The organism is Micromonospora sp. NPDC050187, from assembly GCF_044459745.1.
Classification (GTDB): domain Bacteria; phylum Actinomycetota; class Actinomycetes; order Mycobacteriales; family Micromonosporaceae; genus Micromonospora.
Map to the genome: position 1 here is coordinate 1 of NZ_JBITJH010000035.1, position 49,004 is coordinate 49,004.

The 49,004-nt window shown below is 74.0% G+C and carries 47 protein-coding genes; 7 read left to right on the forward strand and 40 right to left on the reverse strand.

Annotated elements, in window-relative coordinates:
- Window positions 1-472 precede the first annotated feature (472 nt).
- Complete coding sequence (gene tyrS, locus ACIBJE_RS29905; protein ID WP_396753664.1) at window positions 473-1,759, reverse strand: tyrosine--tRNA ligase; 1,287 nt, start codon at window positions 1,757-1,759, stop codon at window positions 473-475.
- A 117-nt stretch (window positions 1,760-1,876) separates the two neighbouring features.
- On the opposite strand from tyrS, the gene ACIBJE_RS29910 reads away from it, so the two are divergent.
- Complete coding sequence (locus ACIBJE_RS29910; RefSeq protein ID WP_396753665.1) at window positions 1,877-2,251, forward strand: PaaI family thioesterase; 375 nt, start codon at window positions 1,877-1,879, stop codon at window positions 2,249-2,251.
- Window positions 2,252-2,275: 24 nt separating this feature from the next.
- On the opposite strand, the gene ACIBJE_RS29915 is transcribed toward ACIBJE_RS29910, so the two are convergent.
- On the reverse strand, window positions 2,276-2,911 hold the full coding sequence (locus tag ACIBJE_RS29915) for a TetR/AcrR family transcriptional regulator (protein WP_396753624.1): 636 nt from the start codon (window positions 2,909-2,911) through the stop codon (window positions 2,276-2,278).
- Window positions 2,912-2,996: 85 nt separating this feature from the next.
- On the opposite strand from ACIBJE_RS29915, the gene ACIBJE_RS29920 reads away from it, so the two are divergent.
- A complete protein-coding gene (locus ACIBJE_RS29920; protein WP_396753625.1) occupies window positions 2,997-5,156 on the forward strand; it encodes a HelD family protein in 2,160 nt (719 codons plus the stop codon).
- A gap of 10 nt (window positions 5,157-5,166) precedes the next feature.
- Here ACIBJE_RS29920 and ACIBJE_RS29925 read toward each other — a convergent pair whose 3' ends face one another.
- Together ACIBJE_RS29925 and ACIBJE_RS29930 are read right to left on the reverse strand one after the other, a co-directional pair.
- Window positions 5,167-6,489, reverse strand: a complete 1,323-nt coding sequence (locus tag ACIBJE_RS29925; protein ID WP_396753626.1) for a hemolysin family protein — start codon at window positions 6,487-6,489, stop codon at window positions 5,167-5,169.
- 102 nt (window positions 6,490-6,591) lie between these two features.
- Window positions 6,592-7,230 (reverse strand): hypothetical protein, encoded by a 639-nt coding sequence (locus tag ACIBJE_RS29930; RefSeq protein WP_396753627.1) that lies wholly within the window; start codon window positions 7,228-7,230, stop codon window positions 6,592-6,594.
- A gap of 298 nt (window positions 7,231-7,528) precedes the next feature.
- Between ACIBJE_RS29930 and ACIBJE_RS29935 the strand changes: the two genes are divergently transcribed.
- On the forward strand, window positions 7,529-8,395 hold the full coding sequence (locus ACIBJE_RS29935; RefSeq protein ID WP_396753628.1) for a universal stress protein: 867 nt from the start codon (window positions 7,529-7,531) through the stop codon (window positions 8,393-8,395).
- Window positions 8,396-8,408: 13 nt separating this feature from the next.
- On the opposite strand, the gene ACIBJE_RS29940 is transcribed toward ACIBJE_RS29935, so the two are convergent.
- Both ACIBJE_RS29940 and ACIBJE_RS29945 read right to left on the reverse strand, forming a co-directional pair.
- Window positions 8,409-9,014: a DNA-3-methyladenine glycosylase gene (locus tag ACIBJE_RS29940; RefSeq protein ID WP_396753629.1), complete on the reverse strand. Its 606-nt coding sequence runs from the start codon at window positions 9,012-9,014 to the stop codon at window positions 8,409-8,411.
- A gap of 65 nt (window positions 9,015-9,079) precedes the next feature.
- Complete coding sequence (locus ACIBJE_RS29945) at window positions 9,080-9,466, reverse strand: ArsR/SmtB family transcription factor (protein ID WP_396753630.1); 387 nt, start codon at window positions 9,464-9,466, stop codon at window positions 9,080-9,082.
- 162 nt (window positions 9,467-9,628) lie between these two features.
- On the opposite strand from ACIBJE_RS29945, the gene ACIBJE_RS29950 reads away from it, so the two are divergent.
- Window positions 9,629-10,057: a DNA-binding protein gene (locus tag ACIBJE_RS29950; RefSeq protein ID WP_396753631.1), complete on the forward strand. Its 429-nt coding sequence runs from the start codon at window positions 9,629-9,631 to the stop codon at window positions 10,055-10,057.
- 108 nt (window positions 10,058-10,165) lie between these two features.
- Window positions 10,166-10,519 (forward strand): MmcQ/YjbR family DNA-binding protein, encoded by a 354-nt coding sequence (locus ACIBJE_RS29955; RefSeq protein WP_396753632.1) that lies wholly within the window; start codon window positions 10,166-10,168, stop codon window positions 10,517-10,519.
- Window positions 10,520-10,577: 58 nt separating this feature from the next.
- Here the strand turns inward: ACIBJE_RS29955 and argH are convergent, their stop codons facing one another.
- The 11 genes from argH to ACIBJE_RS30010 form a co-directional block, all read right to left on the reverse strand.
- The gene (gene argH / locus ACIBJE_RS29960) at window positions 10,578-12,041 is read right to left on the reverse strand and encodes an argininosuccinate lyase (RefSeq protein ID WP_396753666.1); all 1,464 of its coding nucleotides are present in this window, start codon (window positions 12,039-12,041) and stop codon (window positions 10,578-10,580) included.
- 17 nt (window positions 12,042-12,058) lie between these two features.
- Window positions 12,059-13,261 carry an argininosuccinate synthase gene (locus ACIBJE_RS29965; protein ID WP_396753633.1) on the reverse strand — a complete coding sequence of 401 codons (1,203 nt, stop codon included), beginning with the start codon at window positions 13,259-13,261 and terminating at the stop codon, window positions 12,059-12,061.
- The gene (locus tag ACIBJE_RS29970) at window positions 13,258-13,773 is read right to left on the reverse strand and encodes an arginine repressor (protein ID WP_396753634.1); all 516 of its coding nucleotides are present in this window, start codon (window positions 13,771-13,773) and stop codon (window positions 13,258-13,260) included. The genes ACIBJE_RS29965 and ACIBJE_RS29970 overlap by 4 nt, the downstream gene beginning before the upstream one ends.
- On the reverse strand, window positions 13,770-14,699 hold the full coding sequence (argF, locus tag ACIBJE_RS29975; protein ID WP_396753635.1) for an ornithine carbamoyltransferase: 930 nt from the start codon (window positions 14,697-14,699) through the stop codon (window positions 13,770-13,772). The genes ACIBJE_RS29970 and argF overlap by 4 nt, the downstream gene beginning before the upstream one ends.
- Entirely contained in the window at window positions 14,696-15,922 is a 1,227-nt protein-coding gene (locus ACIBJE_RS29980; RefSeq protein ID WP_396753636.1) for an acetylornithine transaminase, read from the reverse strand. Before ACIBJE_RS29980 ends, argF begins: the two co-directional genes overlap by 4 nt.
- The gene (gene argB, locus ACIBJE_RS29985; protein ID WP_396753637.1) at window positions 15,919-16,860 is read right to left on the reverse strand and encodes an acetylglutamate kinase; all 942 of its coding nucleotides are present in this window, start codon (window positions 16,858-16,860) and stop codon (window positions 15,919-15,921) included. Before argB ends, ACIBJE_RS29980 begins: the two co-directional genes overlap by 4 nt.
- Window positions 16,857-18,029 carry a bifunctional glutamate N-acetyltransferase/amino-acid acetyltransferase ArgJ gene (gene argJ, locus ACIBJE_RS29990; protein ID WP_396753638.1) on the reverse strand — a complete coding sequence of 391 codons (1,173 nt, stop codon included), beginning with the start codon at window positions 18,027-18,029 and terminating at the stop codon, window positions 16,857-16,859. Before argJ ends, argB begins: the two co-directional genes overlap by 4 nt.
- A complete protein-coding gene (gene argC / locus ACIBJE_RS29995) occupies window positions 18,026-19,030 on the reverse strand; it encodes an N-acetyl-gamma-glutamyl-phosphate reductase (protein WP_396753639.1) in 1,005 nt (334 codons plus the stop codon). Before argC ends, argJ begins: the two co-directional genes overlap by 4 nt.
- A gap of 180 nt (window positions 19,031-19,210) precedes the next feature.
- Complete coding sequence (locus ACIBJE_RS30000) at window positions 19,211-20,035, reverse strand: hypothetical protein (protein WP_396753640.1); 825 nt, start codon at window positions 20,033-20,035, stop codon at window positions 19,211-19,213.
- A 1-nt stretch (window position 20,036) separates the two neighbouring features.
- Window positions 20,037-22,262, reverse strand: a complete 2,226-nt coding sequence (locus tag ACIBJE_RS30005) for a hypothetical protein (RefSeq protein ID WP_396753641.1) — start codon at window positions 22,260-22,262, stop codon at window positions 20,037-20,039.
- On the reverse strand, window positions 22,259-23,110 hold the full coding sequence (locus ACIBJE_RS30010; protein ID WP_396753642.1) for a hypothetical protein: 852 nt from the start codon (window positions 23,108-23,110) through the stop codon (window positions 22,259-22,261). Before ACIBJE_RS30010 ends, ACIBJE_RS30005 begins: the two co-directional genes overlap by 4 nt.
- 331 nt (window positions 23,111-23,441) lie before the next feature.
- Here ACIBJE_RS30010 and ACIBJE_RS30015 point away from each other — a divergent pair, with 331 nt between their 5' ends.
- Complete coding sequence (locus ACIBJE_RS30015; RefSeq protein WP_396753643.1) at window positions 23,442-24,155, forward strand: Crp/Fnr family transcriptional regulator; 714 nt, start codon at window positions 23,442-23,444, stop codon at window positions 24,153-24,155.
- An 83-nt stretch (window positions 24,156-24,238) separates the two neighbouring features.
- On the opposite strand, the gene pheT is transcribed toward ACIBJE_RS30015, so the two are convergent.
- From pheT to rpe, 17 genes are all read right to left on the reverse strand, one after another.
- Entirely contained in the window at window positions 24,239-26,785 is a 2,547-nt protein-coding gene (pheT, locus tag ACIBJE_RS30020; RefSeq protein ID WP_396753644.1) for a phenylalanine--tRNA ligase subunit beta, read from the reverse strand.
- Window positions 26,786-26,827: 42 nt separating this feature from the next.
- Entirely contained in the window at window positions 26,828-27,916 is a 1,089-nt protein-coding gene (gene pheS / locus ACIBJE_RS30025) for a phenylalanine--tRNA ligase subunit alpha (RefSeq protein ID WP_396753645.1), read from the reverse strand.
- Window positions 27,917-28,081: 165 nt separating this feature from the next.
- The gene (locus tag ACIBJE_RS30030; RefSeq protein ID WP_396753647.1) at window positions 28,082-28,963 is read right to left on the reverse strand and encodes a TrmH family RNA methyltransferase; all 882 of its coding nucleotides are present in this window, start codon (window positions 28,961-28,963) and stop codon (window positions 28,082-28,084) included.
- 31 nt (window positions 28,964-28,994) lie between these two features.
- The gene (gene rplT / locus ACIBJE_RS30035; protein ID WP_275028591.1) at window positions 28,995-29,387 is read right to left on the reverse strand and encodes a 50S ribosomal protein L20; all 393 of its coding nucleotides are present in this window, start codon (window positions 29,385-29,387) and stop codon (window positions 28,995-28,997) included.
- A gap of 35 nt (window positions 29,388-29,422) precedes the next feature.
- A complete protein-coding gene (gene rpmI, locus ACIBJE_RS30040) occupies window positions 29,423-29,617 on the reverse strand; it encodes a 50S ribosomal protein L35 (protein WP_026267805.1) in 195 nt (64 codons plus the stop codon).
- Window positions 29,618-29,636: 19 nt separating this feature from the next.
- Window positions 29,637-30,242 (reverse strand): translation initiation factor IF-3, encoded by a 606-nt coding sequence (gene infC / locus ACIBJE_RS30045; protein WP_091462720.1) that lies wholly within the window; start codon window positions 30,240-30,242, stop codon window positions 29,637-29,639.
- 328 nt (window positions 30,243-30,570) lie between these two features.
- A complete protein-coding gene (locus tag ACIBJE_RS30050) occupies window positions 30,571-31,032 on the reverse strand; it encodes a PH domain-containing protein (RefSeq protein WP_396753648.1) in 462 nt (153 codons plus the stop codon).
- Between the two features lie 59 nt (window positions 31,033-31,091).
- The gene (locus ACIBJE_RS30055; protein WP_396753649.1) at window positions 31,092-32,087 is read right to left on the reverse strand and encodes a DMT family transporter; all 996 of its coding nucleotides are present in this window, start codon (window positions 32,085-32,087) and stop codon (window positions 31,092-31,094) included.
- Window positions 32,084-32,929: an ATP phosphoribosyltransferase gene (hisG, locus tag ACIBJE_RS30060; RefSeq protein ID WP_396753650.1), complete on the reverse strand. Its 846-nt coding sequence runs from the start codon at window positions 32,927-32,929 to the stop codon at window positions 32,084-32,086. Before hisG ends, ACIBJE_RS30055 begins: the two co-directional genes overlap by 4 nt.
- Before the next feature lie 49 nt (window positions 32,930-32,978).
- Window positions 32,979-33,260, reverse strand: coding sequence for a phosphoribosyl-ATP diphosphatase (locus ACIBJE_RS30065; protein WP_396753667.1), 282 nt, complete (start codon window positions 33,258-33,260; stop codon window positions 32,979-32,981).
- Between the two features lie 91 nt (window positions 33,261-33,351).
- Window positions 33,352-33,852: a 6,7-dimethyl-8-ribityllumazine synthase gene (gene ribH, locus ACIBJE_RS30070; protein WP_396753651.1), complete on the reverse strand. Its 501-nt coding sequence runs from the start codon at window positions 33,850-33,852 to the stop codon at window positions 33,352-33,354.
- 1 nt (window position 33,853) lies between these two features.
- On the reverse strand, window positions 33,854-35,119 hold the full coding sequence (locus tag ACIBJE_RS30075; RefSeq protein WP_396753652.1) for a bifunctional 3,4-dihydroxy-2-butanone-4-phosphate synthase/GTP cyclohydrolase II: 1,266 nt from the start codon (window positions 35,117-35,119) through the stop codon (window positions 33,854-33,856).
- Entirely contained in the window at window positions 35,116-35,817 is a 702-nt protein-coding gene (pnuC, locus tag ACIBJE_RS30080) for a nicotinamide riboside transporter PnuC (protein ID WP_396753653.1), read from the reverse strand. Before pnuC ends, ACIBJE_RS30075 begins: the two co-directional genes overlap by 4 nt.
- Window positions 35,817-36,428 carry a riboflavin synthase gene (locus ACIBJE_RS30085; RefSeq protein WP_396753654.1) on the reverse strand — a complete coding sequence of 204 codons (612 nt, stop codon included), beginning with the start codon at window positions 36,426-36,428 and terminating at the stop codon, window positions 35,817-35,819. Before ACIBJE_RS30085 ends, pnuC begins: the two co-directional genes overlap by 1 nt.
- 1 nt (window position 36,429) lies before the next feature.
- Window positions 36,430-37,491, reverse strand: a complete 1,062-nt coding sequence (gene ribD / locus ACIBJE_RS30090) for a bifunctional diaminohydroxyphosphoribosylaminopyrimidine deaminase/5-amino-6-(5-phosphoribosylamino)uracil reductase RibD (protein WP_396753655.1) — start codon at window positions 37,489-37,491, stop codon at window positions 36,430-36,432.
- A gap of 412 nt (window positions 37,492-37,903) precedes the next feature.
- Window positions 37,904-38,860 carry a response regulator gene (locus ACIBJE_RS30095; protein WP_396753656.1) on the reverse strand — a complete coding sequence of 319 codons (957 nt, stop codon included), beginning with the start codon at window positions 38,858-38,860 and terminating at the stop codon, window positions 37,904-37,906.
- 3 nt (window positions 38,861-38,863) lie between these two features.
- The gene (gene rpe / locus ACIBJE_RS30100) at window positions 38,864-39,544 is read right to left on the reverse strand and encodes a ribulose-phosphate 3-epimerase (RefSeq protein ID WP_396753657.1); all 681 of its coding nucleotides are present in this window, start codon (window positions 39,542-39,544) and stop codon (window positions 38,864-38,866) included.
- Between the two features lie 606 nt (window positions 39,545-40,150).
- Between rpe and ACIBJE_RS30105 the strand changes: the two genes are divergently transcribed.
- Window positions 40,151-41,047 (forward strand): septum formation family protein, encoded by an 897-nt coding sequence (locus ACIBJE_RS30105; RefSeq protein WP_396753658.1) that lies wholly within the window; start codon window positions 40,151-40,153, stop codon window positions 41,045-41,047.
- Between the two features lie 168 nt (window positions 41,048-41,215).
- Here the strand turns inward: ACIBJE_RS30105 and ACIBJE_RS30110 are convergent, their stop codons facing one another.
- The 6 genes from ACIBJE_RS30110 to ACIBJE_RS30135 form a co-directional block, all read right to left on the reverse strand.
- A complete protein-coding gene (locus ACIBJE_RS30110) occupies window positions 41,216-42,733 on the reverse strand; it encodes an RsmB/NOP family class I SAM-dependent RNA methyltransferase (protein WP_396753659.1) in 1,518 nt (505 codons plus the stop codon).
- Complete coding sequence (gene fmt, locus ACIBJE_RS30115; protein WP_396753668.1) at window positions 42,730-43,656, reverse strand: methionyl-tRNA formyltransferase; 927 nt, start codon at window positions 43,654-43,656, stop codon at window positions 42,730-42,732. The genes ACIBJE_RS30110 and fmt overlap by 4 nt, the downstream gene beginning before the upstream one ends.
- A gap of 2 nt (window positions 43,657-43,658) precedes the next feature.
- Window positions 43,659-44,219: a peptide deformylase gene (def, locus tag ACIBJE_RS30120; RefSeq protein ID WP_396753660.1), complete on the reverse strand. Its 561-nt coding sequence runs from the start codon at window positions 44,217-44,219 to the stop codon at window positions 43,659-43,661.
- A 47-nt stretch (window positions 44,220-44,266) separates the two neighbouring features.
- The gene (locus tag ACIBJE_RS30125; RefSeq protein WP_396753661.1) at window positions 44,267-45,604 is read right to left on the reverse strand and encodes a cytochrome P450; all 1,338 of its coding nucleotides are present in this window, start codon (window positions 45,602-45,604) and stop codon (window positions 44,267-44,269) included.
- Between the two features lie 100 nt (window positions 45,605-45,704).
- Window positions 45,705-46,688, reverse strand: a complete 984-nt coding sequence (locus tag ACIBJE_RS30130) for an AAA family ATPase (protein WP_396753662.1) — start codon at window positions 46,686-46,688, stop codon at window positions 45,705-45,707.
- 160 nt (window positions 46,689-46,848) lie between these two features.
- Window positions 46,849-48,852 carry a primosomal protein N' gene (locus tag ACIBJE_RS30135; RefSeq protein WP_396753663.1) on the reverse strand — a complete coding sequence of 668 codons (2,004 nt, stop codon included), beginning with the start codon at window positions 48,850-48,852 and terminating at the stop codon, window positions 46,849-46,851.
- Between the last annotated feature and the right edge of the window lie 152 nt (window positions 48,853-49,004).

A 49,004-nucleotide genomic window follows, 5' to 3' on the forward strand; every position in this document is an offset into this window, starting at 1 on the left:
CCGGGAACCATCCGGGGCATCTCATCCTCGCACCCGCCGCTTCCGCGTCGAGCACTTCTACTACGTTACCTCACCGTTTCCGCCGTGTCAAACCGCTCTGTGGCGCTTTGTCGTGCTTCTATCCGGTTTGAGGCACCACAGATCCATTCGACGTCTCCGCCGTCCGAAACCGTGGCTTGTGACAGGCCGGCCGCTGCGGTCTCCCGCTCGCTCGCCCGGTTCCCTGCCGGTCGTAAACCTTACCCGGCCGGTTCCGCCCCGCCAAATCGACCCCTCGGTCGACCGGTGGAGCACCACCCGGATCGGATCCCAGGGGAGTCAACCCCTCCGGACCCGGTGCCGTTCCCGATCCGGACTCTCAGGTGTTTTGCCTGTTTCGTCCGTTCCGCGCTGGCAGAGAGAAAGTTACGCGTCCAGCGGTTTGATCGTCAAATCCGCTGGACGCGTCCCACGTCACATCATCGCCGTACAGCTATTTACGCAGCTCAACCCCGGCGAAGGACCGCTTGCCCCGGCGCAGGACCAGGAACCGACCGTGCAACAGCGCTTCCGGGCCGACGACCGCGTCGGTCTCGGTGACCCGGTCGTTGTTGACGTACGCGCCGCCCTCGGCGATGACCCTCCGGGCCTCCTTCATGCTCGTGACCAGCCCGGACTCACGGAGCAGGCCGGCGACGTCCGGCAGCTCGGTGAGCTGGACCAGTCCGGCCTCGGCGAGGGCCGCGCTCAGGGTGCCCTCGGCCAACTCCCCCAGGGAGCCGCGGCCGAAGAGCGCGCGACTCGCGGCGACCGCCTGGGCGGTCTCGTTCTCTCCGTGCACCAACGTGGTCAGTTCCTCGGCCAGCGCCCGCTGGGCCTCCCGGGCCGCCGGGCGCTCGGCCGTCGCCCGCTCCAGCTCCTCGATCTCCTCGCGGGAGCGGAAGCTGAAGTAGCGCAGGTAACGGTCGACGTCCTTGTCGTCGACGTTGACCCAGAACTGGTAGAAGGCGTACGGGCTGGTCATAGCGGGGTCGAGCCAGACCGCGCCGCCCTCGGTCTTGCCGAACTTGGTCCCGTCGGACTTGGTCACCAGCGGGGTGGTGAAGGCCTGCACCGGCCCGGCGCCCCGGCGTCGGACGTAGTCCACGCCGGCGGCGATGTTGCCCCACTGGTCGGAGCCGCCGAACTGCAACTGGCAGCCGTGCCGGCGGTGCAGCTCGAAGAAGTCGTTGGCCTGGAGGAGCTGGTAGCTGAACTCGGTGAAGCTGATCCCGGTCTCCAGGCGGGCCTTCACCACCTCCCGGGCGAGCATCCGGTTGACCGGGAAGTGCTTGCCCACGTCCCGGAGGAACTCGACCACCGACATCTCGCCGGTCCAGTCCAGGTTGTTGACCAGGCGGGCCGCGTTCTCCCCGGTGTACGAGACGAACGGCGCGAGTTGGTCGTGGATGCGGCGCACCCAGCCGGACACCACCTCGGGTGGGTTGAGCGTCCGCTCGGCGCTCTCCTTCGGGTCACCGATCTGCCCGGTCGCGCCGCCGACCAGCAGCAGCGGCCGGTGCCCGGCGAGTTGCAGCCGGCGTGCGGTGACCACCTGCATCAGGTGGCCGACGTGCAGGCTCGGCGCGGTCGGATCGAAACCGACATAGTAGGTGGCGGCCTCGCCGTCGAGCAGAGCGCGCAGCTCGTCGGGGTCGGTGGAGTCCTGGATGATGCCCCGCCACCGCAGGTCGTCGGTCAGGGATTCCCGGCTGGGCGACGGGGGGCTGCTATCGGTCACGGTCACCGATTGTCCCCCATCGCCGGGGCCGGGACGTAGCGGGTTTCCCCAGGGACCGGCCCGGCTAGGCTGGCCGTCGCGTCGATCGAGGAGGAGTCAGGCGTGGAGCAGCTGGACATGAACGGTGGGCTCGTCGGCCTGCTCGGGCTGGAGTTCGACGAGATGGGCGGTGACCGGGTGGTGATCCGCTGGCGGGTCCGGCCGGAGCTGCACCAGCCGTACGGCATCCAGCACGGCGGGGTGTACTGCGCGGTGGTGGAGACGGCCGCGAGCGTCGGCGGTTCGCTGTGGTGGGGTGACCGGGGTCGGGTGGTCGGGGTGTCCAACCAGACGGATTTCCTGCGCGCGGTGCGCGAGGGCGAGTTGACCGCGGTGGGCACGCCGGTGCACCGGGGACGCAGCCAGCAGCTCTGGCAGGTGGAGGTCACCGACGACGCCGGGCGCCTGGTGGCCCGGGGGCAGGTCCGGTTGCAGAACCTCACCGCCGCCTGAGGTCGCACCGACGCCGACGGCCGGTCAGGACGCGGCCGGTGGGTCGATGTCGAAGGCGGCGCGGAGCAGGCGGAACGCCCGGTCGGCCTCGGCCAGGGCGCCCGGGTACACCTGGTCGGCCGGCACTCCGTCGACCAGGCGTCGCCAGTTGTGACGGGCCAGCACGCGGTGGGTCGCGACGACCTGGGCCGCCGCCAGGCGGGCGGTGAACGGATCGGGCCCGCCCCAGGCCACCGTGAGTGCCTCCTCGTCCCGTTCGGCGTGCTGAGCCAGCCGGGCGAGCAGGGCCGGGGTGGTGAAGACCATCTCGTGGTACGCCAGCACCTCCGGATGGTCGTTGAGGCCGGTCACCGGGTCACGGCGGGCCAACCCGTCGCGGAAGTGCCGGTGCAGCGCGTCCAGCGGGCTCTCCCCGTCGGCCCGGTTCCGCAGCACCCTCGCACCCTCCCCCACGTGGTCCGCGATGCGATGCAGGACCAGGTCTTCCTTGCTGCCGAAGTACTTGAACAGGGTGGGTTTGGAGACCTCGGCCGCCGCCGCCACCTCGGCCACGGAGACCGCGTCGAAGCCCCGGGCGAGGAAGAGCGTGACGGCCGCCGTCGAGATCGCCTGGCGGGTTCGTTCGCGTTTGCGTTCACGCAGCCCGGTGGGAGCGGTCATCAGATCACGCTAACAGCTCCAGCTGAACTTGACCGAGGAAGTAAATTAACCGGGTAAAGGTTTAGTGAACCCGGAAGGTGCCGTCATGACGCTCCCGTCCGCCCCGGTGACCGGGGCCGATCCGACACGCGGCCTGGCGCGGGAGGCGGTGTACCTGGCCCGGGTGCACGCGGCCCGGAACCGGGCGCTGACCACCGCGCGGCTGCGGGTCGACACCGGGGCGGCGGTCGCCGGGGACGGGTACACCGCCGAGACGCTGGGCCGGATGCTGCGCGGCCACGCCCGGGACCTCGCCCACCAGCCGCACGTGCCGCCGTACTTCGGTCGGCTCGACTTCCTCCACGAGGACGACGAGCACCCCGGGGCGCGGTACTACGTGGGCCGGCGGCACGTGGCGGACGCCGACGGTTCGCCGCTGGTGCTGGACTGGCGGGCCCCGGTTTCCCGGCGCTTCTACCAGGCCAGCGTGGACCGCCCGGAGGGCGTGCGACGTCGACGGCGCTTCGGTTGGGCCGTCCGTCCCGGCCGACCCGCCGAGCTGACCGGCTTCGAGGACGAGGACCTGCTCGCCGGCGCGACCGGCGCCGGACCGAGCCGGTTGGTCGCCGAGGAGATCGAACGTCCCCGGGTAGGGCCGATGCGGGACATCGTGGCGACCATCCAGCCGGACCAGGACCGGCTGGTTCGGGCCGACCTGGCCCAGTCGATCTGCGTCCAGGGCGCGCCGGGTACCGGCAAGACGGCGGTCGGGCTGCACCGGGCCGCGTACCTGCTCTACACGCACGCGACGCGGTTGCGCCGGAGCGGGGTCCTGGTGCTCGGCCCGAACCCGGCGTTCCTGCGGCACGTCCGTGAGGTGCTGCCGGCGCTCGGGGAGGTCGACGTGACCCAGGCGACCCTGGCGGATCTGCTGGCCCGGGTGCCGGTACGGGGCCACGACACACCGGACGCGGCGGTGGTCAAGCACGACGTGCGGATGGCCGAGGCGCTACGCCGAGCCCTGACCGGGCGGATCCGGCTCCCGGAGGAGCCGCTGGTGGTGCCGGACGGCAGCTACCGGTGGCGGGTCTCCGTCGACACGCTGCGTCGGCTGGTCGCCGAGGTACGCGCCGAGCAGCCGCCGTACGCGACCGGGCGGGAGCGGTTGCGGGCCCGGGTGGTGCAGCGGGTGCAGCGGCACGCCGAGACGCGGGAGTCGCCCGGCCCGGCGTGGGTGCGCCGGATCAGTCGTAGCCGCCCGGTGACCGCCCTGCTCGACCGGGTCTGGCCGGCGGTCCGCCCGGAGGAACTGGTCGCGGCGATGCTCGGGGATTCGGCGCTGCTGGACCGGGTGGCGGGGGACCTGCTCACCCCCGCCGAGCGGGCGGCGATCCGCTGGCCCCGGCCGCGTACTTCCCGGGCGGCACGCTGGACCGAGGCGGACCTGGTGCTGATCGACGAGGCCGCCGGCCTGCTCGACCGGCCGGCCGGCTACGGACACGTGGTGGTCGACGAGGCGCAGGACCTCTCCCCCATGCAGTGCCGAGCGGTGGCCCGGCGGACCACGCACGGCTCGCTGACGGTCCTCGGCGACCTGGCCCAGGGCACCACCCCGTGGGCGGCGTCCAGCTGGCGGGAACAGGTGGCCCACCTGGGCAAGCCCGACGCGACGGTGCTGCCGCTGACCGCCGGGTTCCGGGTGCCCGCTCCGGTGGTGGCGCTGACCAACCGGCTGCTGGCCACGCTCGGGGTGGACGTCCCGCCCACGGTGCCGGTGCGCGGATCCGGCGAGCTGCGGATCCATCCGGTCACCGACCCGGTCGTCGAGCTTCCCGCGCTGGTGCGCCGAGCGCTGGACCGGCCCGGTTCGGTGGCGGTGATCGCGGCCGAGACGGCGGTGCCCGACCTGGCTGCGGCCCTACGGGCGGCGGGCCTCCACCCCGCCGGCCCGGACCCGACTGACGGCGACCAGGGCGGCGGCTCACCCACCGAGCCAGCGGACGCACCGGAACCGGACGGCCGCGGACCGGACGGGCCGTCCGGCACCGCGTCGGTCGAGCCGGAGCCGGCCGACGGACGTCTGATGCTGCTCGCCGCCGGGCAGGTGAAGGGACTGGAGTACGACCACGTGATCGTGGTCGAGCCGGCGGCGATCGTGGCCGCCGAGCCGAGGGGCACCCGCCGTCTCTACGTGGTGCTCACCCGGGCGGTCTCCCGGCTGGACGTGCTGCACGCCGCGCCGCTGCCCCCGGCGGTGGCCGGCTGAGGGACGCGGTTCAGCGCTCGACGGGGTCCAGGGCCTGTTCGGCGTCGGCGGGCCGGACCGGCCGCTCGCCGGGGCGTACCCGCACCCGGGAGATGGCGTGGTGGTCGACGTCGGCGACCTCCAGCCGCCAGCCGTCGATGGTGACGTGTTCCCCGGCCTCGGTGGGGATGTGCCCGAGGCAGGCCAGCACCAGCCCGGCGACCGTGGTGTAGTCCCCGTCGGGTCGGCCGGGCAGCTCGATCCCCACGTCCGTCAGGTCGTGCACCGGGAAGGTGCCGGGGAGCACGAGACTGCCGTCCGGTTCGGGACGCACGGCGCGCACGTCCCGGTCGGTCTCGTCGTAGATCTCGCCGACGATCTCCTCCAGGATGTCCTCCAGGGTGACGATCCCGTCGACCGCGCCCCGCTCGTCCACGACCAGCGCGATGTGCTGGCGTTCCGCCTTGAACTGCCGCAGCGCGTCGACCACCGGCAGCGAGTCCGGCAGCAGCATCGGGGGGCGGACGCACTCGTCGACCGGCCGGTCGTCCGGTACGCCCACCAGGTCACGCAGGTGGATCACGCCGACCGCGTCGTCCAGACCGCCGTGCCGGACCACCGGCGCCCGGGAGTGCCCGGAGGCCGACAACACCAGTCGGGCGGCCTCCGCGGTGGTGCCGCTGTCCAGGCAGAAGACCTGCAACCGGGGGACGAGCACCGCGCGCAACCGCCGGTCGGCGATCTCCACCGCGCCGGCGATGATGGTCTGCTGCTCCTTGGTGAAACCGTGGTTGCCGGCGACGATGTCGCGCAGCTCGTCCGGGCCGATCTCCTCGCGCTGCGGTTTCGGGTCGACGCCGAACAGGCGGACGACCAGGTCGCTGGTCGCGCCGAGCGCCCAGACCGCCGGGCGGGAGAAACTGGCGACGAGGTCCAGCGGGCGGGCGACCAGCAGCGCCCACTGTTCCGCCCGCTGCATCGCCACCCGCTTCGGGGCCAGTTCGCCGAAGACCAGGGTGACGAAGGTCAACGCCAGGGTGACCAGCACGATCGCCACCGTCTCGGCGGCACCGCCGAGGAAATTGAGCAGCGGCACCAGGGGCCGGGCCAGTGAGACCGCCGCCGCCGCGGAGGCGAGGAACCCGGCCAGGGTGATGCCGATCTGGATGGTGGCCAGGAACCGGTTCGGGTCCCGGGCGAGCTTCGCCAGCACCCGGCCGGAGCGGCTGGTGCGCTCCAGGCGCTGCACCTGGCTCTCCCGCAACGAGACCAGGGCCATCTCGCTGCCGGCGAAGAGCGCGTTCAGCACGACCAGGACTCCGACCAGGGCCAGTTGGCTCCAGTAGCTCTGCACGCCGTGAATCTCCTCACGCAGCCCGCGCCGACGCGGCGGCGCCGCGGACCGGTGGCCCCGGCCCGCGTACGCGTGTCTTTGCCCCGTGGCCGGGGCGGCGAATCATCGCCCGGCGTCGTTGGGGGCCGGCAGGTCGAGCACGTACGAGTCGCCTTCGGGGCGGAAGCCGAGCCGGTGGTAGTACGGGGCGACCATGCCCGGTGGGCTGACCACCCGGTGGTATCCCCGGTCGGTGAAGAGGGTGCTGCGTCGGAAGACGAACTCGCCCGGGGTCAGGTCGCGGAAACGTTGGGTGACGTAGTCCAGGTCGATCTGGGCGACGTTGTTCGCCTCCGCGTGGGCAAGCACCACCCCGACCACCTCGTCGGCGCGGAGCACCAGGAACGCGTCACCGTGGGCGGTGCGCTCGTCCCAGCGGAAGTCCGGGTTGAACCGGGCGATGTCCCGGGCGTGCACCCGCAGCGTGTGGGCGAGGAACTCGTCCCGGACGCCGACCTGAACCACCTGGTAGGTCTGTTCGTCGTGCCGGGTGGCGAGGAGTTTCCGCAGGTACCAGACGTTGATCACGGCGAGCACGACGTTGAGCCCGACCATGGGCCAGACCGACAGCACGGCATTGTACCAGATCAGGACCAGGCAGCCGACGAGGTTGAGCGCGCGCAGCCGCAGGATGCGCGCCTGGAGTAGGGACCAGACCAGCAGCGCCGATCCGGTCCAGCCGATCATGTCCAGCCAGTTCACGCCGCGAGGGTAGTCGGGCGGAGCGCCGATGTCGCGCGGTACCCGGGCGGCGGCTCCGCCGGTCGTACCGTCCGGTGCCGGTCGGACACGGGCGGTGACGCGGCTTCGTCCGGGACGACCACGAGCCGTACACCGGGGACGCGTCGTTCCTGCCCCGTGATCCGTCCCGGGCACCGCTGCCGGTCGGGGCCACCCGGCGGCACCGGACGCACTTTCGCGTGGCGTGCCGGGAACCCGCTCGCCGGGTAGGGCAGGGTACGTCCAGGACGAGGTGACGGACCCGGAACGGGAGGACCCGATGAACCGACCTGTCGTGGTGGGTGTGGACGGATCGCCGGCGAGTCTGGTCGCCGCCGAACACGGCGCGCGGGCCGCGGCGCTGCGGTCCCGCCCGCTGCACCTGGTGCACGGCTACCTGCACCCGCTCGGCTACGGCGTGCCGGTCAACCCGTACGACCTGGGACTGCCGGAGCCGAGCGACGAAGCCCGCACGATGCTCGAGAAGACCGCCGCCGACCTGCGCGGGCGCTGGCCGGAGCTGGCTGTCGAGGCGCGCCAGGTGGCCGGCGGTCCGGGTGCCACGCTCGTCGAGGAATCCCGCCGCGCCGAGCTGGTGGTGGTCGGCAGTCGGGGGCTCGGTGGCTTCGCGGGGCTGCTGCTCGGCTCGGTCAGCGCCCAGGTCGCCGGGCACGCGCACTGCCCGGTGCTGGTGGTCCGCCCCGCCGACCGGCAGGTCGCGGCCGTCGGGCCGGTGCTGGTCGGGGTGGACGGCTCGGAACTGGCCGAGCTGGCCGTCGGACACGCCGCCGAGGAGGCCGCACGCCAGGGAGTCCCCCTGGTGCTGGCGCACGTCGTCGCTCCCGACGCGCACCCGGTGACGGAGGACGCCGCCGGGAACGATCAGGTGGCCGACCGCCTGCTGGCGGAGACCGCCGCGACGGTGCGGCAGCGGCATCCGGAGCTGGCCGTCACCGAGCGTGTCCTCCGCGCGGCCGAAACCGCGTCGGCGCTGGTCGAGGCGAGCGCGGACGCGGCGCTGGTGGTGGTCGGTTCCCGGGGGCGCGGCGGCTTCGCCGGGCTGCTGCTCGGCTCGGTCAGCCAGGCGCTGGTGCAGCACGCACGGTGCCCGGTGCTGGTCGCCCGTCCGCACGCCCACACCGGCTGAGCCGGCGGGAGGGTCAGCCCCGCCGTCGGGGCACGTGCCGGCGGTAGGCGCTGACCGTCGGATCGCCGGTGATCCAGTAGCGCCACGGGACGTCGTGGGCGGCGGCCACGCCGACCCGTGGGCCGGCGGAGACCGACGACGGCGCGACGGGACGGGTCGGCGGGGTCAGCAGCAGCGGTCCGGTCCCGTCGACCATCGACGTGTCGTTCGCCTCGGCGGTGATCCCCAGCGCGACCACGAGTCGGGCCGGACCACGCGCCAGGTCCCGGTCGGCGACCTCGCCCCGACGTTTACGCGCCAGGTCGAGCCCGTCGACCACTTCACCCGCCCGCAGCAGGACCGCCGCCGCCTCCCCGTCGGCACCACAGACGACGTTCAGGCACCAGTGCACGCCGAACACGAAGTACGTGTAGGCATGCCCGGCCGGACCGAACATGACCCTCGTCCGGGGGGTGGGACCCCGGTGGGCGTGGGACGCCGGGTCCTCCCCCGTCCCGGCGTACGCCTCGACCTCGGTCAGCCGGACCCGGACGCCGCCGGCCGACAGGTCCCAGCCGAGCAGGGTCCGCGCGGTGCCGGGCACCTGGGCGGCGGGGGCGTGCAGCCACGAGTAGTCCACCGGACCAGGAAACGCCGCCGGACGGCGATCGGCAAACCGGGCCGCGACGGGGTCCGGGAGCCTGGTCAGGGTTGGCCGCCGGTGCCGGCCGGGCCGTCGGTCCCGCCTTCGGGGGCGGGCGGTGCCGACCTGCGCTCGCGCCGGCCCCGGGCCAGCTCGGTACCGAGGGCGTCCAGTCGCTGCTCCCAGAACCGCCGGTAGCGCGCCAACCACCGGTCGACCTCGGCCAGCGGGGCCGGGTCGACCGCGTAGAGCCGGCGGGTGCCCTGGGCGCGGACGGTGGCGAAGCCGTTCTCCCGGAGCACGCGCAGGTGCTGGGAGACCGCCGGCTGGGAGATGCCGAACTCCGCCTGGACGACCGCGCCGACCTCGCCGGCCGGGCGCTCGCCGTCGGCGAGCAGTTCCAGGATCCGGCGGCGGACCGGGTCGCCGAGGACGTCGAACGCGTGCACAGCCCCTCCACCTCCGGTACGGCGAGAAGACGGTACCGGGTGGTCAGCCGACCGGTCCCCGACGACTCGGACCAATCTTTCAGCGAGGCTTTATATAAGTCAATCATTATGGCATTGAACATTTCGTTGACAACGGAACGATGGCGATGCTGAGATGGTGGCATGACCGACACGCCGTCCCCGTTCACTCCCCCGCACCCCGGCGCCGAGCGCGCCCGGCGCGACCACACCGCACTGTTCCGGATCACCGAGCGGCACGCCGACACCGACGAGCGGCGACGACGGCACGCCAACGCGTACGTGCCCGAGCCCTACGAGGCGGTCAGCCTGGTGCTCGCGCTCGCCGTCGGCGCGGCCGAGCCGGCACCCGGCGAGGAACCGGTCGACCACGCCGACCTGATGGCCGCGCTGACCCTCGTCCCCCGGGTCCGCGCCGACGTCGACACCCTGGAGGCCGGGCTGCTCTCGCTGGCCCGCGACCGGGGGATGACCTGGCAGGAGATCGCCTTCGGCCTCGGCCTGGGCAGCGCGCAGGCCGCCCGGCAGCGCTTCGAGCGGGTATCCGGCCGGACCACGCCGGCCGCCGACTGACCGCCGCCCGACGACCCGCTGCGGTTGACCCCGCCGCGTCGCCCCGGGGTGGTAGGCATGGCCTCACGCCCGTGCCACCGGAAGGACGGGTCGGGAGGGAGCGACGCGATGACCCGCGACGAGATGCTGGCGTACTGCCTGGCCAAGCCGGGCGCCTGGGAGGACCGCCCCTGGGAGGGCGACGTGGTGGTCAAGGTCGGCAGCCGGATCTTCGCCTTCCTCGGCGCCCCGGACGCCGCGACCGTCGGGGTGAAGTGCGGCCCGGACCGGGACGTCGCCGACGAGTGGCTGCACCGGTACCCGGAGGACGCCCGTCCGTCTGCCTACATCGGCCGGTCCGGCTGGAACACACTGCGCCTCGACGGCGCGATCGACGACGACGAACTGCGCGAGGCGGTCGACGCCTCGTACGACGCGATCGTGGCCAAGCTGCCGAAACGCGAGCGCCCGGCCGGGCCGTGACCGCCCGGGCCACGACGTCGCGGCGCGTGGGGACATCCACGCGCCGCGACGGCCGCGTTCAGCGGGGGACGACCGTCTCGGCGGCCCACTCCCGCCAGCCGGCGAGCTGGTCCGCGGCGGCGGCGAGCTGGTCGGCGACCGGGCCGGGGCCGGTCGAGCCGGGCGTCGTCCGGGCAGCGAGGGCCGAGCGGACCGACAGCACGTCCCGCACGGACGGGTCGAGGTGCTCGCTGACCGCCGCCAGGTCGGCGTCGGAGACCTCGTCGAGGGCACAGTCCCGGGCCACGCAGAGCGCGACGAGACGGCCGGTGATCTCGTGTGCCTCGCGGAACGGCACGTTGCGCCGGACCAGCCAGTCGGCGACCTCGGTGGCGAGCGAGAAGCCCACCGGCGCGGCGGCGACCAACCGGTCCACCCGCACCGTCATCGTGGAGACCATCCCGGCCAGGGCCGGCAGCAGCAGCTCCAGGGTGTCGACCGCGTCGAAGGCCGGCTCCTTGTCCTCCTGCATGTCCCGGTCGTAGGTCATCGGCAGGCCCTTGAGCATGGTGAGCACGCTCATCAGCCCGCCGACCAGCCGGCCGGACTTGCCCCGGGCCAGCTCGGCGACGTCCGCGTTCTTCTTCTGCGGCATGATCGACGACCCGGTGGCGAAGGCGTCGTCCAGCTCGACCCAGCCGAACTCGTGCGACGTCCAGAGCACCACCTCCTCGCCGAGGCGGGACAGGTGCACCCCGACCATCGCGGTGACGAAGAGGAACTCGGCGACGAAGTCCCGGTCGGCGACCGCGTCCATCGAGTTGGCGAACGAGGTGCGGAACCCCAGCTCCTTGGAGACGGCCACCGGGTCCAGCGGCAGCCCGGAGCCGGCGAGCGCGCCCGCGCCGAGCGGGCTGACGGCGGTGCGGTGGTCCCAGTCGCGCAGCCGCTCCAGGTCCCGCAGCAGCGGCTGCACGTGGGCCAGCAGCCAGTGGCCGAAGGTGACCGGCTGGGCGTGCTGGAGGTGGGTCATGCCCGGCGCGGCGGTGTCGACGTGCCGCCCGGCCTGCTCGACCAGGGCCTCGGCCAGCTCGACCAGCCGCGCGGCCACACCCCGGGCGTGGTCGCGCAGGTAGAGCCGCAGGTCGGTGGCGACCTGGTCGTTACGGGACCGCCCGGCGCGCAGCTTGCCGCCCAGCGTGCCCAAGCGTTCCAGCAGACCCCGTTCGAGGGCGGTGTGCACGTCCTCGTCGTCGACGGTGGGGCGGAACGCCCCGGAGGCGCAGGCGGCCTCCAGGTCGTCCAGGGCGGCGAGGATCCGGCCCAGCTCGTCCGGGTCGAGCAGGCCGGCGCCGGCCAGGACCCGGGCGTGCGCCCGGGAGCCGGCGATGTCGTACGGGGCCAGGCGCCAGTCGAACTGCACGCTCACCGACAGCCGGGCCAGGGCCTCCGACGGGCCACCGGCGAACCGGCCGCCCCAGAGGCTCGTCCGGTTGGTCGCGGCGCTGTTCTCGGTCAGACTCTTGTCGTCCACCCCGCCCATTGTGGTGGTCACTGTCTTCAGCCGCCCAGCCGGGCGTCCCGGGCCGCCGCCATCTTGCTCGGCAGGCCCCAGAGCTGCACGAAGCCCTTGGCCAGGGACTGGTCGAAGGTGTCCCCGGTGTCGTAGGTCGCCAGGCCGAAGTCGTAGAGGCTGGCCTCGGAACGCCGGCCGGTGACGGTGGCCCGGCCGCCGTGCAGGGTCAGCCGCACCTCGCCGGAGACCTGCTGCTGGGCGTCGTCGATGAAGGCGTCCAGCGCCTTCTTCAGCGGGGAGAACCAGAGGCCGTCGTAGACCAGCTCACCCCAGCGCTGGTCGACGCCGCGCTTGAACCGGGCCAGGTCCCGCTCGACGGTGACCGCCTCCAGCTCCTGGTGGGCGGCGATCAGGGCGATCGCGCCCGGGGCCTCGTACACCTCGCGGCTCTTGATGCCGACCAGCCGGTCCTCGACCATGTCCAGCCGGCCGACCCCCTGCGCGCCGGCCCGCCGGTTCAGCTCGCTGATCGCCTGGTACGGGGTGACGGTCTCGCCGTCGATCGCCACCGGTACGCCCGCGTCGAAGGTGACGACCACCTCGTCGGCGTCGCGCGGCTCGGCCGGGTCGGCGGTGTACGAGTAGAGGTCCTCGATCGGACCGTTCCAGATGTCCTCCAGGAAGCCGGTCTCCACCGCCCGGCCCCACAGGTTCTGGTCGATCGAGTACGGCGACTTCGCCGACACGTCGATCGGCAGCCCCTTCTCCTCGGCGAAGGCGATCGCCTTGTCCCGGGTCCAGGCGAAGTCCCGCGCCGGAGCGATGATCTTCAGGTCCGGGGCGAGCGCGGCCAGGCCGACCTCGAAGCGGACCTGGTCGTTGCCCTTGCCGGTGCAGCCGTGCGAGACGATCGTGCCGCCGTGCTTGCGGGCCGCCGCGACCAGGTGCTTGACGATCAGCGGCCGGCTCAGCGCGGAGACCAGCGGGTAACGGTCCATGTAGAGGGCGTTGGCCCGCATCGCCGGCAGGCAGTACTCGGCGGCGAACTCGTCGCGCGCGTCGACCACCTCGGACTCCACCGCGCCGCAGTCCAGCGCGCGCTGCCGGATGGCGTCGAGATCCTCGCCGCCCTGCCCGACGTCGACCGCGACCGCGATCACCTCGGCGCCGGTCTGCTCGGCCAGGTAGGGAATGGCGACGGAGGTGTCCAGCCCTCCGGAGTACGCCAGGACGACCCGCTCGGTCATGATGTGGTGCTCCCTTCAACGTTCTCTTCCCGGCGGGACCAGGCGCTGAGCTTCTCGCCCAGCGCGGCCCCGCCGACGCCCTCGCGGGCCACGACGAGGATGGTGTCGTCGCCGGCGATGGTGCCGACGACCTCGGGCAGGCCCGCTCGGTCGAGCGCGCTGGCCAGGTAGTGCGCCGCGCCCGGCGGGGTGCGCAGGACGGCGATGTTGCCGCTGGCGTCCACCCCGTTGAGCAGTTCGCGCAGCAACCGGACCAGCCGGGCCGGCGCGTTCTCGGCGTCGCGCAGCGGCCGGTGGCCGTCCTCGGGGATCAGGTAGAGGCCCCGGCCGTCGCCGCCGCGCACGGTCACCGCGCCCAGTTCCTTCAGGTCCCGGGAGAGGGTGGCCTGGGTGACCTGGACGCCGTCGGCGGCGAGCCGGTCGGCCAGTTCGGTCTGCGAGTGGACGGCCGTGTCACGGATCAGCTCGACGATGCGGGCGTGCCGGGCGGCGCGGGTCAGCGGGGCGGTCATGACGGGGGTGCCTCCAGGAGAAACGTCAGCAGCGCCTTCTGGGCGTGCAGGCGATTCTCCGCCTGGTCGAAGACCGCGCTCTGCGGGCCGTCGAGCACCTCGTCGGTGATCTCCTCACCCCGGTGCGCCGGCAGGCAGTGCAGCACGACCGCGTCCGGCGCGGCGTGCCCGAGCAGCTCCTTGTTGATCTGGTACGGCAGGAACGGGGTGATCCGGTCCAGCCCGTCCTCCTCCTGCCCCATCGAGGTCCAGGTGTCGGTGGCGACCACGTCGGCGTCGCGCACCGCGGCGACCGGGTCGGTGAGCGCCCGTACCGATCCGCCGGTGCCGGCGGCGATCTCGGCGGCCCGGGCCAGCACCGCCGGGTCCGGCGCGAACCCGTCCGGACCGGCGACCCGGACGTGCATCCCGGCGGTCGCGCCGGCCAGCAGGTACGAGTGGGCGAGGTTGTTCGCCGCGTCCCCCACGTACGCCAGGGTCCGCCCGGCGGTGCCGCCGCACCGCTCCCGGACGGTGAGCAGGTCGGCCAGGAGCTGGCAGGGGTGGAAGCCGTCGGTGAGCGCGTTGACCACCGGCACGGTGGCCGCGTCGGCGACCTCGGCGATCCGGTCGTCGCCGTGGGTGCGCAGCACGATCGCGGCCACGTACCGGGAGAGCACCCGGCCCGCGTCGCCGAGGGTCTCCCCCCGGCCGAAGTGGGTGACCTGGGTGTCCACCACCAGCGGGTGGCCGCCCAGCTCGGCGATGCCGACGTCGAAGGAGAACCGGGTGCGCAGGCTCTGCTTGTCGAAGAGCACCGCCACCGAGCGGGGACCGGCGAGGGGCCGGTACCCGAACCGGTCGGCCTTCATCCGGGCGGCCAGGTCCAGCACGGCCGACTGCTCGGCGGGGGTCAGGTCGTCGTCCCGCAACAGGTGCCGGGTCATGGGAGCGTCTCCGGGGTGGTGGTCGGGGCGGTGGCGGGGCTCGACGCGGCGGCCGGGACCGCCGCCGCGTCGAGGGCTGCGGGAAGGGCGGCGAGGAAGGCGTCGACCTGGTCGGCGGTGAGGATGAGCGGCGGGGCCAGCCGGACGACGTCCGGTTGCACCGGGTTGGCCAGGAAACCGGCGGCCCGCAGCGCCTCGGTGACCGGCTTCGACACCGGCGCGGCGAGCACCACGCCGAGCAGCAGGCCCGCGCCGCGTACCTCGGTGACCAGCGGGTGGCCGAGCGCCTCGACGCCCCGGCGGAGCCGTTCACCGATCCGCTTCACGTGGTCGAGCAGCCCCTCGCTGGCGATGGTGGAGACCACCGCGAGCGCCGCGGCGCAGCTGACCGGGTTGCCGCCGAACGTGGTGCCGTGGGAGCCGGGGCCGAGCAGGTCGGCGGCCCGGCCGAAGGCCAGGCAGGCGCCGAGGGGCAGCCCGCCGCCGAGCCCCTTGGCCAGGGTGACCAGGTCGGGTTCGATTCCCTCGGCCTGGTGGGCGAACCAGTGGCCGGTCCGGCCGACGCCGGTCTGCACCTCGTCGAGCACCAGCAGCGCGCCGTGTCGGGCGGTGATCCGCCGGGCCTCGGCGAGGTAGCCGACGGGCGGCACGACCACGCCGTTCTCGCCCTGGACCGGCTCCAGGATCACCATCGCGGTGGCGTCGGTGACCGCCGCCGCCAGGGCCGCCGGATCGCCGTACGGCACGTGGGTGACGTCACCGGGCAGCGGGCGGAACGGGTCCGCCTTGGCGGGCTGGCCGGTGAGCGCCAGCGCGCCCATGGTGCGGCCGTGGAAGCCGCCCTCGGTGGCGACCACGTGGGTGCGCCCGGTGAGCCGGGAGAGCTTGAACGCGGCCTCGTTGGCCTCCGCACCGGAGTTGGCGAAGAAGACCCGACCGGGCCGGCCGGCGAGGGCGAGCAGCAGCTCGGCCAGGGCCACCGGTGGTTCGGCGACGAACAGGTTGGAGACGTGCCCCAGGGTGGCGACCTGCTTGGACACCGCCGCCACCACCGCCGGGTGGGCGTGCCCGAGCGCGTTGACCGCGATCCCGCCGACCAGGTCGACGTACTCCCGGCCCGCCTCGTCGACCACGACGGCACCACTGCCGGCGACCAGCGCCAGCGGCGGGGTGCCGTAGTTGTCCATCATGGTCTGGGTCCAGCGTTCGACGAGCGTGCTCATGGAGTGGTTGTTCCTTCCTGGTGCCCGACCGTGGGCTGGGGGGCTCCGCCCTCCCCGCGCACGACCATCGTTCCGAACCCCTCGGAGGTGAACACCTCCAGCAGCGTGGAGTGGGCGACCCGGCCGTCCACCACGTGCGCGGCGGGGACGCCGCCGCGTACCGCCCGCAGGCAGGCCTCCATCTTCGGCGCCATGCCGGACTGCAGACGGGGCAGCAGCTCCGCCAGGTCGTCGACGGTGATCTCGCTGACCAGGCTGGTGGTGTCCGGCCAGTCCGTGTAGAGGCCGGGCACGTCGGTCAGGACGACCAGTTTGCGGGCCCGCAACGCGACGGCGAGCGCGGCGGCGGCGGTGTCGGCGTTCAGGTTGTGCAGCACGCCGTCGACGTCCGGGGCGACGGTCGAGATCACCGGGATCCGGCCGGCGGCGATCAGGTCGGTCACCGCCGAGACGTCGACCGACGCCACGTCCCCGACCAGGCCGACGTCGACCGGTTCCCCGTCCACCCACGCCGGCCGGCGCACGGCGGTGAAGAGCCGGGCGTCCTCGCCGGAGAGACCGACCGCGAACGGGCCGTGTGCGTTGATCAGGCCGACCAGTTCCCGGCCGACCTGCCCGACCAGGACCATCCGGACGACGTCCATCGCCTCGGGGGTGGTGACCCGCAGGCCGCCCCGGAACTCGCTGGCGATGCCGAGCCGGTCGAGCATCGCGGAGATCTGCGGCCCGCCGCCGTGCACCACCACCGGCTTCAGGCCGGCGTGGCGGAGGAAGACCATGTCGGTGGCGAAGGCCCGCTGGAGTGCCGGGTCGACCATGGCGTTGCCGCCGTACTTGACGACCACGGTGGCCCCGGCGAAGCGGGCCAGCCAGGGCAGCGCCTCGATCAGCGTGGCGGCCTTGGCCTGGGCGCGGGCGAGGTCGGTGGTGAGACTCATGAAGAGTAGGCCGAGTTCTCGTGGACGTACGCGTGGGACAGGTCGTTGGTCCAGACGGTGGCCCGGTCGGGCCCGGTGTGCAGGTCGATCCGGATGGTGACGTCGCGGCCGGTCAGGTCGACCTTCGCGCGGTCCTCGGCGGCGGCCCCGCTCCGGCACACCCAGACGCCGTTGACGGCGACGTCGATGCCGTCCGGCTCGAAAGCGGCGGTGGTGGTGCCGACGGCGGCGAGGATCCGTCCCCAGTTCGGGTCGTTGCCGAACAGCGCGGTCTTGACCAGGTTGTTGCGGGCCACCGCGCGGCCCACCTCGACCGCGTCGTCCTCACCGGCCGCGCCGACGACCTCGATGGCGATCTGCTTGGTGGCGCCCTCGGCGTCGGCGAGGAGCTGCTGGGCCAGGTCGTGGCAGGCGGCGGTGACCGCGGCGGTCAACTCCGCCTCGGTCGGCTCGATGCCGGAGGCGCCGCTGGCCAGCAGCAGCACCGTGTCGTTGGTGGACATGCAGCCGTCGGAGTCGATCCGGTCGAAGGTGACCCGGCACGCGGCGCGCAGCGCGGCGTCGAGCGCATCGGGGCCGGCGACCGCGTCGGTGGTGAGCACGCAGAGCATGGTCGCCATCGCCGGGGCGAGCATGCCCGCGCCCTTGGCCATCCCACCGACGGTCCAGCCGGTGCCCCGGGTGACCGTGGTCTTCGGGCGGGTGTCGGTGGTCATGATCGCTTCGGCGGCGTCGGCCCCGCCCTCGCGGGAGAGCCCCCGGATCGCCGCGCGCACCCCGGAGACCAGCTTCGGCATCGGCAACCGCTCGCCGATCAGCCCGGTGGAGCAGACCGCCACGTCGCCCGCGCCGAGGCGCAGCCGAGGGCTGGCCGAGGTGAGCGCGGCGGCGGTGTGCTCGGCGGTGGCGTGGGTGTCCTGGAAGCCGGCCGGGCCGGTGCACGCGTTCGCGCCGCCGGAGTTGAGCACCACCGCGCGGACCACACCGCCCCGGACGACCTGCTGGGTCCAGAGCACGGGGGCGGCCTTGACCCGGTTGGCGGTGAAGACCCCGGCCACGGTGGCGTCCGGGCCGTCGTTGACGACCAGGGCCACGTCGGACGCGCCGCCGCTCTTCAGTCCGGCGGCGACGCCGGAGGCCCGGAATCCCCGGGGGACGGTAACCGTCATGGTGTCACTCCGAAGGTCGACAGGCCGGTGGTCTCGGGCAGGCCGAGCATCAGGTTGGCGCACTGGACCGCCTGGCCGGCGGCCCCCTTGCCGAGGTTGTCGATCGCGCTGACCACGATCACCCGACCGGTGTCGACGTCGCGGGTGGCCTGGAGGTGGCAGGAGTTCGACCCGAGCGTGGCGGCGGTGTGCGGCCAGCTCCCGTCGGGTAGCACGTGCACGAAGGGCGCGTCCGCGTACGCCTCGGCGAGCACCGCGCGCGGGTCGGCGTCCGCGACGGCCGGGACGGCGGTGACGGTGGCGAGGATGCCGCGCGGCATCGGCGCGAGGACCGGGGTGAAGCTCACTCCGGTCGCGCCGGTGGCCTGCTTGATCTCGGGTACGTGCTGGTGCGCGCCGACCTTGTAGGGCGAGAGGTCGCCCATCACCTCGCTGCCCAGCAGGTGCGCCCTGGCGGCCCGGCCGGCGCCGGAGGTGCCGGAGGCGGCGACCACCACCACGTCGGCGGGCGAGACCGCCCCGGCGGCGACCAGCGGCGCGAGCGCGAGGGTGGTGGCCACCGCGTAGCAGCCGGTGGCGGCGACCCGGTCGGCGGCGGCGATCGCCGCGCGCTGGCCGGGCAGCTCCGGCAGGCCGTAGGTCCACGTCCCGGCGTGCGGGCCGCCGTAGTACCGCTGCCAGGCGGCGGCGTCGGCGAGCCGGTGGTCCGCTCCGAGGTCGACCACCTTCACCCCCGGGGGCAGGCTGGCGGCCAACGCCGCCGACTGGCCGTGCGGAAGGGCCAGGAAGACCAGGTCCGCGTCGGCCAGGCTGGCCGGATCGGTGGCGGCGAGCGTCAGGTCCAGCCCGGCGAGCTGCGGGTGTACGGCACTGACCGGCTGGCCCGCCTGGCTGTGCGCGGTGGCGGCGACGAGGTCGAACTCCGGGTGCCCGGCGACCAGGCGCAGCAGCTCGCCGCCGGCGTAGCCGCTCGCTCCCGCGATCGCGATTCGGATACCCATACCCACCTCCGCATGACTATACGGAGATCGTAGCGACCAGTCCGGCGCGATGCAAATTCATACGGCGCACTGCATGAACTTGATAATCGCAGGTGAGGAGCGGCGGGGGCGACTCGTCGGCGCGACCTGCGGCCCGCCTCCCGCCGCGAGACCGCCACCCGGCCCGCCCCGCCCCCGGACTCAGGACGCCTCGGGAGCCAGCCCGTACTGCCGCTGGTACGCCAGCAGCGCCGCGTCCCACGCCTCGGTGTACTCCGACGGCCCGAGGCCCAGGTCGCGGTGCCCGTTCAGGGCGTCCCGGAGCAGGTCGGCCAGTTCCCCGGGCGCCCGGCGGCGCTCGTCGGCGTACTCCCCGAACACCTGGGCGAACTGCTTCTCGGTCAGCCGCGCCGCGTGCCGGGTCACCGGGTCGTCCTGGAGGCTGCAGAGCACCTCACGCCAGCGATGGGTCAGTGCCTGTGCCTGCCACGTCCGCAGGGTCGCCAGCTCGTGTTCGTACTCCATCCGGATCCGCTCCTCCCAGTACGGCCGCAGGCGGTCGCGGATCCGCTGGTCGGGCAGGACCCGGACCCGCACGCCGAAGATCGGCACGTCCCCCGAACGCGGCCAGGATCGGCCGAGGAAGTGAGCGTTGAGCGCCTGTTCGAGCTGGTGGGCCCGGTGCGGCTCGTGCCGCCGGGCGAAGTCGGTCGACTCGTCCCGGACCACTCCGGCGGCCCAGCCGAGCCGCCCCTCGACCCGCTGGCGGAACTCGTCGAGGGGCATGTCCTTCGCCGTCCAGGTGTAGACGGGCTGGATCCGGAAGTCGAAGGCGTCCCCCTGGGCGGGCACCAGCACCGCCTCCGGTGCCTCGCGCTCGAGCAGGAGGTCGGGCAGCCGAGGTGGAGGCGGTGGCAGGACGGGAAGGGTCACCTCCGGTTCGACCGGCCGGGTGGTGTCCTGCCACCAGCGGCGGATCCGGTCGCAGAGCGACCCGGCTGACGGACGGGGCGGAATCACGGTCATGTCAGTCCTCGACGGCGAGTTGGGCGACAGCGGAGAGCAGACGGTTCTGGGGCATGATCGGGCGCCACACGTGACGCACCTGGTGCCGCAGGCGGCGGCGGAGCTGAGGGGTCGCCATGACGCCCCGCAGCAGTCCGAGGCAGGCGTCGGCCACCCCCGGCCGGCCGTCGGCCTGGCTGATCCAGTAGCCGACGATCCGCCAGGAGCGGTACGCGGTCGACGGCAGGCTCAACGCGACCTGCCAGAGCACCACCAGGTCGGCGAACGCGACGGCGTCGGTGCGCAGCAGGTCGAGCAGCTCGGGCCAGTACCCGTGCGGCGCGGGCGACCAGCGCTCGGCGAGCACCCGCAGCGTCCGGGCGGCGTGCAGACACAGCTCCGGCTCACCGCTGGCCGCCCAGCCGGCCAGCTCGTGCAGCATCAGCGCCGCGTGGCCGCTGGCGTAGACGTCGACGAGGGCGCGTCCCACCGAGTTGTGCCACCGCTGGGACCGGAACTGCGCGGCCAGCCGCAGCTGGGCCAGGGCCACGTCCGGCCAGAGCCGGGCGAGCCCCAGCGCGTACGCCCGGGCCACCGTGTCACGCTGGTAGGCCCTCCCCGTCGCCCACCGGGTGAGCTGGGCGCGTACCCGGCGCCGCAGGGGAGGCTGCATCGCCATGGCGACGAGGGCGACGCCAGCGGCCTGGCGCACCCCGGCACGATGTTGCCGGGCGAGCGCGTCGACCAGAGCGAGCGCCGCGCCGACGTCCCGGCCGGCGGCCCACCCGATCGCCCGGGCCCCGGCCTGGCGCACCGCGGGGTCGGCGGACCGCGCCAGGATGCCGAACCAGGCCAGCAGCCGCTCCGGCGACCACTCCGACCAGGCCACGTCGAGCAGGCTCCGCCGCAGTTCGTCCTCGGCGGGACGGAAACGCAGCCGGCGCCGGGCCGACATCACGTCGCCCCGGTCGACCACCACCGCCTGGGACAGGACCGGCCCGAGTAACGTGTCGAGGTCGGGCCCCCGGAGGTCGCCGGGGAACACCGGATCCTCGGCCGACGGCGGGGCCAGCCGTCGGGACGCGTCGAGAATCTCCGTCACGGACTGGCCGGCGAGCACCGCGCAGGCGAGCCGGAACGCGCGGAGCAGGTCCACGTCGCCGGGAGACCCGCTCTCCCCCGGCGGGTCCAGGATCTCCCGGGCCCGGCGGAGCACCTGCTGGGGTAGCAGCTGGTCCAGCAGGCGACCGAGTTCCCCACCGTCGGGCACCTGTCCGGTGAGCGCCGCGACGACCTGCACCACCTCCCAGGGGCGGGGCGTCCCGGCCAGGTACGCCCGCAGCGCCGGCTGGGCCAGGCACCGGTCCAGGTACGACTGGACGCAGTCACCCCGGCACCGCCCCGGGCAGCCGCCGAGGCAGCCGTCCCGCAGCTGCCGCCGTAGCTGGACCGCGAACACGTCCCCGGGCGCGGGCGGTTCGTGCATGACCGTCGGCACGGCGGACCCGTGCTCCGCTCCCCCCTCGGTGAGCAGGACGACGGTGCAGCCCCGGTTCCCGGCGCGGGTGGCGAAGCCGGCGAGGAGCAGGTTGTCGGCGCCCCGTGCGCCCTGGTCGAGAACGACGACGTACCCGAAGCCCTCGACGAACGACGTGTCGGCCCCGACCAGATCGGCCAGTTCGGTCGCCGTGAGGACAGCCACCCGGCCCGTCCCGTACCGACGGGCCAGGGCGAGACACGCGGTGGTGTACCGCCCGCTCCCCTCGGCCCCGGCCAGTCGGACCAGCGGGTACCGCTTCACCGCCTGGTCGAGCTGATCGTCGGTCGGTACCGGCGCGTACCCGTCCGCCATGTCCCGCACCTGGGTGGTGGTCAGCGTCCCGCACCACACGCGGTCTGCGCCGTCCGGGCCGGTCCGGACGACGATGCTGCCGATCGCCACCGCCCCGTGACCGGTGGCGTTGGCACCGTCGACCCGGACGTCTCCGGTGCGGACGGCACCGAAGCGGCCGAGCAGGTGGGTGATGTCGGAGAGCACGGTGCGCGGGTCGGGCGGATCGCCCTCGTCGTCGAACAGGGCCTCGTCGTCGGCGAGAGTGTCGTCGTCGGCCGGCGCGTCGTCGTCGCGGAGAGCCTCGTCGTCGGCCGGGGGTCCGTCGTCCGCCGGCGCCTCGGCGTCGTCCGGCGTCCCGACGTTCCCGTCCGGGAACCGCTCCGCATCGTCGGTGGGATACCCGTCGCCGCTCACGGCCGGTTCCCCCCGAGGTACGCGTCGCCCCCGATGGAGCCGATCGCCATCGAGCCGTGTCCGGTCGCGTTAGCCCCGGTCACCCGCACGTCCCCGGTGCGGATCGCATCCTCGGCCGCACCGGCCCGGTCAAGGAGTTCCCGGCGACGGACCCGCCCTCCGTCCGACCGCTCCCCATCCTCCGGGTCGTCGCCGTCGACCCGCGCGTGGGCACCGCCGGGGCCGGCGTGACCGCCGTCGCCGGTCCCGGCACGCGCCGGGGACAGGTCCTCGTCCACCACGCAGATCCACGCCCACTCACGGAAGTCCTTGTCGGGGTGGCACACCTCGATCCGCCGGAACCGGTCCGGCCGCAGTTCCTCCGGATACTCGGTCACCACGTCGCGGTAGATGTCGGACGAGACGATCAGGCCGACCCCGGCGTCCGGAAACCCCGCCAGGGCCTGCTTCAGCGCAGGCGCCTCGCAGAGCCGGCAGACCTCGATAACCGCGGTACCGGGAAACCCGTTGGCGCCGTCGAGGTGAACCAGTCCCTGGTGGATGGAGACGCGCAGGCGGATCCGGGCCTCCGGGACCCGGCTGCCGTTGTAGTCCCGCAACAACCGGTTGAGTTCCGGCACGAAACGGCCGATCAGCAGCGGCTCGCGGACGTCCGGCGGCAGGATGGCCAACTCGCCGTCACCGGCCTGTTGGGTCTTCCACCGGACCCGGTCGAGTCCGACGGTGCGGGCAGCGTCGTGCAGCACCTGCTGGAACGCCTGTTGCGCCTCGTACTGCCGGCGGTTCCCGCGTCGGCTGTACCGCTCCATGTCCACGGCGATCAGCAGTCGCCGCTCGGGATGGTTCATCTCCTGTGTCCTCCATCGAGCGACGCACCGGGGTGGCGCGTCACCGGGACATGAGACCGCCCCCACGACGTCGACACCCCGTAGAAGTACGGGTTGACGCCTCGCGGTCATCCCGTCCCGTGAGGGGTTCTCGCGGCGCGCCGTCGGGTGTGGTGAACCCATGACCACGCATCTCATCGAGGCACTGCTCGACACCGGGTCCTCACCGGCGCCCCTGGTCCTGCTCCTGCTGCTGGGGGCCCTCACGGAGTCGCTGCGCCTTGTACGGTCAGCGCGGGGCGCGCCCATCCGGTCACGCTTCGCCATTCTCGGACCGAGGGAGAGGACGCAGGTGCCGAAACCGCGACACGCGACGGAACCCGACTGGCCGTACGGGACGTTCCTGCAACGGCTCACCCCGGCGGCCCGGACGGCGCTGCTGGATCTCGGCGTCCGCCGGCAGGTCGACGCGGGACAGATCGTCATCCACGAGGGCGGCCGGGAGTCGTACCTGGTCCTGCTGGAGGACGGGCTGACCAAGGTGACCGCTGGCCTGCCCGACGGACGGACCGCGTTGCTCGCCCTACGGATCGGGGGTGACCTGGTCGGCGAGATGTCCGCGCTCAACGGTCGCCCCCGCTCGGCGACCATCACCACCTGCGGTCCGACCCGGTACAGCGTCATCCGGCCCGACCGTTTCAAGCTGTACCTGCGCGACCAGCCGGACGCCGCGCTCGAACTGGCCGCCATGGTCTCGGACCGGCTCCGCTGGTCCAACCGCCGCCGGATCGACTTCACCGGCTACTCCGTGAAGGTCCGGGTGGCCCGGGTGGTCGCGGAGATGTGCCGCACCCACGGTCGGCAGCAGCGCGACGGGGTGGTGATCGACGTCCGGCTCACCCAGCCGGAGCTGGCCAGCATCTGCGGTGCCGCGGAGACGTCGATCCAGAAGGCGCTGCGGGAACTGCGCGGTGAGGGCCTGCTCGACACCGACTACCGACGGATCACCGTCCGGGACCTGACCGGTCTCCGGAGGTCGGCCCACATCGACCCCGACGTCGATTGAGCCCGACCGCTTCCGCCGGCCCGGGTGTGTGCAGGGGCCCCCTGCTCCGCAAAAAGCGGTAACAAGGGACCCCTGCTACCACCTCAGGCGCCGCGCAGGGTCGCGCCGAAGCGGGACGCCGCGGTGGCGACCGCCGCGTCGCGGGCGGCCACCGCCTCCTCGACGGTGAGGGTGCGGTCGGGCGCGCGGAAGGTGAGCTTGTACGCCAGGGACCGGCGTCCCTCGCCGAGCTGCGCCGAGGCGTACACGTCGAACAGTCGGACCGACTCCAGCAGCTCACCGGCCCCCTCGACGAGGGCCCGGCGCACCTCGGCGGCCGGGACGGTGTCGTCCACCACCAGCGCCACGTCGATCAGCGCGGGCGGGAACCCGGAGACGGCCGGCGCCGGGACGATCCCGGCTTCCGGCACCGCGTCCAGGTCCAGCTCCATCGCGGCGGTCCGCCGGGGCAGCTCCAGCGTGGCCAGCACCGACGGGTGCAGCTCACCGGCGTACCCGACGACGGTGTCGTCGACCAGCAGCTGCGCGCAGCGACCCGGGTGCCAGGGAGCGTACTCGGCGGCGCGGACGACGATCCGCTGCTCGTCGATCCCGGCGGCGGCGAGCACCGTCCGGCCGGCCTCGACGGCGTCCGCCCAGCTCGCCGGGCGGCCAGCCCCCCACCAGCCGGTCGGTTCGACGTCCCCGACGAGCACCACGGCCACGTGCCGGGGCTGGGCCGGCAGGGTCGCGTCGGCGGCGGTGAACTCGGCGGCGGAGGGACGCCGCTCGACCCCCATCACCGGGGGTGACCCGGCGTCCGGACGTGGGTGGAAGACCAGGCCGGTCTCGTAGAGGGCGAGGTCCCGGTGCCCCCGACCGACGTTGCGCTTCAGGATGCCCAGCAGCGGGCCGAGCAGCGTGGTGCGCAGCAGCGGCTCCTCCTCCGACAGCGGGTTGGCCAGCCGTACCGCGACCCGGCGCGGGTCGTCGGCGGGCAGACCGAGCTGGTCGGCGAGGTCGGGGGCGACGAACGGGTGCGCGAGCACCTCGACGTACCCCTGCTCGGCCAGCGCGCGGGCGACCGCCCGGTGCCGCCGCTGGTTCGGGGTGAGCCCCCGGCCGGGCGGGGCGGGCGGCAGCACCGACGGGACATGGTCGTACCCGTCGAGGCGGACCACCTCCTCGACCAGGTCGGCCGGGTCGGTCAGGTCCGGTCGCCAGGTCGGCGGGACGACGGTCAGCACCGCCCCGTCACCGGCGGCCACCCCGACCGTGCCCGGGTCCTCGGCGAGCCGGTCGACGCCCTGGCTCACCGTGCAGCCGACCTGCTCCAGCAGGGCGACCACCCGGGCCGGCGGGTAGTCCACGCCGACCCGCCGGCCCGGCAGGTCGGCCGGCAGGCTCACCGGCGCGGACGGCCGAACGTGGTCGATGTCGAGGATCTCCGCGTCGGCGGTGCCGCCGCCGTACTCGGTGAGCAGCCGCACCGCCCGGTCGATGGCGACCAGTGGCAGGGCCGGGTCGACGCCGCGTTCCCACCGCTTCGCCGCCTCGCTGAACAGCCTGTGCCGGCGGGCGGTGCGCCCGACCATCACCGCGTCCCAGTGCGCCGCCTCGAAGAGCACGGTGGTGGTGCCGGCGACCACCTCGCTGGTCTCGCCGCCCATCACCGCGGCCAGGGAGATCGGGCCGGTCTCGTCGCAGATGACCATGTCCTCTCCGGCCAGGCTGCGGGTGACCCCGTCCAGGGTGGTGAGCTTCTCCCCCGCCTCGGCCCGGCGTACCACCAGACCGCCGACGAGCCGGTCGGCGTCGAACGCGTGCATCGGCTGGCCCGTCTCGATCATCACGTAGTTGGTGATGTCGACCGGGAGCGAGATGCTGCGGATGCCGGCGACGGTGAGCCGGCGGCTCATCCACTCCGGGGTCCGGGCGGTCGGGTCGACGCCCCGGACCATCCGGGCGACGAACCGGTCGCAGCCCACCGGGTCGCGCACCTCCACCGGGTACGCCGGACGCGGCGTCCCGCCGGGCGCGGGCACCAGACCCGGGTCACGGAACGGCACCCCGAAGGCGTGCGCCAGCTCGCGGGCGATGCCCCGGACCGACATCTGGTAACCCCGGTCGGGGGTGATCTCCAGTTCGACCACGACGTCGTCGAGCCCGACCACCGGGCGCGCGTCGTCACCGGGCTTGGCCGGGTTCTCCCCGCCGAGCACGATGATGCCCGAGTGGTCGTCGCCGAGGCCCAGTTCCTTGGCCGAGCAGATCATCCCGTGGGAGTTGCGCCCGTACGTCTTGCGGGCGCCGATGGCGAAGTCGCCGGGGAGCACCCCGCCGGGAAGGATCACCACGACCCGGTCACCGGGGGCGAAGTTGCGCGCCCCGCAGACGATCTCCTGCAACTCGCCGGTGCCGTTGGCGTCGCCCACGTCCACCCGGCAGAACCGGATCGGCTTCTTGAAGCCGGTGAGCTCCTCGACCTCGCGGACCTCACCGACGACCAGCGGTCCGGTGACCGTGGCCCGCAGGTCCACCAGGGACTCGACCTCGATGCCGAGGTCGACCAGGGCCCGCTCCAGGTCGGCCGGGTCGAGGTCGGCGGGCAGGTCGACGTACTCCCGCAGCCAACTGACTGAAACTCGCATGCCTCTAGACCACCGTCTCCGTGTCTCGTTCCCGCATTCCCGTCACGCCCCGGTGCCGAACGCGCGGGTGAACCGCACGTCGCCCTCGGCCATGTCCCGCAGATCGCTGACCCCGTGCCGGAACATGACGGTCCGGTCGATGCCCATGCCGAACGCGAACCCGGAGTAGACCTCCGGGTCGATGCCACAGGCCCGCAGGACCCGGGGGTTGACCATGCCGCAGCCGCCCCACTCGACCCAGCGCGGCCCGTCCCGGTGCTCCGGGAACCAGACGTCGAACTCGGCGGACGGCTCGGTGAACGGGAAGTAGTGCGGCCGGAAGCGGGTCTTCGCACCCTCGCCGAACATCGCCCGGGCGAAGTGGTCGAGGGTGCCGCGCAGGTGGGCCATGGTGATGCCCCGGTCGACGACGAGCCCCTCGACCTGGTGGAAGACCGGCGAGTGGGTGGCGTCGAGTTCGTCGGTGCGGTACACCCGGCCGGGCACCACCACGTAGATCGGGGGCTTGCGGGTGAGCATGGAGCGGGCCTGCACCGGTGAGGTGTGCGTGCGCAGCACCTGCCCCGAGCCCGTCGCGCCGTCGGAGCCGCCGGTGGGTGCGACGTGGAAGGTGTCCATCAGCCCTCGGGCGGGGTGGTCGGGGCCGATGTTGAGCGCGTCGAAGTTGGTCCACTCCAGCTCGACCTCGGGGCCCTCGGCCACCTCGTAGCCCATCCCGACGAAGAGGTCGCTGATCTGCTCCATCAGGGTGCTGATCGGGTGGCGCGCGCCCCGGGGCCGCCGGTCGTACGGCAGGGTGACGTCCACCCGCTCCTCGACGAGCACCCGCGCGGCCCGCTCCCGTTCCAGGATCTCCAGCCGGGCGGCGTAGGCCGTCTCGATGCCCCGGCGGGCCTCGTTGACCCGCTTGCCGGCGTCGGACTTCGCGGCCGGCGGCAGCGCGCCGATCTCCCGGCGGGCGAGGGAGACCGGGGACCGGTCGCCCAGGTGCGCGGGGCGCAGCGCGGTCAGCGCGTCCGGGTCGGCGGCGTCGGCGAACGCCTTCTCGGCGTCGGTCACGGCCGCGGCCAGGGCGGCCGGGTCGAGCAGGGCGACCTGCTTCGGGTCGTACGGATCGTTGCGATAGGTCATGGCGTACGGGCACTCCCTCACGGCGGCGCCGCCCTCACGGGACGGCCAGGCGAGTCTACGGACGCACGGCTGTGCCGCAGCCCGCCGGTGGGAGGGAGGCGCGGAGCGGTCAGGCCCGCCGCCCGCCGACACCGGCGGGCTGGCTAAAGGAACGCCGAGGCGCGTTCACGGGCGGACGCTCTCCTTCGTGGAGGATCCCCGCTCGGGGGACCGCTGTGCTCTGGCCGAAGCGTACAGGCAGACGGCGGCGGCCGCAGCCAGGTTCAGGCTCTCCGCGTGCCCGTGCAGCGGCACCCGGACCCGGGCGTCGGCGGCGTCGGTCAGCTCGGCGGACAGGCCGTGTGCCTCGGAGCCGAAGAGCCAGGCGGTGGGGGCGGCCAGCCGGTCGGTGTCGGCGAGGTCGTCGAGGTCGCTGTCGCCGTACCCGGTGGTGGCCAGGACCGTGAGCCCGGCGGCGCGGGACGCGGCGACCACCTCGCCGGGGTCGGCGGCGCGGACCACGTCGACGTGGAAGAGGCTGCCGGCGGAGGCCCGCACGCACTTGCCGTTGTACGGGTCGACGGTGTCCCCGGCGAAGACCACCACCTGCGCGCCGGCGGCGTCGGCGGTGCGCAGCACGGTGCCGGCGTTGCCGGGATCGCGGATGCCGGCGAGCACCGCGACCAGCCGGGGGGCGGCGGCGAGCGCCCGGTCGAGGGGGACGTCGAGGTGCCGGCAGACCGCGACCAGCCCCTGCGGGGCGACGGTCTCGGCGAGGGCGGCGAGCGCCTCGTCGGTGACCTCGGAGACCGGCACGTCGCTGGCGGCGGCGCGGGCCGCGAGGTCGCGGTGCCGGTCGAGGGCGGCCGGGGTGCCGAAGAGTTCGACCACCAGGCCGGGGCGGGTCAGGGCCTCCCGGACGGCCTGCGGTCCCTCGGCGAGGAAGCGGCCGGAGGTGTCCCGGTCGCGGCGGCGGTGCAACCGGCGGGCAGCCGCGACCCGGGGGGTACGTGGGGTGAACGGACCCGGGACGGCGTCGAGGCGCCTCCCGTGCGCTGGTGATGGCATGGGAGACGCCTCGATGACCGGTTGCGGTGGATCAGGCGGCCTGAGCCGCCGCGCCACCGGTGCCCTCGGCCGCCACGGCGGCGCGGGCGACCTCGACGATGGCGGCGAACGCCGTCGCGTCGTTGACGGCCAGGTCGGCCAGGATCTTGCGGTCGACCTCGACGCCGGCCAGCTTGAGACCCTGGATCAGCCGGTTGTAGGTCATCCCGTTGGCGCGAGCGCCGGCGTTGATCCGCTGGATCCAGAGCTGCCGGAAGTCGCCCTTGCGGTCACGACGGTCCCGGTAGGCGTACTGCATCGAGTGCAGCACCTGCTCCTTGGCCTTGCGGTACAGGCGGGAGCGCTGGCCGCGGTAGCCGCTCGCGGTCTCCAGCAGGGTACGACGCTTCTTCTGGGCGTTCACAGCCCGCTTGACGCGTGCCATTCAACTACTCCTTACTAGTGGTCAAGTGGCGCGCGTCAGCGGCCGAGCAGCTTCTTGATTCGCTTGACGTCAGCCTTGGCCAGCTCGACCGTGCCGGTCAGCCGACGGGTCTGGGTGGAGGGCTTCTTCTCCAGGTTGTGGCGCAGCCCGGCCTGCTGGGCAACGATCTTGCCCTTGCCGGTCACCTTGACCCGCTTGCCCATACCCGTGTGGCTCTTCATCTTCGGCATGTGAAACGTCTCTCCCCTGTTACTCGCCGGTCGTGCCGGCGGGCTCGGCCGCTTCGGCCGGTGGTGCCTCGGCGGCACCGGCCTCCCGCTCCCGCGGTGCGCCGGTCCGGGCTGCCGTGGCGGCGGCCTTGGTGGCACGGTGCGGCGCGAGAACCATGATCATGTTGCGACCGTCCTGCTTCGGAGCGGCCTCGACGTACCCCAGTTCCGAGATCTCCGACTCGAGCCGGCGCAGGAGCCGGTAACCCAGCTCCGGACGGCTCTGCTCGCGACCACGGAACATGATCGTCACCTTGACCTTGTCGCCGGCCTTGAGGAACCGCACCACGTGACCCTTCTTGGTCTCGTAGTCATGCGGGTCGATCTTCGGCCGGAGCTTCATCTCCTTGATGACGGTCTGCTGCTGGTTACGCCGCGCTTCGCGCGCCTTGAGTGCGCTCTCGTACTTGAACTTGCCGAAGTCCATGAGCTTGCACACCGGCGGGCGCGCCATGGGCGCAACCTCGACCAGGTCCAGGTCGACGTCCGCGGCCAGCTGAAGGGCGCGCTCCAGCGGGACGATGCCCACCTGCTCACCCTCAGGGCCGACCAGTCGGACCTCACGTGCCCGGATCTGCTCGTTCACGCGTGGTTCGACGCTGATGGGGCCTCCTCGAGTCCGTACTCCTATGCGGCCGACCCCGTGGTCCCCGAATGGGGACCGACCCGGAAAGCAGAAGGCCCCGGCGCATGCCAGGGCCCGCTCGACCGGTCGGCACGATCATATGATCGCGCATCCGGTGCCGGGACGTGCCCGGAACCGGTGACCGGACCCGGCCGCCGTCGCGGGCGACTCGGGTGGGAGCAGGCGCTCCACTTCAGGGCTGCTCACAGTTACACACAGGCAGCCTGGTCGACAGAGTCACATTACACCCCCGGCCGGGCGCCGCTCAAATCGACCCGCCCGGCGGGGCTCAGCTCTGGGCCAGGGTGGCCTGGTGGGCCCGGTGCAGCCGGCGCAGCGCGCGGACCCCGTCCACCGCCAGTTCCTTGTCGGCCGCCTGGAGGGCCACCATCGGCAGCAGGTCGTCGTCGTACAGCTCCAGGCTCGCCCAGGGCGCCCCCCGGTCGAACCGCACGTTGCGGACGACGTCCCAGGGCAGTTCGTACGAGCCGATGATGTTGCGCACCCGGACGCCGTGCGCGTCGGCCTCGACGCGCGGGCGGGTGAAGAGCAGGGCACCGAGCGCGCCGAGCACGCCCAGGCCGATCATGGCCAGCTGGTCACCCCGCTGGAAGGAGCCGTAGCCGTTGCCGGTCGGGCCGTGCAGCGAGGTGGCCACCAGGCTGAAGACCACCACCAGCGCGACGGCGGAGGACCAGCAGACCACCCGGATCCGGCGGGGACGCAGGCGTACCAGGTCGGAATCGCTCACCCCACCAGTCTGCCATCCGGCCCCGGATCCATCCGCGTCGCCATGCGCGCCGTCCGGCATCAGTACCGCCGGTCCGTCGGCGAGGGACGGTCTGCGGAGGTCGGGCCGCCGGTCCGGGGCACCGGCACCACCGCCCGCGTCCCCCGCAGCCGGCCGCCCCGACCGGCCACCACGGCGGCGACCAGGGTGAGCACCGCGCCGGCCAGCACCGGCAGACGCAGTCCCGCGCCGCCGGGCAGCAGCGCGTCGAGCAGCAGGGAGCCGCCGAGCTGCCCGCCGACCAGCACCAGACCGGTGCGCAGCACCCCGACCGACCGGACCCCGACCAGCAGGGCGACCACGATGGTCACCCCGAGCAGCCCGCCGGTCCAGAGATACCAGTCGCCGGGCCAGCTCGCCGGGGATCGCACGAGGGTGCCCGCGACCGCTGCGGCGGCGAACACCGCCACCGTGCTCACCACGAAGTTGACCGCGATGCCGGCGCCGGTGCCGACGGCGGCGGAGACCCGCCCGTTCAACGCGGACTGGAGGGCCACGGCCAGGCCGCCGACCACGGCCAGCAGGACCGGGCCGACCGCCAGCTCCCCCACCGGGCGGCCGAGCTGGGCCAGGGTGACCGCCGCCAGGCCGAGCAGGGCGCCGGTGACCCGGGGGCCGGTCAGCGGCAGCCGCCCCACCGGCGCGAGACCGACCCGGTCGGCGGCGAGCCCGCCGAGGCTGCCCCCGGCGACCTGGGCGATGGTGAAGGCCGCCACCCCGAGCACCGGTACGACGTACGCGGCGACCAGCACGATCGCCGCGCCACCCAGCCCACCCAGGTACGACCACCAGGGCAGCCGGGCGGTACGCAGGTCACGCAGCCCGGCCCGCATCGACGGCAACGTCAGCAGGGCGACCAGGACGAGCACGCTGCCGCCCAGGTTGTTGACGACCGCGGCGAGCACCGGGTCACCGGTCCGCGTCCCGAACTCCGCGTTGATCACGCCCTGGGCCGCCGAGGCCACCCCGCCCAGCGCCACCAGGGCGAGGGCGGCCGTCGGCGGCAGCGGTCTCACAGCCGGCAGGCGTGGATGTTGGTGACCAGGATGGCCCGCGCGCCCACCTCGTAGAGCTCGTCCATGATCCGGTGCACCTCGTCGCGGGCCACCATGGCCTGCACGGCGACCCAGCCCTCCCGGTGGAGCGGGGAGATGGTCGGCGACTCGATGCCCGGGGTGAGCGCGCTGGCCCGCTCCAGCAGGTTCGCCGGCACGTCGTAGGCGAGCATGACGTACCGGCGCGCGACCAGCACCCCGTGCAGCCGGTGCAGCAGCTGGTCGGCCTGGGCACAGCCGGGGGCCTCGGTCCGGCGCACCAGCACCGCCGAGGACCGCAGCAGCGGCTCGCCGAAGACCACCAGGCCGGCCTGGCGCAGGGTGGCCCCGGTGGAGACGACGTCGGCGACCACGTCGGCCACCCCCAGGCGGACGGCGTTCTCCACCGCCCCGTCGAGGCGGATCACGTCGGCCCGCACGCCCAGCTCGGCGAGGTACCGCTCGACCAGCCCCGGGTAGGCGGTGGCGATGCGGTGCCCGCCCAGCTTCTGCACCGAGTCGATGTCCTCGGGGCGGGCGGCGAACCGGAAGGTGGCCCGACCGAAGTTCAGGTCGACCACCTCCTCGGCCGGCGCGCCGGAGTCGATCAGCAGATCCCGGCCGGTGATGCCCAGGTCGAGGTCGCCGGAACCGACGTAGGTGGCGATGTCCTTCGGACGCAGGTAGAAGAATTCGACGTCGTTGCCCTCGTCCCGGCAGACCAGGTCCTTGGCGTCGGTACGCTGGCGGTAGCCCGCCTCACGCAGCATCTGGGCGGCCGGCTCGGCCAGGGTGCCCTTGTTGGGAACGGCGACACGCAGCATGACGGAGTGCTCCTTTTCTCGATCGTGACGGACCGGTCGGGTAGGGCACTCACAGATGTCGGTAGACGTCCTTCAGGTCGAGACCGCTCGCGATCATCAGCACCTGGACCTGGTAGAGCAACTGGGAGATCTCCTCGGCGGTCCGCTCCGGCCCCTCGTGCTCGGCGGCCATCCACGACTCGGCTGCCTCCTCGACGACCTTCTTGCCGATGAAGTGGACACCCCGTTCGAGCGCGGCGACCGTGCCCGACCCCGGGGTGCCGGCGGCGGCCTTGGCCTGCAGCTCGGCGAACAACTCCTCGAACGTCTTCACGGAAGGCGATTCTTCCAGCCGGGCCGGCCGGCCGGGTGGCCCGGGTCCCGGGCGGACGCGTCGGCGTCGCCCGGGATCCCGCCGTCGCCGGCCGGCTACCGGTCGGGGGTCAGCCGCCGAAGCCGAGCCGGTGACCGTTGGCGGCGTCGAGTCCCCGGATGGCCAGGGCGGCGTCGAGGGCCGCGACGGTGGACGCCCAGCCCTTGTCCTCCGCCGAGCCGGGCAGCCCGGCCCGGTCGCGGGCCTGCTCGATGGTGTCGACGGTGAGCACGCCGTGGGCGACCGGCTTCCCCTCGTCCAGGGCCACCCGGGTCAACCCGTCGGTCACCGAACGGCAGACGTAGTCGAAGTGGGCGGTGGCCCCGCGCACCACCACGCCGAGGGCGACCACCACGTCACAGCGGCGGGCGAGGGCCTGCGCCACCACGGGCAGCTCCACCGAGCCGGCGACCCGGGCGACCACCGCCCGGGCCCCGCACGCCTCGGCCGCCGCCACCGCCCGGTCGCACATGTGGTCGGTGAGGTCACCGTGCCAGCGGGCCGCGACCACGCCCACGGTCAGGCCGGCCGCGTCCACCGCGCTCGCCCCGGGTTCGCCGAATCCCGCCATCTCACGCTCCGATCTCGTCGGCCGTGGCCACCCGGCGCAGCGGCGTCTCGGTGACCTCGTCCAGCTCGTCGAGGAGGTGTCCCATCCGGTCCCGCTTGGTGCGCAGGTAGCGCACGTTCTCCGGGTGCGGGCGGATGGGCAGTCCCTCCCGGCCGGAGATGGTCAGGCCGTAGCCCTCCAGTCCGGCCCGCTTGGCCGGGTTGTTGGTCAGCAGCCGCATCGAGCGGACCCCGAGGTCGTAGAGGACCTGCGCGCCGGTGCCGTAGTCGCGGGCGTCGGCCGGCAGTCCCAGGTCGAGGTTGGCGTCGACGGTGTCCCGCCCCAGGTCCTGGAGCTGGTACGCCTGGAGCTTGTGCAGCAGCCCGATGCCGCGCCCCTCGTGCCCACGCACGTAGAGCACCACGCCCCGGCCCTCCGCGGCGACCCGGGCGAGGGCGGCGTCGAGCTGCGGCCCGCAGTCGCAGCGCAACGAGCCGAGAACGTCGCCGGTCAGGCACTCCGAGTGCACCCGCACCAGCACGTCCCGGCCGTCACCGATCTCGCCCATGACCAGGGCGACGTGCTCGGCGCCGTCGTGCTCGCTGCGGTAGCCCAGTGCCCGGAACACCCCGTGCGTGGTGGGCATCCGGGCCTCGGCGACCCGCTCGACCTGCTTCTCCGTGCGCCGCCGGTGCGCGATCAGGTCGGCGATGGTGACCAGCGTGAGGGAATGCTCCGCGCAGAACCGCTCCAGGTCCGGCAGGCGCATCATGGTGCCGTCGTCGTTGACCAGCTCGCAGAGCACCCCGGCCGGGCGCAGCCCGGCCATCCGGGTCAGGTCGACGGCGGCCTCGGTGTGCCCGGGTCGGCGCAGCACCCCGCCCTCCCGGGCCCGCAACGGCACCACGTGCCCGGGACGGGCCAGGTCGGCCGGGCTGGTCGCGGCGGCGGCGAGCAGCCGGATGGTGTGCGCGCGGTCGGCGGCGGAGATGCCGGTGCTGACCCCCTCCCGGGCGTCCACGGTCACCGTGTAGGCGGTGCCCCGGCGGTCCTGGTTGGTGTGGTGCATCGGCGGCAGGTCCAGCCGGTCGCACTCGCTCTCGGTCAGCGGCACGCAGATGTAGCCGGACGTGTGGCGGACCATGAACGCGACCAGCTCCGGGGTGGCCTTCTCGGCCGCGAAGATCAGGTCTCCCTCGTTCTCCCGGTCGGCGTCGTCCACCACGACGACCGGCCGGCCGGCGGCGATGTCCGCCACCGCCTGCTCGATGGTTCCGAACGTGGTCATGCCGCCGCCTCCAGGTAGCTGTGCGGAACAGGGGTGCGGGCCGCCCGCGCGGCCCTCGCCGAGGTACGCCACCAGCTGGCGAAGCCCCAGGCGCAGAAGAGTCCGTAGAACAGGTACATCGCGGCGGAGGGATAGAAACCGCCACGCAGCAGCAGGGGCACGCCCACCGCGTCCACCGCGATCCACACCAGCCAGAACTCCACCCAGCCACGGGCCATGCCGTAGGTGGCGAGCAGGCTGCCGACCAGGATCCAGGCGTCCGGCAGCGGCCCCCACGAGCCCAGCGCGGCGAGCACCGGGTACGCCGCGGCGGTGCCGAGCACGGCGACCGCGAGCATCCCCAGCCGCTCCCGGCCGGTGGCCCAGCGGGGGACGACCGCCGACCGGTCGGGTGCGGTGCCGAGCCGGCGGGTCCGCGACCAGCTCCACCAGCCGTAGCAGCTGACCGCGAAGAAGAAGACCTGCCGCCCGGCCTGCCCGTACAGGTCGTGGGCCTGCGGGGTGGCGAAGACTCCGCCGAGGAAGACGGTCAGCAGCAGGGCGTTGCCGACCATGCCGACCGGCCAGGCCCAGACCAGCCGACGCAGCCCGAGCAGGGCCGAGGCCAGCCCGAAGCCGTTGCCGACGACCTCCCGGACCAGCACCGGGGAACCGGCGACCTCGACCTGGGCGGTGAGCAGCCAGGCCAGCGGGCCCATCAGCGGGCTCCCCCGGTCAGCCGGTCGCCGAGCAGCCGCTCGACGTACTTGGCGAGCACGTCGACCTCGAGGTTGACCGGGTCGCCGGGGCGCCGCACGCCGAGGGTGGTCAACGCGAGGGTGGTCGGGATGAGCCCGACGGCGAACCAGTCGTCGCCGACCGCGGCGACGGTCAGCGAGACCCCGTCGACGGTGATCGAGCCCTTCTCCACCACGTACCGGGCCAGGCCGGCGGGGAGGCGGAAGCGGACCGTCTCCCACTTCTCGGCCGGTTCCCGGTCGAGCAGCTCGCCGACCCCGTCGACGTGTCCCTGCACCAGGTGCCCGCCGAGCCGGCTGCCGAGCGCGGCGGCCCGCTCCAGGTTGACCCGGTCGCCGGGCCGCAGCACGCCCAGCGCGGAACGGCGCAGGGTCTCTCCCATGACGTCGGCGGTGAAGATCTCCCCGTCGACCTCGACCACGGTCAGGCACACCCCGTTGACCGCGATGGAGTCGCCGTGCCGGGCGTCCGAGACGACCAGCGGGCCGCGCACGGCGACCAGCGCCGAGTCGTCTCCGGTCTCGGTCACCCGGACGACCTCGCCCAGTTCCTCGACGATGCCGGTGAACATGTCAGCTCTCCCTCTTCCGGGGCAGCGCGGTGATGCGCAGGTCGGGTCCGACCTGCGTGACGTCGACGATCTCCAGGTCGATGGCCTCGCCGATGGTGCGCACACCGGCGTCGAGCAGGGCGGCCGGTCCCGCGCCGAGCAACCGGGGCGCGAGGTAACCGACGACCCGGTCGACCAGACCGGCGGCGAGGAAGCCGCCGGCGAGGCGGGGCCCTCCTTCCAGGAGGACCGCCCGGATCCCGCGCCGGTGCAGCGCGGTGAGCAGCGCCGGCAGGTCGACCCGGCCGTCCGGGGCCGTGCCGACCTCGGCGGCGGTGGCGATCCAGGTGTCGGCGGCGGCGTCGCGGACCCGGGCGTCGTGGGGGGTACGCCCCGCGCTGTCCACCACCACCCGCAGCGGCTGCCGGATGGCGAGGGTGCCGTCGCGCAGGTTGCGCACGGTCAACCGGGGGTCGTCGGCCAGCACGGTGCCGACCCCGACCACGATCGCGTCCGCCGTGGCGCGCAGCGCGTGCACGTCCGTCCGCGCCACCTCGGAGGTGATCCACATGCTGGTGCCGTCCTCCGCCGCCGACCGGCCGTCGAGCGTGGCGGCGTACTTCCAGATCACGTACGGCCGGCCCCGGCGCATCGAGGTCAGCCAGGCGATGTTGCCGGCCTCGGCCTCGTCGGCGCGTACCCCCAGCTCGACCTCGACACCGGCGGCGCGCAGCGTGCCGGCACCGCCGGAGGCGACCGGGTTGGGATCGGGGACGGCGACCACCACCCGACCGATGCCGGCCTGGATCAGCGCGTTGGTGCAGGGGCCGGTGCGGCCGGTGTGGTCGCAGGGTTCCAGGGTGACCACGGCGGTGCCGCCCTTCGCCCGGTTGCCGGCCTGCGCCAGCGCGACGATCTCGGCGTGCGGCCCCCCGGCGTAGGCGTGGAAGCCCTCCCCGACGATCTCGCCGTCCGGGTCGAGCAGCACGCACCCGACCACCGGATTGGGACTGGTGGTGCCCAGGCCCCGGGCAGCGAGCGCGATCGCGCGTCGCATCGCCTCGTCGGTGGAGACGCCGGCCATCGCCTGCCCCTGCTCTCTCGCGCGGTCGACGCGCGGGCGGGGCGGGAGGCGGGCATGCGGCGGCGGATCCGGGAACGGCGGAGCCGACCCGGCAGGCCCGGAGGGCAGCCGACAGCGCGCGTCGGCCCCGGGGGCCTGTCCGTCCCGCGCGCTGTCTCCCATCCGGACTGTCTGGGCGCGGGCTTGCCCGCCCCCAACCGTCGGCCCCGGATTTTCACCAGGTCCACCGGGCGGCCGAGGCCGACCGGGTCGCGGGCTGACCACGGCTCGGGCCGTGGATCACCGCCGGTTCGGAATTACACCGAGTCCCGCCAGCGCGTGGTGGGTACGAGGGAAGTCTTACACGCCGACCCGGGGGGTCCGCCACCCCGGCGAGCTACCTCACAGCTTCGCGGGGTGGCGCGCCGCACGGTCAGGGAATCCCCCGCCGCCGGTCCACGGCCACGTACGAGCCGGGTTGGCTCTTGGCCACCGTCTTCATCTCGGAGGCGACCGCGATGGCCTCCAAAGGGTCGGTGAAGCGCTTCCGGCTGTCGGAGAGGGAGACCCCGATGGAGAGCGTGACCAGGGCGGCCCGACGGATGTTGCCACGCCGGTCCTTCAGCTCGACGTAGCCCCGTTCGGCGTCCTCGGGGTCGTAGAGCTTGTCGGCGGAGGTCTCGAAGTCGACCACCGAGCGGGAGGTGAGCGGGCGCACCTGCTCGGGGGTGCAGACGATGACGAAGTCGTCGCCGCCGACGTGGCCGAGGAAGGCCGGTGGGAGCCCGATCGACACCACCGCCCGGTGCAGGCTGCGGGCCAGCGCGGAGATGAAGTCGTCGCCCCGGACGAAGCCGTACCGGTCGTTGACGCTCTTGAACCGGTCGATGTCGATGTAGCCGACGGCGTAGTCGGTGCCGCTGCGCACCCGGTCGCTGATCTCCCGGCGGATCCGGCTGTTGCCCGGCAGCCCGGTCAACGGGGAGACCTCGCGGAACTCCTTGTTGCGGCGCAGGGTGGAGCTGACCCGGGCCACCAGCTCGGCGGTGTCGAAGGGCTTGACCAGGTAGTCGTCGGCCCCGGCGCTGAGCCCGTGCACCTTGTCGACGGTCATGCCCTTGGCGGTCAGCATGATCACCGGCAGGGCGGACGTCAACGGGTTGGCGCGTAGCCGGCGGGTCAGTTCGAGACCGTCGATCCGGGGCATCATCAGGTCCACCACGGCCAGGTCCGGGCGCTGCCGCTCGATCACCTCGAGCGCCTCCTGCCCGTCGGCGGCGTGGATCACCTCGAAGCCGTGCAGCCGGAGGTTGAACTCGACGAACCGGGCGATGTCCTCGTCGTCGTCCACGACGAGGATGACGTCGGGGCTCTCACCGGCGGGCTCCACGGCTCAGACCCCGGCCGCCGCGCGTTCCGCCAGGGCACGCAGGTGGCGTACCGCCTCGGCCGGGTCGTCGGCGCCGTAGACGGCCGTGCCGGCGACGAAGGCGTCCGCGCCGGCCTCGGCGGCCTGCGCGATGGTGTCCGCGGCGATCCCCCCGTCCACCTCGATGCGCAGTTCCAGGTGGCCGGCGGCGACGTGCCGGCGAGCGGTGCGGACCTTGTCCAGCAGGTTCGGGATGAACCGCTGCCCGCCGAACCCGGCCTTGATCGTCATGATCAGCAGGGTGTCGAAGCTGGGCAGGATCTCCAGGTACGGCTCGATCGGGGTGTCCCGGTCGATCGCCAGGCCCGCCTTCGCCCCGGCCGAGCGCAGGTCCCGCGCGAGGGCCACCGGGTTGTCGCAGGCCTCAGCGTGGAAGGTGACGTTGTACGCCCCGGCGTCGGCGTAACCGGGGGCCCAGCGGCGCGGATCGGTGATCATCAGGTGCACGTCGAACGGCAGCGCGGTCACCGCCCGCAGGCTCTGCACCACGGGCAGCCCGATGGTCAGGTTGGGCACGAAGTGGTTGTCCATCACGTCCACGTGCAGCCAGTCCGCGGCGTCTTCCACGGCGCGCACCTCGTCGGCGAGGCGGGCGAAATCGGCGGCGAGGATGCTGGGCGCGACGATCGGGGGCGGTACGGTCACCGGCCCAGTGTACGAACGCGGCCGACACCCGTGCCGTAGGCTCCCGCGCCGTGGCATGCCGTGGCATGCCGGGGCGGCGGGGCGGAGCCGAGGGCCGGCACGGGAGGACAGAAGATGCGACGGTGGTAAAGGGCATGCGCCCTGGGCGGGGTGGCGACACTCGCCCTGGCCGGTCCTTCTTCGCCAACGGGAACGCCGCACACCGCCGGTGCCTCCGGATGGTCGCCGACTACGCCGAGGTGCCGAAGGACAGCACGCTCGGATTCCGGTCCCGGACACTCGCCCTTCACCCCCCCAGGAGCCGGAGTGGAGGAACGGCGACCGGGGAGTGCGGTGTTTCCTGGGGCGGGAGCAGCCGCTGACCCGCTCGGTCAAGGGCGGCGGCACGAAGGCCCTCCCCGTCCAGTTCGGCTGAGCCGCCCGTCAGCCACCACCGTGCCGCACCGTGTGCTGACCGCCCGTCGTCACCTCCCGGAGTGTGCCGCCGTCGGTCCCACCAGGACGGTCGGTCCCCGCGCGGCTCGTGCCGGTGCCGTATGCTCCTGCGCCGTGGCCCGCCCCGAACACCGGGGCGGTGTCGACACCACGGCCACGGGGAGGACGGTCATGCGACGGTGGTTGAGGGCGTGCGCTCTGGGTGGGGTGGCGGCGCTGGCACTGGCCGGCTGCGGCGTGCCGGAGGGCACCGACGGCGACCTGGTCGACGACTGGGCTGGCCTCGCCACGCCCAAGATCTTCCAACCGGCCACCGACACCTGCCATCCGGACGAAGTCGAGGTCGGCTACCTCAGCTCGTACGGCCCGGTGCCCTGCGACCAGTCGCACGAGACGGAGACGGTGCACGTGGGCACGTTGCCCGCCGAGCACACCGACCGCGCCACGCCCCCGCCGGCCGGCTCCCCGGCCCGGCTGGCCGCGTACGGCGAGTGTGAGAAGGCGGCGAACCGGACGCTCGGCGCGGACTGGCGATCGGGACGGGTCACCCTGTACACCATCCTCCCGTCCGAGTACGGCTGGAAGGGCGGCGCGCGGTGGTTCCGCTGCGACGTCGCCGAGGTCAACCGCCTCGACGGGCCGGAGGTGAAGCGCCGGACGGGCACCCTGAAGGACGCCCTGGCCGGTACCGCGCCCCTCGCCCACCGCTGCTTCAACGTCAAACTGGCCAACGACAAGGTCGACGACATGGCCGAGGTGTCCTGCACGACCCGGCACGACGCCGAGTTCGTCGGCATCTACAAGGACACCACCGGCGACCACGCCGAACTGGTCAAGGGCAGCACGCGCGTCCACCGGCGGTGCCAGGCCATGGTCGCCGCGTACGCGAAGGTGCCCGACGACAGCAACCTCAAGTACCGGACCGGCACGATCTACTACCACCCCTCGGCGGAGGAGTGGAAGGACGGCAACCGTGGGGTCCAGTGCTTCCTCTGGCTCAGTGACCGCAGCCTGAAGCGCTCGGTCAAGGGCGGCGGCACCAAGGCCCTGCCGATCCGCTACGCCTGACCCGGCAGCCGGTCCACCGTCCCGGGGGTCCGGGGCGGCTGGACCGGCACGCCCACGCCCGCTCCCGTGAACCCGGCCGCTGCGGCCCGGCCCGTGGTGAGTCCGCAGGGCCGGTCGCGGCAGCGGGGTGGGACCGCCGGCCCCACCCCGCCGGAACCGGAGAACCGGTCAGCCGCGCCGCAGCACCGCGAGGAACATCGCGTCCGTGCCGTGCCGGTGCGGCCAGAGCTGCACCGTCGGCCCGGCCCCGAGACCCGGCATCCCCGCCGGCAGCAGCGGCCGGGCGTCGACGAAGTCCACCGGCGCCCCGCAGCGGCGGGCCGCCTCGGTGACCGTCACGTGCGTCTCCACCACGTGCGGGGAGCAGGTGACGTAGGCGACCAGCCCACCGGGACGGGTCGCGCGCAGGCCGGCGGTGAGCAGTTCCCGCTGGAGTCGGGTCAGCGGCGGCAGGTCCGACGGCTGGCGACGCCAGCGCGACTCCGGCCGGCGGCGCAGCGAGCCGAGGCCGGTGCACGGCGCGTCCACCAGCACCCGGTCGAAGTGCTCCTCCGGCAGCTTCTGGTCGGAGCCGACCGTCCGCCCGTCGGTGTGCAGCACGTTCACCGGCAGTCCCCGGGTGGCCTGCTCGACCAGGCGGGCCCGGTGCTCGGCCACCTCGACCGCAGTCACCCGCGCGTCGCGCTGCACCGCGAGCGCGCCGAGCAGGCCGGTCTTGCCACCGGGGCCGGCGCAGAGGTCCAGCCAGCGGCCGTCCGGCCCGTCCAGCGGCGCGGCGACCAGCGCCGCCGCCACGAGCTGGGAGCCCTCGTCCTGCACGTGCGCCCGGCCCTGCGCCAGCGCCGGCAGGTCACCCGGCGCGCCGCCGGAGAGGTACACCGCGTACGGCGAGAAGGCTCCCGGCGCACCACCGACCTCGTCCGCCAGCTCCACCGGGTCGGCCAGCCCCGGCCTGGCGCACAGGTGCACCGGCGGGGGCTGGTTGTCCTCGATCAGCAGCCGGGTCGTCTCACCCAGGTCACCGCCGAGCGCCTCGCGGAACGCCCGGACGATCCACTGCGGGTGGCTGTGGGCCAGGGCCAGGTGCCCGACCGGGTCGTCCGCCATCGACGGGGCGATCCGGTCGATCCAGGCGTCGGCGTCCCGGCCGGCGACCTCGCGCAGCACGGCGTTGGCGAACCCGGTCGCGCCCGGACCGACCGCCCGGACCAGGTCCACCGTGGCGGAGACCGCCGCGTGGGCCGGCACCCGGGTGTGCAGGAGCTGGTACGCGCCGAGCCGCAGCGCGTCACGCACCGGCGGGTCGATGCGCTGCACGTCCCGGCCGGCGGCGTCGGTGAGGATGGCGTCCAGGGTGCCCATCGCGCGCAGGGTGCCGTAGGTCAGCTCGGTGGCGAAGGCGGCGTCCCGGCCGTACAGTCCCGCGTCCCGCAGGATCGTCGACAGCACCAGATTGGCGTACGCGTCGTCGCGGTGCACCGCCGCGAGCGCCTCGTACGCGGCCTGGCGCGGCCGGTCCACGGCGTCGTGGCGGGCAGGGCGCCCGCCGCCGCGCCGGTCGGCCCCGCCCGGGCGGGCACCGGTCCGACCGTCCCGTGGATCACGCCGACGGTCGCCGCGCCCGGACTCGCCGCCCGGACCGGACCGGACCGGACGTGGGTACTGCCGCTCCCCCGGCGCGGTCACGCGAACACCTCCCCGGTCTCGACCCGGACGCCCCGCGCCCAGTCGGTGGCCGGCATCGGCTTCTTGCCGGCGGCGCGTACCTCGCCGAGCGTCACCGGGGTGGTGGCCGTGCCGGCCAGCACCCGCCGGCGCTCCACGAGCAGCTCGCCGGGCTTCAGCTCCGGACCGTCGGCCGCCGGCCGCACCGGGCCGAGCTTGATCCGGTCGCTCCGGAAGGTCGTCCACGCCCCGGGGGCCGGGGTGCAGGCCCGGATCCGCCGGTCCACGGCGAACGCCGGCTCGGTCCAGCGGACCTGCGCGTCCTCGACGGTCAGCTTCGGCGCCAGGGACACCCCGTCGGCCGGTTGCGGCACGGCGCGGGCGGTGCCGTCGGCGATCGCGTCGAGAACGGCCACCAGCAGGCCCGCACCCGACCCGGCGAGCCGCTCCAGCAGGTCACCGGAGGTGTCCTGCGCCCCGATCCGGTCGGTGAGGGTGCCGTAGACCGGACCGGTGTCCAACCCCTCCTCCAACTGGAAGACGCTCGCCCCGGTCAGCTCGTCGCCGTGCAGCACGGCGTGCTGCACGGGGGCGGCCCCCCGCCAGGCGGGCAGCAGCGAGAAGTGCAGGTTGATCCAGCCGTGCGCGGGGATCTCCAGCGCGGCCGGGGGCACCAGCGCGCCGTACGCGACCACCGGGACGCAGTCCGGGGCGAGTCCGCGGAGCCGGTCGAGGAACTCCGGTTCGCGCGGGCGGGCCGGGGTGAGCACCTCGACACCGTGCGCGTCGGCCCACGCGCCGACCGGGGAGCGGGACAGCCCGCGTCCGCGTCCGGCCGGAGCGTCCGGGCGGGTGACCACCGCGACCAGCTCATGTCGGGAGGCGGCGACCGCCTCGAGGGCGGGGACGGCGACAGCCGGCGTGCCGGCGAAGACGAGGCGCACGGTCACCGCCCCAGGCCGAAGGGGCTGACGGCGCCGTGCGGGTTGACCTTGACCACCGGCGGCGCGGCGGCGTCGTACCACTCGGCCTGGCGGATCGCCTTCAACGCCTCCTTGCGCCCGGTGGCGTCCAGCCGGTCGATGAAGAGGACCCCGTCGAGGTGGTCGGTCTCGTGCTGCACGCAGCGCGCCATCAGGCCGGTGCCGACGATCTGCATCGGGTCGCCGTACGCGTTGAACCCCTTGGCGATCACGTTCTGCCGGCGTTTGGTGTCGAAGTAGAGGCCGGGGATGGAGAGGCAGCCCTCCGGGCCGTCCTGTTCCTCCTCGTCGGGGAACTCCAGCACCGGGTTGACCAGGTGCCCGAGCACGTCGTCGACGTCGAAGGTGAACACCCGCAGGCCCACACCGAGCTGCGGGGCGGCCAGACCGGCCCCGTTCTGCTCCCGCATCGTGTCGGTCAGGTCGGCGACGAGCTTGCGCAGCTCGACGTCGAAGTCGACCACCGGATCGGCCGGCGTGCGCAGCACCGGATCCCCGAACAGACGGATGGGCTGGACGGTCACGCGGGGTGGCTCCTTCGTCGACGGGACGGAACTCGTGCCGTACCAGTCTACGGAGTGCCCGGCCCGGCTCCGGGCGGCGTACCACGTTCCCCGGCCGGCACGGTCCGCCGCTGCTCGGCGACGGCGGTCACCACCGCCCGCCGGAGGTCGGTGCCGGTGGCCCGGCGGCGGGGGCCGGTGGTCACCGGCAGCGTGGCGTAGCCGCGCAGGGTCAGCCGGGTCCGGCGCCGGGGCTCGCCGGCCAACGCCAGGTCGGGCAGCCCGCGCAGCAGCAGCGGGAAGGCGATCCGCGCCTCCAGCCGGGCCAGCGCCGCGCCCAGGCAGTAGTGCGCACCCCCGCCGAAGGACAGCGGCTGGTTCTGCGGCCGGGCCGGGTCGAACCGGGCCGGGTCGACGAACCGGGCCGGATCCCGGTTGCCCGCGCCCAGGAGCAGCAGGACTTCGCCGCCGGTCGGCACCGGCACCCCGCCCGGCGCGACCGGGACGCCGCTGATCCGGCTGGTCACCTGCACCGGGGAGTCGATCCGGAGCAGTTCCTCCACGTACGCCCCGGCGAGGTCGGGGTCGTCGCGCAGCGCGGCGGCGTGCGCCGGGTGTCCCAGCAACACCACCAGCCCGTTGCCGAGCAGGTTGGTGGTGGTCTCGAACCCGGCGACCAGGAGGACCACCAGGTTGGCCAGGAGTTCCTCGGCGTCCAGGCGGCCGACCTCGGCGTCGTGCGCCTGGACCAGAGCGGTCGTCAGGTCGTCGGCGGGGGCCCGGCGACGAGCCTCGACCAGGTCCCGGAAGTAGTCGCGCAGCGCCGTCGCGCCCCGGTCGGCCACGGCCAGTTCCGCCTCGGAGACCTCCGGCTCCAGGACGGTGGTGAGGTCGGCGGTCCACTCCCGGAACGCGGGCCGGTCGGCCTCCGGCACGCCGAGCAGGGCGCAGATCACCCCGATCGGCAGTGGGTAGGCGAACCCGTCGAGCACGTCGACGGTCGTGCCGTCGCGGCCCCGCTCCGCCATCGTCGCGACCAGCGCCGCCGCCTGGGTGGTGACCACCTCCCGCAGGGCGGCGACCCGGCGCGGGGTGAACGCCCCGGCGACGATCTGCCGCATCCGGCCGTGGTCGGGCGGATTGGCCCGCAGCATCGACCGGGCGATCGAGGCGACCGCCGGGCTCTCCGCCCAACCGGCCACCGTGGTCTGCGGTAGCGGCTCGTAGGCGACCACGTAGCGGGGATCACGGAGCACCTCGTCGATCACGGCGTACCCGGTGGCCACGTGCAGCCCCGGCCACGCCTCGACGACCGGGCCGTGGGCGCGGAGCCGTTCGTACGCCGGATAGGGGTCGAGTCGTCCCTGCGGTGACAGCAGAAGCGCCATCGCCTCGGCAACCTCCACGGCGAACCTCCATCGACGGCGTCCGGGGGCTTCATCATGCCCCGGTCACCGGTCGTGTCGGCGCAGTGACGCGCCGTGGACGCGGGTGCGAAGGTGGAGGTCAGGCTCCCGCGACCGGGTCGCCCGCCAGCACCGCGTCGGGGGCCCGCAGGGCGTGCTCCGGCAGCGGAAGCTCGATCTTGTGGGCGGCCTCCCAGTCGTGCACCGTGCCGGCCCGGCACTGGCGGGTGAAGTACTCGGCCGCGGTGAGGCCACCGACGACGGGTTCGTCGGCCTCGGCGACCAGCCGGCCGGGCACCAGCGTGAAGCCGTTCTGGAGCGCGGCGCTGAGCCGCCGGTGGCCGTCGACGAGGAAGAAGTACTCCCCGGAGTACCCGATGCTCAGCGGCTCCAACGCCCGGTCACCGGCGGCCCCGACCGCACCGACGAAGTCGCCCTCCCAGAGCCCGCGCAGGTTGTGCACGTCCTCCGTGGGGTAGACCCGGGCCGGATCGAGCAGCAGCAGCGGCGGGGCGTCCCGGAGCACGTCGGCGGCGAGGCGTCCCTCGTACGCGTCGACGATGTGCGCGATCACCTCGGCCGGGGCGGCCCGGGTGGTGTCGCAGACCAGGTCGTAGTTGCGCAGCCGGGCCTTGTCCACGCCGTAGCGGACCAGGAAGCGGTTCCGCTCGCTGTCGCTGCGCTCCTTGAGCTTGGCCTTCGCCTCCTCCAGCGAGACGTAGCTCTCCGCCGGGCCGGAGGGGCGCAGCAGCACACGCCGGGCCGCCTCCCCCGGTTCGGTGATCATGTGCACCTTGAGCGCGTCGGTGAAGAAGTGCCAGGCCAGCCGGGAGTCCATCACCAGCGGCTCACCGGAGGCGGCGATGTCCCGCTGGAGCTGGTCGACGTAGCCGTCGACGGCCTGGTCCAGCTCGGCGTGCAGGTTGAGCTGGAGCGCGGTCATCTGCCGCTCCTGGGCCATCTGCCGGTAGAGGTCGCCGACGCTGACCCGCCGCATGCCGAGCCGCTCGGCGATCTCGACGGAGACGGTGCTCTTGCCGCTGCCGAGATCACCGTTGAAGACGATCGATTGACGGACGGTCACGACTGATCCACCTCTGATCACCGGCTGGTTGACATCATCGATTCGGCGTCGCCTCGCCGCACTCCGGCCACCGTCGCGCCGCACCGGCGCGGGCAATGAGGGGCGATGCTACCACGGTCCCGCCAGGACTTTCCCGGCGAACACCCCGCGTCGGACGAGGTCAGAACAGCTCCAACGGGTCCACCTGCACCCGGACCGGGTCGGCGGCCTTGCGGGCGGCGCGGACCCCGGCCGCGACGTGCAGCGCCTCCGCGAGCGCGGCGGCGCGCGACCGGGGCACCCGGACCAGCATCCGTTCCCGGTCGTCGTCCGCCGGGACCGGCCCGAGCACCTCGGCCTGCTCGGGGAGGCGCGCCTCGGCGAGCAGCTCGGCCACGGCCGGCGCGGCACCGGTCACGCTGGCCATCCGCACCGCCGGTGGGAATCCCAGCTCCCGTCGCTCGGCCAGCTCCCGGGCGGCGAACCAGGTCGGATCCCACCGCAGCAGCGCCTGCACCGGCGCGAGAGCGCCGTCGGCGACCACCACCACCCGCCCGCCGGCGGTCGCCGGCCGGGCCAGCGCCGCCGCGGTCAGCCACCGCCGCAGCGCCTCCTCCCCGGCCCGCAGGTCGGCCCGGGTGAGCAGGGCCCAGGAGTCCAGCAGCAGCACCGCGCCGAAGCCGCCGTCGGCGACCGGCTCGGCACCGGGGGTGGCCACCACCAGACCCGCGCCGCCGGGCACCTGGGCGAGCACCTCCTCGCGTCCGGAGGTGCGCACCGGCACCCCGGGGAAGGCCCGGCCCAGTTCCTCGGCGGTCCGCCGGGCACCGACCACCGCGGCCCGCAGCCGTCGGCCGTCGCACTCCGGGCAGGCGTACGCGGCGCTGATCCGGCCGCACCAGCGGCAGACCGGTGTCCCCCGGGCGGAGGGCAGCGCGAGCGGCCCCGCGCAGTGCGGGCACCGGGCCGGGGCCCGGCAGTCGGCGCAGGAGACCGAGGGCAGGTAGCCACGGCGGGGCACCTGGACCAGCACCGGCGCGTCGGCGCGCAACGCGTCCCGGGCGGTGGTCCAGGCCAGGCTGGGCAGCCGGGCGGTGGCGGCGGCCGGGTCGCGGGCCAGTTGCGGATCGTCGCCGGTCGGCGCGACGGCCGGGGTACGCGCCCGTACCGTGGCCCGCTCCGCGACCACCTCCCGCGCCCAGCCGGTCTCCACCAGCAGCTGCGCCTCGGCGGTCCGGGCGTGCCCGCCGACCAGGGCGGCGATCCCGCCGAGCTGGGCGCGGGTGAGCAGCACCTCACGGGCGTGCGGATACGGGGCCCGGGGCTCGGCGTGCAGGTCGTCGCCGTCGTCCCAGATCGCCACCAGGCCGAGTCGCTCCACCGGGGCGAACATCGCCGCACGGGTGCCGACGACCACCGGCACCCGGCCCCGGCGGACGGCGAGGAAGGCCCGGTAGCGGCGGGCCGGACCGAGGGCGGCGGAGAGCCGGACGTGCCGGTCCGGGCCGAGCGCCCCGGTCAGCGCCGCGTCGAGACGGTCCAGGTCGCGGGCGTCGGCGACCACCGCGACCACGCCCCGTCCACCGCGTACGGTGGCCGCCGCCGCCTCGGCGAAGCGGGCCGGCCAGTCCTCCCCCGGCAACGCGGACCAGACCGCGCGCGGGGCCCGACCGTCGGCGAGCGCCCGCAGGAAACCCGGCCCGGCCGGGTAGGCGTCCCAGCCGTCCGCACCGACCGGCGGATCGGGGGTGGCGACGGCCGGATCCGGCACGGTCGTCGCGGCCGGGGTGCTCACGGCCCCCCGGCCCCCGTCGGCCCGGCCCTCGTCGGCCGGAACGTCGACGGCCGAGGGCCCGTCGGATGGGCTCTCCTTCTCCACCCGGGCGTGCCGGGGCGGTACCGCGAGGCGGAGCACGTCGGCGAGGCTGCCGGCGTACCGGTCGGCGACCGCCCGGGCCAGCCGGGCGATCTCGGGAGACAGCACCGGTTCGGGCGAGACGAGCTTCTCCAGGTACGCCAGCCGGCCGGCGTGCCCGGAGCGCTCGGTCCGCTCCAGCAGCCAGCCGTCGACGAGTTGACCGGCGAAGCGCACCTTGACCCGGGTCCCGGGCACCGCCGTGGCGGCCAGTTCGGCGGGGACCAGGTAGTCGAAGGGCCGGTCCAGGTGGGCCAGGGGCACGTCCACGCAGACACGAGCGACCGGCGACCCGTCAGCGGGTCGCCGGTCGGTGTGCCTGCTGGGGGTCAGGCTCCTGCGGCCGACTTGAGGTCGGCGGCGCGGTCGGTGTTCTCCCAGGTCAGTTCGGGTAGGTCCCGGCCGAAGTGGCCGTACGCGGC

What these genes read in the sequence shown, in the direction of transcription:
- ACIBJE_RS29910 (WP_396753665.1), top strand. Translation starts at nt 1,877, where the DNA reads ATGAACGGTGGGCTCGTCGGCCTGCTCGGGCTGGAGTTCGACGAGATG.
- ACIBJE_RS29915 (WP_396753624.1), bottom strand. Translation starts at nt 2,911, where the DNA reads ATGACCGCTCCCACCGGGCTGCGTGAACGCAAACGCGAACGAACCCGC.
- ACIBJE_RS29920 (WP_396753625.1), top strand. Translation starts at nt 2,997, where the DNA reads ATGACGCTCCCGTCCGCCCCGGTGACCGGGGCCGATCCGACACGCGGC.
- ACIBJE_RS29935 (WP_396753628.1), top strand. Translation starts at nt 7,529, where the DNA reads ATGAACCGACCTGTCGTGGTGGGTGTGGACGGATCGCCGGCGAGTCTG.
- ACIBJE_RS29950 (WP_396753631.1), top strand. Translation starts at nt 9,629, where the DNA reads ATGACCGACACGCCGTCCCCGTTCACTCCCCCGCACCCCGGCGCCGAG.
- ACIBJE_RS29955 (WP_396753632.1), top strand. Translation starts at nt 10,166, where the DNA reads ATGACCCGCGACGAGATGCTGGCGTACTGCCTGGCCAAGCCGGGCGCC.
- argH (WP_396753666.1), bottom strand. Translation starts at nt 12,041, where the DNA reads ATGGGCGGGGTGGACGACAAGAGTCTGACCGAGAACAGCGCCGCGACC.
- ACIBJE_RS29965 (WP_396753633.1), bottom strand. Translation starts at nt 13,261, where the DNA reads ATGACCGAGCGGGTCGTCCTGGCGTACTCCGGAGGGCTGGACACCTCC.
- ACIBJE_RS29970 (WP_396753634.1), bottom strand. Translation starts at nt 13,773, where the DNA reads ATGACCGCCCCGCTGACCCGCGCCGCCCGGCACGCCCGCATCGTCGAG.
- argF (WP_396753635.1), bottom strand. Translation starts at nt 14,699, where the DNA reads ATGACCCGGCACCTGTTGCGGGACGACGACCTGACCCCCGCCGAGCAG.
- ACIBJE_RS29980 (WP_396753636.1), bottom strand. Translation starts at nt 15,922, where the DNA reads ATGAGCACGCTCGTCGAACGCTGGACCCAGACCATGATGGACAACTAC.
- argB (WP_396753637.1), bottom strand. Translation starts at nt 16,860, where the DNA reads ATGAGTCTCACCACCGACCTCGCCCGCGCCCAGGCCAAGGCCGCCACG.
- argJ (WP_396753638.1), bottom strand. Translation starts at nt 18,029, where the DNA reads ATGACGGTTACCGTCCCCCGGGGATTCCGGGCCTCCGGCGTCGCCGCC.
- argC (WP_396753639.1), bottom strand. Translation starts at nt 19,030, where the DNA reads ATGGGTATCCGAATCGCGATCGCGGGAGCGAGCGGCTACGCCGGCGGC.
- ACIBJE_RS30000 (WP_396753640.1), bottom strand. Translation starts at nt 20,035, where the DNA reads ATGACCGTGATTCCGCCCCGTCCGTCAGCCGGGTCGCTCTGCGACCGG.
- ACIBJE_RS30010 (WP_396753642.1), bottom strand. Translation starts at nt 23,110, where the DNA reads ATGAACCATCCCGAGCGGCGACTGCTGATCGCCGTGGACATGGAGCGG.
- pheT (WP_396753644.1), bottom strand. Translation starts at nt 26,785, where the DNA reads ATGCGAGTTTCAGTCAGTTGGCTGCGGGAGTACGTCGACCTGCCCGCC.
- pheS (WP_396753645.1), bottom strand. Translation starts at nt 27,916, where the DNA reads ATGACCTATCGCAACGATCCGTACGACCCGAAGCAGGTCGCCCTGCTC.
- ACIBJE_RS30030 (WP_396753647.1), bottom strand. Translation starts at nt 28,963, where the DNA reads ATGCCATCACCAGCGCACGGGAGGCGCCTCGACGCCGTCCCGGGTCCG.
- rplT (WP_275028591.1), bottom strand. Translation starts at nt 29,387, where the DNA reads ATGGCACGCGTCAAGCGGGCTGTGAACGCCCAGAAGAAGCGTCGTACC.
- rpmI (WP_026267805.1), bottom strand. Translation starts at nt 29,617, where the DNA reads ATGCCGAAGATGAAGAGCCACACGGGTATGGGCAAGCGGGTCAAGGTG.
- hisG (WP_396753650.1), bottom strand. Translation starts at nt 32,929, where the DNA reads ATGCTGCGTGTCGCCGTTCCCAACAAGGGCACCCTGGCCGAGCCGGCC.
- ribH (WP_396753651.1), bottom strand. Translation starts at nt 33,852, where the DNA reads ATGGCGGGATTCGGCGAACCCGGGGCGAGCGCGGTGGACGCGGCCGGC.
- ACIBJE_RS30075 (WP_396753652.1), bottom strand. Translation starts at nt 35,119, where the DNA reads ATGACCACGTTCGGAACCATCGAGCAGGCGGTGGCGGACATCGCCGCC.
- pnuC (WP_396753653.1), bottom strand. Translation starts at nt 35,817, where the DNA reads ATGGGCCCGCTGGCCTGGCTGCTCACCGCCCAGGTCGAGGTCGCCGGT.
- ACIBJE_RS30085 (WP_396753654.1), bottom strand. Translation starts at nt 36,428, where the DNA reads ATGTTCACCGGCATCGTCGAGGAACTGGGCGAGGTCGTCCGGGTGACC.
- ribD (WP_396753655.1), bottom strand. Translation starts at nt 37,491, where the DNA reads ATGGCCGGCGTCTCCACCGACGAGGCGATGCGACGCGCGATCGCGCTC.
- ACIBJE_RS30105 (WP_396753658.1), top strand. Translation starts at nt 40,151, where the DNA reads ATGCGACGGTGGTTGAGGGCGTGCGCTCTGGGTGGGGTGGCGGCGCTG.